At 51.2% G+C, this 57671-nt stretch carries 51 protein-coding genes, 1 rRNA gene, 1 pseudogene and 1 riboswitch (1 of these 54 running past the window's edge); of the genes and pseudogenes, 45 read left to right on the forward strand and 8 right to left on the reverse strand.

Translation table 11 applies throughout. From position 1 onward, the window contains the following. The first annotated feature begins 179 nt into the window (after nucleotides 1-179). The 24 genes from rrf (at nucleotide 180) to ilvA (ending at nucleotide 29008) form a co-directional block, all read left to right on the forward strand. Nucleotides 180-296: ribosomal RNA gene (gene rrf, locus BLQ82_RS24955) — 5S ribosomal RNA — on the forward strand. A gap of 241 nt (nucleotides 297-537) precedes the next feature. Beyond that, nucleotides 538-1284, forward strand: coding sequence for an acyl-[acyl-carrier-protein] thioesterase (locus tag BLQ82_RS24960; protein ID WP_062524153.1), 747 nt, complete (start codon nucleotides 538-540; stop codon nucleotides 1282-1284). 149 nt (nucleotides 1285-1433) lie between these two features. Further along, nucleotides 1434-2018: an RNA polymerase sigma factor gene (locus BLQ82_RS24965; protein WP_062524154.1), complete on the forward strand. Its 585-nt coding sequence runs from the start codon at nucleotides 1434-1436 to the stop codon at nucleotides 2016-2018. Further along, complete coding sequence (locus tag BLQ82_RS24970) at nucleotides 1993-3183, forward strand: DUF4179 domain-containing protein (RefSeq protein WP_062524155.1); 1191 nt, start codon at nucleotides 1993-1995, stop codon at nucleotides 3181-3183. Before BLQ82_RS24965 ends, BLQ82_RS24970 begins: the two co-directional genes overlap by 26 nt. Before the next feature lie 109 nt (nucleotides 3184-3292). Beyond that, nucleotides 3293-5431: a DNA topoisomerase III gene (locus BLQ82_RS24975; RefSeq protein WP_074648621.1), complete on the forward strand. Its 2139-nt coding sequence runs from the start codon at nucleotides 3293-3295 to the stop codon at nucleotides 5429-5431. Nucleotides 5432-5671: 240 nt separating this feature from the next. Then, nucleotides 5672-6916: an MFS transporter gene (locus tag BLQ82_RS24980; RefSeq protein WP_062524156.1), complete on the forward strand. Its 1245-nt coding sequence runs from the start codon at nucleotides 5672-5674 to the stop codon at nucleotides 6914-6916. Nucleotides 6917-7138: 222 nt separating this feature from the next. Beyond that, entirely contained in the window at nucleotides 7139-7402 is a 264-nt protein-coding gene (locus BLQ82_RS24985; protein WP_020427264.1) for a DUF1294 domain-containing protein, read from the forward strand. Between the two features lie 26 nt (nucleotides 7403-7428). After that, nucleotides 7429-7863, forward strand: a complete 435-nt coding sequence (locus BLQ82_RS24990; RefSeq protein WP_020427263.1) for a universal stress protein — start codon at nucleotides 7429-7431, stop codon at nucleotides 7861-7863. A gap of 160 nt (nucleotides 7864-8023) precedes the next feature. Further along, nucleotides 8024-8125, forward strand: a riboswitch (purine riboswitch). 242 nt (nucleotides 8126-8367) lie between these two features. Beyond that, nucleotides 8368-8853 (forward strand): 5-(carboxyamino)imidazole ribonucleotide mutase, encoded by a 486-nt coding sequence (gene purE, locus BLQ82_RS24995; protein WP_039832235.1) that lies wholly within the window; start codon nucleotides 8368-8370, stop codon nucleotides 8851-8853. Continuing rightward, complete coding sequence (gene purK / locus BLQ82_RS25000) at nucleotides 8850-10172, forward strand: 5-(carboxyamino)imidazole ribonucleotide synthase (RefSeq protein WP_083351117.1); 1323 nt, start codon at nucleotides 8850-8852, stop codon at nucleotides 10170-10172. Before purE ends, purK begins: the two co-directional genes overlap by 4 nt. 6 nt (nucleotides 10173-10178) lie before the next feature. Continuing rightward, nucleotides 10179-11474 (forward strand): adenylosuccinate lyase, encoded by a 1296-nt coding sequence (purB, locus tag BLQ82_RS25005; RefSeq protein WP_062524157.1) that lies wholly within the window; start codon nucleotides 10179-10181, stop codon nucleotides 11472-11474. A gap of 375 nt (nucleotides 11475-11849) precedes the next feature. Next, complete coding sequence (locus tag BLQ82_RS25010) at nucleotides 11850-12740, forward strand: phosphoribosylaminoimidazolesuccinocarboxamide synthase (protein WP_062524158.1); 891 nt, start codon at nucleotides 11850-11852, stop codon at nucleotides 12738-12740. A gap of 190 nt (nucleotides 12741-12930) precedes the next feature. Further along, the gene (gene purS / locus BLQ82_RS25015; RefSeq protein ID WP_019913657.1) at nucleotides 12931-13176 is read left to right on the forward strand and encodes a phosphoribosylformylglycinamidine synthase subunit PurS; all 246 of its coding nucleotides are present in this window, start codon (nucleotides 12931-12933) and stop codon (nucleotides 13174-13176) included. Nucleotides 13177-13181: 5 nt separating this feature from the next. Further along, entirely contained in the window at nucleotides 13182-13871 is a 690-nt protein-coding gene (gene purQ / locus BLQ82_RS25020; RefSeq protein WP_062524159.1) for a phosphoribosylformylglycinamidine synthase subunit PurQ, read from the forward strand. After that, entirely contained in the window at nucleotides 13849-16095 is a 2247-nt protein-coding gene (gene purL, locus BLQ82_RS25025; protein ID WP_062524160.1) for a phosphoribosylformylglycinamidine synthase subunit PurL, read from the forward strand. Before purQ ends, purL begins: the two co-directional genes overlap by 23 nt. Beyond that, a complete protein-coding gene (purF, locus tag BLQ82_RS25030; protein ID WP_062524161.1) occupies nucleotides 16080-17576 on the forward strand; it encodes an amidophosphoribosyltransferase in 1497 nt (498 codons plus the stop codon). Before purL ends, purF begins: the two co-directional genes overlap by 16 nt. Before the next feature lie 661 nt (nucleotides 17577-18237). Continuing rightward, nucleotides 18238-19278 carry a phosphoribosylformylglycinamidine cyclo-ligase gene (gene purM, locus BLQ82_RS25040; protein WP_062524163.1) on the forward strand — a complete coding sequence of 347 codons (1041 nt, stop codon included), beginning with the start codon at nucleotides 18238-18240 and terminating at the stop codon, nucleotides 19276-19278. Next, nucleotides 19278-19892, forward strand: coding sequence for a phosphoribosylglycinamide formyltransferase (gene purN / locus BLQ82_RS25045; protein WP_208810759.1), 615 nt, complete (start codon nucleotides 19278-19280; stop codon nucleotides 19890-19892). Before purM ends, purN begins: the two co-directional genes overlap by 1 nt. Before the next feature lie 232 nt (nucleotides 19893-20124). Next, nucleotides 20125-21672: a bifunctional phosphoribosylaminoimidazolecarboxamide formyltransferase/IMP cyclohydrolase gene (gene purH, locus BLQ82_RS25050; protein WP_062524165.1), complete on the forward strand. Its 1548-nt coding sequence runs from the start codon at nucleotides 20125-20127 to the stop codon at nucleotides 21670-21672. 22 nt (nucleotides 21673-21694) lie between these two features. Beyond that, nucleotides 21695-22960 (forward strand): phosphoribosylamine--glycine ligase, encoded by a 1266-nt coding sequence (purD, locus tag BLQ82_RS25055; protein ID WP_062524166.1) that lies wholly within the window; start codon nucleotides 21695-21697, stop codon nucleotides 22958-22960. A 275-nt stretch (nucleotides 22961-23235) separates the two neighbouring features. Beyond that, a complete protein-coding gene (locus BLQ82_RS25060) occupies nucleotides 23236-24552 on the forward strand; it encodes an SEC-C metal-binding domain-containing protein (protein WP_062524167.1) in 1317 nt (438 codons plus the stop codon). A 755-nt stretch (nucleotides 24553-25307) separates the two neighbouring features. Then, the gene (locus BLQ82_RS25065; protein ID WP_062524168.1) at nucleotides 25308-26717 is read left to right on the forward strand and encodes a hypothetical protein; all 1410 of its coding nucleotides are present in this window, start codon (nucleotides 25308-25310) and stop codon (nucleotides 26715-26717) included. A 233-nt stretch (nucleotides 26718-26950) separates the two neighbouring features. Then, the gene (locus BLQ82_RS25070) at nucleotides 26951-27208 is read left to right on the forward strand and encodes an aspartyl-phosphate phosphatase Spo0E family protein (protein WP_062524169.1); all 258 of its coding nucleotides are present in this window, start codon (nucleotides 26951-26953) and stop codon (nucleotides 27206-27208) included. Nucleotides 27209-27745: 537 nt separating this feature from the next. Continuing rightward, nucleotides 27746-29008, forward strand: a complete 1263-nt coding sequence (ilvA, locus tag BLQ82_RS25075; protein ID WP_062524170.1) for a threonine ammonia-lyase IlvA — start codon at nucleotides 27746-27748, stop codon at nucleotides 29006-29008. A 75-nt stretch (nucleotides 29009-29083) separates the two neighbouring features. On the opposite strand, the gene BLQ82_RS31155 is transcribed toward ilvA, so the two are convergent. Beyond that, a complete protein-coding gene (locus tag BLQ82_RS31155; protein WP_062524171.1) occupies nucleotides 29084-30034 on the reverse strand; it encodes a hypothetical protein in 951 nt (316 codons plus the stop codon). 43 nt (nucleotides 30035-30077) lie between these two features. Continuing rightward, complete coding sequence (locus BLQ82_RS25085; protein WP_062524172.1) at nucleotides 30078-30740, reverse strand: DUF1129 family protein; 663 nt, start codon at nucleotides 30738-30740, stop codon at nucleotides 30078-30080. A gap of 182 nt (nucleotides 30741-30922) precedes the next feature. On the opposite strand from BLQ82_RS25085, the gene BLQ82_RS25090 reads away from it, so the two are divergent. The 13 genes from BLQ82_RS25090 (at nucleotide 30923) to corA (ending at nucleotide 43762) form a co-directional block, all read left to right on the forward strand. Continuing rightward, nucleotides 30923-31123, forward strand: a complete 201-nt coding sequence (locus tag BLQ82_RS25090; RefSeq protein ID WP_062524173.1) for a hypothetical protein — start codon at nucleotides 30923-30925, stop codon at nucleotides 31121-31123. 200 nt (nucleotides 31124-31323) lie between these two features. Then, entirely contained in the window at nucleotides 31324-32154 is an 831-nt protein-coding gene (locus BLQ82_RS25095; RefSeq protein WP_062524174.1) for an alpha/beta hydrolase family protein, read from the forward strand. 178 nt (nucleotides 32155-32332) lie between these two features. Then, on the forward strand, nucleotides 32333-33109 hold the full coding sequence (locus BLQ82_RS25100; RefSeq protein WP_062524175.1) for a DODA-type extradiol aromatic ring-opening family dioxygenase: 777 nt from the start codon (nucleotides 32333-32335) through the stop codon (nucleotides 33107-33109). Nucleotides 33110-33284: 175 nt separating this feature from the next. Continuing rightward, a complete protein-coding gene (locus BLQ82_RS25105; protein ID WP_062524176.1) occupies nucleotides 33285-34394 on the forward strand; it encodes a DUF3048 domain-containing protein in 1110 nt (369 codons plus the stop codon). 204 nt (nucleotides 34395-34598) lie between these two features. Continuing rightward, complete coding sequence (locus BLQ82_RS25110) at nucleotides 34599-35216, forward strand: DUF47 domain-containing protein (protein ID WP_062524177.1); 618 nt, start codon at nucleotides 34599-34601, stop codon at nucleotides 35214-35216. A gap of 12 nt (nucleotides 35217-35228) precedes the next feature. After that, on the forward strand, nucleotides 35229-36218 hold the full coding sequence (locus BLQ82_RS25115; RefSeq protein ID WP_062524178.1) for an inorganic phosphate transporter: 990 nt from the start codon (nucleotides 35229-35231) through the stop codon (nucleotides 36216-36218). A 344-nt stretch (nucleotides 36219-36562) separates the two neighbouring features. Further along, on the forward strand, nucleotides 36563-37291 hold the full coding sequence (locus BLQ82_RS25120) for an amino acid ABC transporter ATP-binding protein (protein WP_062524179.1): 729 nt from the start codon (nucleotides 36563-36565) through the stop codon (nucleotides 37289-37291). 38 nt (nucleotides 37292-37329) lie between these two features. Next, nucleotides 37330-38178: a glutamate ABC transporter substrate-binding protein gene (locus tag BLQ82_RS25125; RefSeq protein ID WP_082722713.1), complete on the forward strand. Its 849-nt coding sequence runs from the start codon at nucleotides 37330-37332 to the stop codon at nucleotides 38176-38178. A gap of 126 nt (nucleotides 38179-38304) precedes the next feature. Continuing rightward, nucleotides 38305-38955 (forward strand): amino acid ABC transporter permease, encoded by a 651-nt coding sequence (locus tag BLQ82_RS25130; protein ID WP_062524181.1) that lies wholly within the window; start codon nucleotides 38305-38307, stop codon nucleotides 38953-38955. A gap of 728 nt (nucleotides 38956-39683) precedes the next feature. Further along, nucleotides 39684-40334 (forward strand): amino acid ABC transporter permease, encoded by a 651-nt coding sequence (locus BLQ82_RS25135; RefSeq protein ID WP_062524182.1) that lies wholly within the window; start codon nucleotides 39684-39686, stop codon nucleotides 40332-40334. Between the two features lie 89 nt (nucleotides 40335-40423). Next, nucleotides 40424-41713: an ATP-binding protein gene (locus BLQ82_RS25140; protein ID WP_062524183.1), complete on the forward strand. Its 1290-nt coding sequence runs from the start codon at nucleotides 40424-40426 to the stop codon at nucleotides 41711-41713. A 3-nt stretch (nucleotides 41714-41716) separates the two neighbouring features. Next, entirely contained in the window at nucleotides 41717-42619 is a 903-nt protein-coding gene (locus BLQ82_RS25145; protein ID WP_062524184.1) for a response regulator, read from the forward strand. A 183-nt stretch (nucleotides 42620-42802) separates the two neighbouring features. Continuing rightward, entirely contained in the window at nucleotides 42803-43762 is a 960-nt protein-coding gene (gene corA / locus BLQ82_RS25150; RefSeq protein WP_062524185.1) for a magnesium/cobalt transporter CorA, read from the forward strand. 45 nt (nucleotides 43763-43807) lie between these two features. On the opposite strand, the gene BLQ82_RS25155 is transcribed toward corA, so the two are convergent. Next, entirely contained in the window at nucleotides 43808-44353 is a 546-nt protein-coding gene (locus BLQ82_RS25155; RefSeq protein WP_062524186.1) for a hypothetical protein, read from the reverse strand. 479 nt (nucleotides 44354-44832) lie between these two features. Between BLQ82_RS25155 and BLQ82_RS25160 the strand changes: the two genes are divergently transcribed. From BLQ82_RS25160 to BLQ82_RS25195, 7 genes and pseudogenes are all read left to right on the forward strand, one after another. Next, a complete protein-coding gene (locus tag BLQ82_RS25160; RefSeq protein WP_020428424.1) occupies nucleotides 44833-45123 on the forward strand; it encodes a YerC/YecD family TrpR-related protein in 291 nt (96 codons plus the stop codon). A 3-nt stretch (nucleotides 45124-45126) separates the two neighbouring features. Further along, the gene (locus tag BLQ82_RS25165) at nucleotides 45127-45894 is read left to right on the forward strand and encodes a sirohydrochlorin chelatase (RefSeq protein ID WP_062524187.1); all 768 of its coding nucleotides are present in this window, start codon (nucleotides 45127-45129) and stop codon (nucleotides 45892-45894) included. A gap of 427 nt (nucleotides 45895-46321) precedes the next feature. Beyond that, nucleotides 46322-47215: a diacylglycerol kinase gene (locus BLQ82_RS25170; protein ID WP_074648623.1), complete on the forward strand. Its 894-nt coding sequence runs from the start codon at nucleotides 46322-46324 to the stop codon at nucleotides 47213-47215. 363 nt (nucleotides 47216-47578) lie between these two features. Continuing rightward, nucleotides 47579-49243, forward strand: a complete 1665-nt coding sequence (rlmD, locus tag BLQ82_RS25175; protein ID WP_062524190.1) for a 23S rRNA (uracil(1939)-C(5))-methyltransferase RlmD — start codon at nucleotides 47579-47581, stop codon at nucleotides 49241-49243. A gap of 67 nt (nucleotides 49244-49310) precedes the next feature. Further along, nucleotides 49311-50261: a DUF1796 family putative cysteine peptidase gene (locus BLQ82_RS25180; RefSeq protein ID WP_062524191.1), complete on the forward strand. Its 951-nt coding sequence runs from the start codon at nucleotides 49311-49313 to the stop codon at nucleotides 50259-50261. Nucleotides 50262-50465: 204 nt separating this feature from the next. Beyond that, nucleotides 50466-50642 (forward strand): annotated as a pseudogene (locus BLQ82_RS25185) (23S rRNA (uracil(1939)-C(5))-methyltransferase RlmD); the annotation flags it as partial. A 744-nt stretch (nucleotides 50643-51386) separates the two neighbouring features. After that, a complete protein-coding gene (locus tag BLQ82_RS25195) occupies nucleotides 51387-53345 on the forward strand; it encodes a carbohydrate-binding protein (RefSeq protein WP_074648625.1) in 1959 nt (652 codons plus the stop codon). Between the two features lie 269 nt (nucleotides 53346-53614). On the opposite strand, the gene BLQ82_RS31610 is transcribed toward BLQ82_RS25195, so the two are convergent. Next, nucleotides 53615-53821: a serine hydrolase gene (locus BLQ82_RS31610; RefSeq protein ID WP_074648627.1), complete on the reverse strand. Its 207-nt coding sequence runs from the start codon at nucleotides 53819-53821 to the stop codon at nucleotides 53615-53617. Nucleotides 53822-54061: 240 nt separating this feature from the next. After that, the gene (locus BLQ82_RS25205; protein WP_062524193.1) at nucleotides 54062-54817 is read right to left on the reverse strand and encodes an SDR family NAD(P)-dependent oxidoreductase; all 756 of its coding nucleotides are present in this window, start codon (nucleotides 54815-54817) and stop codon (nucleotides 54062-54064) included. A gap of 216 nt (nucleotides 54818-55033) precedes the next feature. Between BLQ82_RS25205 and BLQ82_RS25210 the strand changes: the two genes are divergently transcribed. Then, entirely contained in the window at nucleotides 55034-55933 is a 900-nt protein-coding gene (locus BLQ82_RS25210; RefSeq protein ID WP_062524194.1) for an AraC family transcriptional regulator, read from the forward strand. Here the strand turns inward: BLQ82_RS25210 and BLQ82_RS25215 are convergent. The 3 genes in view from BLQ82_RS25215 to BLQ82_RS25225 are tightly spaced (at most 59 nt apart) and all read right to left on the reverse strand, a layout consistent with a single transcriptional unit that may run on beyond the window. Further along, on the reverse strand, nucleotides 55926-56300 hold the full coding sequence (locus tag BLQ82_RS25215) for a hypothetical protein (RefSeq protein ID WP_062524195.1): 375 nt from the start codon (nucleotides 56298-56300) through the stop codon (nucleotides 55926-55928). The genes BLQ82_RS25210 and BLQ82_RS25215 overlap by 8 nt on opposite strands. A 59-nt stretch (nucleotides 56301-56359) precedes the next feature. Continuing rightward, entirely contained in the window at nucleotides 56360-57418 is a 1059-nt protein-coding gene (locus BLQ82_RS25220) for a hypothetical protein (RefSeq protein ID WP_062524196.1), read from the reverse strand. Beyond that, a protein-coding gene (locus tag BLQ82_RS25225; RefSeq protein ID WP_062524197.1) for an HSP90 family protein crosses the window boundary here: on the reverse strand, nucleotides 57419-57671 show its end. The gene runs 1586 nt beyond the window's last position; only the last 253 of its 1839 coding nucleotides appear in the window; its start codon lies off the right edge, out of view — the gene reads right to left on this strand; it ends in the stop codon at nucleotides 57419-57421.

Below are 57671 nucleotides of genomic sequence, written 5' to 3' on the forward strand. Positions count from 1 at the left end.
GACCAATACTAATCGGTCGAGGGCTTATCCAAAAAGTAAAACGCAGTTTTCGTTTCGGATTCAGTTTTCAGGAATCAAATTGTAAGTCATGAGGTCCAAGCGACCACATGATGGAACATTTGTTTTCAGCATTTGGCGATGCTGAGACCTGAATTATGCATTTGTACCGCAAGTGCCCGTTTGGTGGCGATAGCGGAGGGGTTCCACGCGTACCCATCCCGAACACGACCGTTAAGCCCTCCAGCGCCGATGGTACTTGGACCGAAGGGTCCTGGGAGAGTAGGACGCCGCCAAGCACATGAAGCCATTGTCGAGCAATCGACAGTGGCTTTTTTGTATTCTAGTTGCTGCTGGTTAGCTATAGGATTGCTTGTGGGTAATTCGAAAAATTGCAAATATTAATAGTTAGCCACATGTGGATAAAGTTTTGCAGGGGAACTTTGTCGAGTATTCCCCGGTTTATGTGGATAGAGTAGACTTAAATGTGGATACCTTGATAAAGGTAAGCTTATTTAATGAACAGAGGGGGATGAACCTATGGATAACCTTACTCATCTTATATGGACCGAGCAGTATTCCGTGCACGCTAGCGATACAGATTACCGCTCCCAGGGAAAGCTGGCTTTTGTGTTGGATATGATGCAGCGCGCGGCGGATTCAGCAGTTAGCGGGTCGGGTGTGAGCCTGGAGCAGATGCTGAAGGCCGGAATAGGCTGGATGCTGATTACTTTGGAACTTGAATTCAAGCGTATGCCGCGTCCAGAAGACCTTTTGACTATACATACGTGGAGTAAAGGAACCATAGGGGCGCTCTGGCAGCGCGATTACCGGATTTTTGACAGCAGCCAAATGGAAATCGCCACGGCCCGTTCGGTCTGGGCGCTTGTCGATATTGCCAAACGAAAGATACTTCGTCCCTCAGCTCTACCGGCAAAGGTGGAGCACTATAATGGCGATTCCGTGGGCATCATGCCGCAAAAGGTCACAATTCCTCCAGAGCTTTCATTGATGGAAGCCTATCGCTACCAGGTACGTTACAGTGGCCTCGATAATAATAGCCATCTGAATAACGCGCGTTATGGCGAGCTATGCACTGATACGCTGTCACTGAAAGAGTGGGAGCAGTTGGAATTGGCCAGCTTCCGGATTAGTTATTTGCAGGAGGCTACATTTGGTGATGAGATGGTGATTTTGCGGACACCTATAACAGATCAGGGAATGTTCGTACGTGGGCAGAGTGGGGAAACCGTGTTTTTTGAAGCTTGTCTTAAGTTTGTATTGTAGTGAAAATGAAAGAGCGACAGCCCTCCGAAAGGATAAGAGGGACTGTCTTTTTTTGTTTGCAGGGTATTTTCCCTTTTCCCACTGCGTGTCACAATTGGGAAGCTGAAAAACGTTATATAGGTGTAGGCAGTCAACGAGGAGGTGATTCTTTGGAACGACGAGACCCCGGGGCCCAAGTGAGTCCAACGCTGGTTGATGAAGCCATAAATCAGGTGCGTGCAGGAGACCGTGAGGCTTTTGCAACGATAATCCGGGCCTTTGAAAGGCAGATATATACGTATTGTTATTACATTTTGAAGAGTCGTGAAGAAGCTGAGGATGCGGTTCAGGATATTTTTGTGAAAGTGTATCGGGAGCTTGAGCGTTATAGGAAACTTGAATCTTTTTCCGCCTGGCTGTATAAAGTGGCCTACCATCATTGTCTGGACCAGATTCGTAAACGTAAGCGGCGCAGCCGTCTGTTATCCCTGTATAAAGAGCAGCACCCGAAGGCTTATTATGATCCCAGCGGTGAAGGGCCGGTACAGTTATTGATGGACAGTTTATCGGCCGAGGAAAGTAATCTGCTGATCCTCAAGGTTGTTGAACAGTACAGCTTCGAGGAGATGGGGAAAATTATGGATTGTAATCCTGCTACCCTGCGGAAGAAATTTGAACGTCTGCGTAAAAAGCTGGTCCAGCAGAAGATGAATGAAGGAGGAGGCTCTCATGGAGAAGTGGCAAGGTCGAACTGAAAGCCGGAAAATGGAGGACATTCGTCAAATGGTCCAAAATCATGAGATGCCGGTAGAAAGTTTCAGCGATTTAATTATGAAGCGAATAGGAGAGGAGAACATGGAAAAAAGAGCATCGGCCAAACGTGGCGGCAGATTCCTGAAAAAAACGCTGGTGGCTACATCCACAGCAGCAGTGCTGGGCGCAGGGATTATCGGGAGCGGATTTGTATCACCGGTTATGGCGGATACGTTGAAGCAGATTCCGATTGTAGGAAATATTTTTAAAGATATAGAGGATAAAGGTCTCCAAGTTGCAGGTGAAAAAGGTCTATCTACAGCCCCTAACCAAAGCGTTTCCCATGATGGGGTGACGTTGAAGCTTACCGATATCTATTATGACGGCACGCGGCTGGCGTTGGCAATCGAACGGGAAGGTATTGATAACGACGAGACGATGGCAAAGCAAATTATTGAACCCATTGAGTTTGATCCGGCTGTAAAGGAAAAGAAGGCAAAAGTAACATTGGACCAGTCCGTTAAGGGCTTGCTGGGTTCAGCTGTCATAAAAATGCCGGATGGAAAAGAAGTAGCGTATGGAATGTCGATGTCTGGCGATGTTGAAGGAAAGAAGAACACCCTTTTGTATGATTTCAGAAAGCTGAGTAATACTGAAGGCTATGGTAATGAATTCGAATTAAGCGTCAGTATACCGGTAACACAAATCGCAGAGCCTTTTGAATTCAAGGTACCAGTGAAAAAGGTAACGGAAGGCATTGTTAAACTTGATCTGAACCAAACGAAAAAGACACAGGAGTTCAGTTATACAATTAAAAAACTGGAATTGACTCCGGCTACAAGCAGATTGGTTGTTAATGAAGCAGGTAAAGTTCCAAGCTTGCCGAAGCCGGTATCCGGCTACAACGCTTCCGAAATGCTCTATGATATCGTGGGCGATCAAAGCAATAATGTGCTTTCCCAACAAGGATATTTTTACAGTCCGCTAGTCACAACTCACCCTATCGTCGATCTTGACTTCGAGCCGTTCCCGAAAGCACCAAAAACGATCACGGTTAAGCCATTTACGCATGCCGTTGACAAAGATCTCAAGCCTTTGAAGGATGCTGACGGAAAACCGGTGAAGCATTATTACCCAGAGCTTGAACAAACGATTCAGATCCCTTAAGTATAATTCTGCAAAAAGAAGCTCGTGTCTGCCTGATGGCAGATGCGGGCTTTTTTTTCAAGCGGGATTCAGGCGTGCTATAATTAGGCGGTATGGAAGGGAGAGAGCTATGAAGGTATTAGTACTTGCCGAGAAGCCCTCGGTTGCGCGCGAGATTGCGCGGGTGATGGGCTGTGGAAACAAACAGAAGAGTTATATTGAAGGACCGAAATATGTGGTTACCTGGGCTTTGGGGCATTTGGTGGGGCTGGCGGAGCCGGAGGACTATAACAATAAATTTGCCAGCTGGGCACTGGAGGATTTGCCGATTCTGCCGGAGAAGGCCAAGCTGAAGGTGCTGCGGGAGACGAGCCAGCAGTACAAAGCCGTGCAGCAGCTGATGAAGCGGCAGGACATAGAGGAACTGATTGTGGCTACGGATGCGGCGCGTGAAGGTGAGCTGCTGGCGCGCTGGATTATGAATATGGCTGGCTGGAAAAAGCCGTTCCGGCGGCTCTGGATCTCTTCGCAGACGGATAAGGCGATTAAGGAAGGGTTCGCCTCGCTCCGGCCGGGCCGGGAGTTCGACCGGCTGTATGAATCGGCGCGCTGCCGTGCTGAGGCGGACTGGATGATCGGGCTTAACGTAACGCGGGCATTGACCTGCAAGTTTGGTGCGCCGCTGTCTGCGGGACGGGTGCAGACCCCGACACTGGGCATGATTATGGACCGGGAAAATGAAATTACCGGCTTCCGTTCCCAGGAGTATGACTTGCTGACCGCTGATTTTGGCAGCTTCCAGGCCGGCTGGCGGGCCCAGGGCGGAGATGGGCGTATCTTTGACCGGGACCAAACGGCGAAGCTGAAAGAGAGGCTCACGGGACGAAGCGGACGCATCGCCAAGGTGCAAAAAAGTGAGAAAAGTGAACCCCATCCGCTGGCTTATGACCTCACAGAGCTGCAGCGCGATGCGAACCGCAAGTTCGGTTTCTCGGCTAAGCAAACCTCGAGTGTGCTTCAGCGGCTGTATGAGCAGCATAAGCTGGTGACTTATCCGCGTACGGACAGCCGGTATCTGACGTCGGATATGACAGGCACGCTCAAAGAAAGGCTGGACAGTGTGGCTGTTGGGCCTTATGCGGCCTTGGCAAGACCGCTGCTGCGCAAGCCGCTGCCGATCACCAAGCGGGTTGTGGATGACAGCAAGGTAAGCGATCACCATGCGATTATTCCTACGGAGCAGACGGTACTTCTGAATCAGCTAAGTGCTGAGGAACGCAAGCTCTATGATCTGATTGTGCGCCGGTTCATCAGCCTGTTCTATCCTGCAGCGCGTTACGATGCAGTGGCGGTGACGGTCAATGTCGATGGAGAAGTTTTTCATGTCAAAGGCACAACGGTAAAAGATGCGGGCTGGCGCGAGGTCTATGGCGGAGATATGAGCAGCGATGACGAAGACGAGAACACCGCAGATGAACCGGCGGCAAGCAGTGTGAAGCTCCCCGAGCTGCGCGAAGGGGAATCGGTTACTGTGCAGCGGTGCATCATCCGGCCAGGCCGGACGCAGCCGCCGAAGCGCTACAATGAAGCTTCCCTGCTGACCCAGATGGAGAAGCATGGGTTAGGAACACCGGCTACACGTGCAGACATTATCGAGAAACTGGTCAGCTCTGATACGATTGAGCGCCAGGGCAATCTGCTGCATCCAACCGGAAAGGGCAAGCAGCTGATCGGACTGGTGGCAGGACAGCTGCGCACACCGGAGCTGACAGCTCGCTGGGAGGCTGAGCTGGAGAAAATCGCCCGCGGACAGGGGCGGCCTGAGCCTTTTCTGCAAGGTATCCGGAGCATGGCACAGGAGCTGGTGTCCGGTGTGAAGAATAGCGGGGCGGAATATAAGCCGCATAATGTCTCGAACAGTCATTGTCCCAACTGTGGAACGAGATTGCTGGAGAAGAAGACCAAACGCGGCAAGCTGCTGGTCTGCCCGGCAGATGATTGCGGCTATACCCGTGCAGGGGAGAAACAGCTGTCTAACCGCCGCTGCCCGCAGTGCCATAAGAAGATGGAGCTGAAGGAGGGCAAAGCCGGGCGCTATGTCCAATGCCTCGGTTGTGGGATAACCGAGACAATGGATAAGGACCATAAGCATATTAACAAACGTGAGCAGCAGAAGCTCGTGCAGCAGTACAGCAAACCGGAAAGTGTAGGCTCTAACCTGGGTGAGCTGCTCAAAGCAGCGATGGAAGCCAAGGAGAAGGGCAAATAAGAAGTTTGGTGATCGAACCTGCTTCAGCCGGGAATGAGCTGTTTAGGAGTGAAATAAAGAATGTTAAAGACTGCCGGGCGTGTTCGGCAGTCTTTATTATAACAAGCATCGGTTATTCATTTGTTTGTATGCCGGAGTGCCAATATGGACTGTCCAATAAACCGCAGATATGCTTTACTTGAGGATATGAAGCGGGAAAGATAGCGTCCTGCGGAAAAATAGAACTAAGCGGGTGATGATGTGGCGGCAGTTCAGCAGCATAGTGTTGAAGCACAAACGGTGGCAGCCCAGGGAAGGAAGGGCGGAAGCCGGTTTTTCTTTTTGATAATTGTCTTTATGTTCTGGTTCTCTTCTTACATTTATGTACCGGTGCTCTCGCCATATGTAGAGCATTTGGGAGCCTCTTATGTAATGGTTGGGGCAGTGCTTGGTGTATATGGGCTGATGCAGATTCTGTTCCGGTTGCCAATCGGCATCGGTTCGGATGTTATGAACCGGCGCAGGCCTTTTATCTACCTGGGACTGATCGCCAGCGGCGCAAGCTGCCTGCTGTTCCTGGCGGGTGCTGACCCTGGCTGGGCGCTAGCCGCACGGGCGGTTTCCGGAATTGCAGCGTCGGCTTGGGTTGTTTATTCGGTGATGTTTGCCGGATATTTTCCGAAGGAGGAAGCTGGAAGGGCGATGGGGATGCTGCAGTTCACCACGGTGATTGCACAGCTGGCGAGCATGATGATCAGCGGATATATAGCAGAGCACTGGGGCTGGAACGCCCCGTTTATTATCGGTAGTGTGGTAGCTGCGGCTGCGCTGCTGCTTGCGTTCCGGTTGCCGGAACAACGGCAGGACAAGCGGGAAAATGCAATTCAGATCAAAGACCTGGCTGAAGTGATCAAGGAGCCGCTGCTGGTCAAAGTGTCGCTTTTATCGGTGCTGGCGCATTGTGTACTGTTTATTACGATGTTCGGGTATACCCCGAATCAGGCGCTTGCAATCGGTGCGGGCAAGGAAAGCCTCGGCTGGCTCACCTTGGCATTCATGCTGCCCCATGCGGCAGCGACATTATATGGTTCCCGCTGGTTCGGAAGGCTGCTTGGCGACCGGGGAACACTGCTGCTTGGGTTTGCCGGAAGCGCACTGTTCACACTGCTGATCCCTTCGATGCCGACACTTGCGGCTCTGTGCGCGACCCAGGTGGGGAATGGCTTTATGCAGGGGCTGATTTTTCCTCTACTGCTGGGCAAATCTGTCTCCGGTGTAGCTCCGTTCAAACGGGCAACGGCAATGGGGTTCTACCAGGCAGTGTATGCCATTGGTATGTCGGGCGGCCCTTTTGTGGCGGGATGGATGAGCGCGGCCTATGGATTGAAAGGCGGGTTTTGGCTGGGGGGAATCGCCGCTGCACTGGCTGCATTGCTCTCCTGGGTGTGGATTAGGGAAGCGGGCAGAACCGGCGGCCGAACCCCGAAGAGCGGGGCGGAGACTTGAAACATAAGAAGTGAAAGATTCACACTATAAACTATCTTTCTATTTCTCGCTGAACGGGATACATGGAAGCGATAAAGAGCATCGCTGCCTCGGAAGATGCGCCTTTTAAGGACGGGAAAGCTGTTTTTAGTTGGCAGCTGATGTAAGAGTTATTGGTTTTTTGTCAAAAAGGGGATTATAATATAGAGTAGATAGGTTGAGTGGGAGGAGGGGCAGGCAAGGATGGTCCAGGTTGTATTGCTGTGGTTCGCACTGATTAATATTATTGGTTATGTGGTCATGTCCGAGGACAAGAACAAGGCCAGAAAAAGACGGGACCGCGTACCCGAAAAAACACTGTTTCTGCTGGCATTCATGGGCGGCGCGCTGGGCGTGCTGATTGCCATGTACCACAAACGCCACAAGACCAGGCATACTTCCTTCGTGATCGGAATTCCGCTCTTGCTGCTGCTGAACATCTTGCTGTATGGTTATTTTTTGGGATAAACAAAACAGAAAAAGAGGTGGCGTACATGTTATTCTCGAAAATATTGCTGGCCTATGACGGTTCCAAGGCTTCCAATCAGGCGCTGGAGCGCGCGATCGAACTGGCCAAGGTAACTCCGGGCTCATCCCTTTACGTCGTACACGCTTTTGAATTTCCGCGGTTTTTTATCGGGGAAGCTCTCGCGCCTCTGCCGGCTTCAGTGAATAAGGACTATTATGATTTGGCGGTACAAACCACCGATGAAGTGAAAAGCCGCCTGGAAGCGGAAGGACTGAATGCAACAGTTGAACTGCTGCAGGGCTCTCCTGCTGAGGTGATTTTGACTTACGCGAAGGAGCAGGGTGCGGATGTGATTGTGATCGGCAGCCGCGGACTGGGTGGAATTCGTGAATTTGTACTGGGCAGTGTAAGCCATAATGTGGTTCAGAGCGCGCGTATTCCGGTACTGGTTGTAAAATAATATATTATCCTGGTGGAGCGCCCGTGCGTTCCCCTTTTTTCTTTTTGGCAATGGAATAGCATGTGTGATGAAGAATCCAAATCTGCCCAAAAGCGAACGATTTAACTCCTTTATATGACAATGTTCGTGTTTAAGTTGACATGATGTGTAGGCCATTGTTAAGATGAACCTATGAAGAGCTCGTATAAAACCGGGGATAAGGCCCGGAAGTTTCTACCCGGTAACCGTAAATTGCCGGACTACGAGGGAATAGGATGACTAGAACGGCCGTCAGCGCCGCTCCGGACACGGGGCGGCGAGCTGTGCGCTTATCCCTGTTGCATGCCGCTGAAGCTGTAAATAGGGGCTGCACTCCTAATTCCCGAAGTAGTCTGGGTCCATCCGCAGCAAAATGCGTCTGGAATCCGGGCTTTTTTTTTCGGATTTATGGAAAACTAGCATGAAACAGGACAAACTTATTACCACATGAGTCTCTAAATTGGGAAGCGGAAGGTAGGTTGAATCATGTCTGTGCAGGTTGGTGTCATCATGGGCAGCAAATCAGATTGGGAAACAATGGAGCATGCTTGCAACGTCCTTGAGGAGCTGGGGGTAGCGTATGAGAAAAAGGTGATATCAGCGCACCGCACACCGGATTTGATGTTCCGCTACGCGGAGGAAGCGGCAGGCCGTGGCCTGCGTGTCATTATTGCCGGAGCAGGCGGAGCAGCACATCTGCCGGGCATGGTGGCAGCAAAGACCATGCTGCCCGTTATCGGTGTCCCGGTACAGTCGAAGGCGCTGAACGGCCTGGATTCGCTGCTCTCCATTGTGCAGATGCCGGGCGGCATTCCGGTAGCCACCGTAGCGATTGGGCGTGCAGGAGCGACCAACGCGGGGCTGCTGGCCGCGCAGATCATCGGCGCGTTCGACCCTGAGGTGCAGAGCCGGGCGCAGCAGCGGCGCGACGCCATTCAGCGCGAAGTGCTGGAAAGCAGCGAGAGCCTATGAGGCCGGAGGAGCTGAAGGCCGGTGGGAAGGCGACTCCGGCGGAAGAGCGGAGAGCACAGAGCCTGGGGGCTGCGGGGCCAGGCAGCCCGAGGGGGATTGCGAAGCCGGCAGCTGCCGCTTCGGAGGACACTGCCGCGCCGGGTACAGGCGCGCCCCGGACCCTGCTGCCCGGCGCGACCATCGGCGTGCTCGGCGGCGGGCAGCTCGGCCGCATGATGGCGCTGGCGGGCAGCGCCATGGGCTACCGCTTCGTAGCGCTGGACCCCGCGCCGGATGCGCCCTGCGGGCAGGTGACGCCGCAGATTACGGCGGCGTACGACGACCGGGACGCGGCGCGTGAGCTGGCCCGGCGCGCGGACGTCATCACGTACGAGTTCGAGAACGTCGACGCGGATGTGGCCGCGCTGCTGACGGCAGAGTCGTACGTGCCGCAGGGGAGCGCGCTGCTCTATACGACGCAGCACCGGCTGCGCGAGAAGGCTGCTATCGAGGCGGCAGGCGTCCCTGTCGCCCCGTACCGCAAGGTCAGCAGTCTGGCCGAGCTTACGGCCGCGGCAGCCGAGCTGGGCCTCCCCTGTGTGCTGAAGACAGCCACAGGGGGGTATGACGGCAAGGGACAAGCCGTCATCCGCCAGCCGGAAGAGCTGGAAGCCGCCTTCAGGCAGGTAGCGCCTGGCGGCTCAGCCGGAGGCTCCCCACCAGAGCTGGTGCTGGAGAAATTTGTCGCCTTCAAATGTGAAATTTCTGTGGTTGCCGCCCGCAGCGCCTCCGGCGAAGTGAAGAGCTTTCCGGCCGCGGAGAACATCCACGTGAATAACATTCTGCATTTGTCCATCGTGCCTGCAAGGGTGCCGGAGGAGATCCAGCGGCGGGCCTGCGGGCTGGCCGAGCAGATTGTCTCCGGGATGAATGCGGTTGGACTGCTGGCTGTGGAAATGTTCGTCACAGAGAGCGGCGAGCTGTTCGTAAATGAGCTGGCGCCGCGCCCGCATAATTCCGGGCATTACACGATGGATGCCTGTATCACCTCGCAGTTTGAGCAGCATGTGCGGGCGATCTGCAATCTGCCGCTTGGAGATACCTCGCTGCTGACTCCTGTGGTCATGGTGAATGTGCTTGGACAGCATCTGGATGGAGCCATTCAGGCGGTATGTACCAAAGAGGAAGCTGGAAACCGGCTTGGTGTAGCACCTAAGCTTCATATATATGGCAAGACTGAGAGCAAGACCGGCCGCAAAATGGGTCACATCAACCTGCTCTGCAAGGATACCGGCGACGGGCTGTCCTGGGTGGAGCAAACTAACCTTTGGAGGAACTGAACAGATATGATCGAACGTTACAGCAGACCTGAGATGCGGGCCATTTGGACCGAAGAGAATAAATTCAACGCGTGGCTGGAAGTGGAGATTTGCGCCTGCGAGGCTTGGGCCGAGCTGGGAGTCATCCCGCATGAGGATGCTGCGAAGCTGCGGAAGGATGCCAAATTTGACATCGGCCGCATTAATGAAATTGAGCTTGAAACGCGTCATGATGTTATTGCTTTTACCCGTGCGGTATCCGAGAGCCTGGGCGCGGAGCGCAAATGGGTGCACTACGGATTAACCTCGACGGACGTTGTGGATACGGCGCTCGGCTATCTGCTGCGCCAGGCCAACGAGATTCTGGAGAAGGACATTATCAACTTCATCGAAATTCTCAAAGACAAGGCGCTGGCCTACAAGGACACTCCGATGATGGGACGCACCCATGGCGTGCACGCCGAGCCAACGACATTTGGACTCAAAATGGCGCTCTGGTACGAGGAAATGAAGCGTAACCTGGAGCGTTTCCGCCATGCTGCAAACGGCGTGCAGTTCGGCAAAATCTCCGGGGCGGTCGGCACCTACGCCAATATCGACCCGTTCGTTGAAGAATTCGTCTGCCGCAAGCTGGGCACCAGCCCGGCGCCGATCTCCACACAGACGCTGCAGCGTGACCGCCACGCGGAATATATGGCTGCGCTGGCCCTTGTCGCTACTTCCCTGGACAAGTTCGCTACCGAAATCCGTGCCCTGCAAAAGAGCGAAATCCGCGAGGTGGAAGAAGCTTTTGCCAAAGGCCAGAAGGGCTCGTCGGCGATGCCGCACAAACGCAATCCGATCGGCTGCGAGAACATCTCCGGCTTGTCGCGCGTGATTCGCGGCCACATGATGACGGCCTACGAGAACGTGCCGCTGTGGCATGAGCGCGACATCTCGCATTCCTCCGTGGAGCGGATTATCCTGCCGGATGCGACCATGCTGCTGAACTATATGCTGAACCGCTTCGGCAACATCGTGAAGAACCTGACTGTGTTCCCGGAGAATATGAAACGCAACATGAACCGTACCTTCGGAGTGCCGTTCTCCGGCCGCATCCTGACCAAGCTGATTGACAAAGGCTTCAGCCGTGAGCAGGCCTACGATACCGTGCAGCCGCGTGCGATGCAGGCCTGGGAGGAACAAACCCAGTTCCGCGATATCGTAGAGGCTACCCCGGAGATCACCGCTGTGCTTAGCCCGGAAGAGATTGAGGATGCTTTTAATCCTACGTGGCACCTTAAGCATGTGGACACCATCTTCCGCAAGCTGGAGCTAATTTAATAAAAGGTAACTTAGTGGTGAACTAAGGAGCTGGAGAATAATACGAGCAGGAGCGAGGGGGAGTTTTTTATTCTGAGAAGCGGAGCAACAAGGGGATTGGAATAGGTATTTAGGTTAAAGACGAGCGGAGAGAAATTTTGGAACTGGAGAAGCGTCAGCGTTCGCCTTTATGTTTGGATTTCTACCGCTGCCAGCGGTTCAAATCAGGAAATTCAAACATAACAGCGATCGGAAGTCCAAACATTTCTTGCAGTGACCCTATTAACCCCAAGGAGTATTTCAATTTTTTGTCGATTCGAATCGAAGAAAAGAAGACGTTCAGCGCTTTTAGCCCAAGTATATACGCAAGATCATTTGTTCAAGGGAGGAAAGGTCATGACATACCCTGCCGTATCCACGGCTGTGGATCTCGTAAATGCACCGCTGCTCTACAAAGGAAAGGTTCGCGAGTTGTACGATCTGGGGGAAGAAGTGCTGATCGTTGTCACGGACCGGATATCCGCATTCGATTACGTGCTCGACCCGGCAGTGCCGGAGAAAGGCAATGTGCTTAACCGGCTCAGCGCTTTCTGGTTTGGCAAAACCAGCGAACTGATGGAGAACCACGTCGTGCATATTGATGTGGACCAGCTGGGGGGGATCGTGAAGGACCGCGAGGCGCTCAGAAACCGCATCATGGTCGTCCGCAAAGCGGAGCGTATTGACATTGAATGCGTCGTGCGCGGCTGCATTACCGGCGGCGGCTGGCGGCAGTATCAGGAGACGGGCAAGGTCAACGGCATCGGGCTTCCTGCAGGCCTGCGCAAAAACGCGCAGCTGTCCCAGCCGATTTTTACCCCTGCGGCCAAAAATGATGTCGGCCACGACGAGGATATCCCTTTTGAGAAGATGCAGGAGCTGATTGGGGCGGAGCTGGCGCTGGAGCTTAAGGAGAAGAGCCTGAAGCTGTTCTCTTTTGCCAGAGAGTACTGTGAAGAGCGTGGCATTATCCTCGCGGATTGCAAATTCGAGTTCGGGCTGCTGGACGGCAAGGTGATCCTGATCGACGAGATTTTTACCCCGGATGCTTCACGCTTCTGGGCCAAGGACAAATATGCGCTGGATATTGAGATCGACAGCATGGACAAGGAGCCGGTCCGGACCTACCTTTCCGCATCCTCCTGGGACAAGAACAGCACCCCGGACCCGCTCCCGGCAGAAGTCGTGGAAGAAACCACCCGCCGTTATTTGGATATATATCATCGCCTTACTGGCAAGTCGTTATAGATATTAGTATTTTCCCGGCCAGTGTTAATTGCACTCTATGCAGTTATTTTGCCGGAGATATTGAGATTATAGCTGTATGTTATGCAATTAAAGCTGTATGTCAAGCAGTTGAGTTAGTTATAACGTTCAGGTACCGATCATTAATCACGCCAAGCCAAGCTCATTAAATTTTAGGAGGAACTACAAGCGTATGTTAAAAGCGACAGTGTATGTCACCATCAAGAAAAGTGTGCTCGATCCCCAGGGTGTAGCCGTGCAAGGGGCGCTGCATTCCGTTGGCTTTCAGGAAGTGGAGAGCTTGCGCATTGGCAAGTATATGGAATTGACCCTGGATACCGATAACCGCGCTGAAGCGGAAGGACGCCTGAAGGAAATGTGTGAAAAGCTGCTGGCCAATACGGTGATCGAGGATTACCGATACGAATTGGAGGACTAAAAGTCATGAAATTTGCTGTACTTGTCTTTCCGGGTTCCAATTGCGATATTGACTGCTACAAGGCGGTAGAAGACAGCCTCAGCGAACCAGTAGAATATGTATGGCATACAGCGACTGATCTGTCGGCTTATGACTGTATTCTCGTGCCGGGAGGCTTCTCTTATGGTGATTATCTGCGCTGCGGCGCGATTTCCCGGTTTGCTCCGGTGATGGGTGAAGTGGCCAAAGCTGCAGAGCAGGGCAAATTCGTGCTCGGCATCTGCAACGGCTTCCAGATTCTGACCGAAGCCGGCCTGCTGCCAGGTGCACTGCGCCGCAATATGTCGATGAAGTTCCGCTGTCATGATACGGTGCTTAAGGTGGTTAATAACACTACGCCGTTTACAGTTGATTATGCGAAGGATGAGGAGATTGTCATTCCAATCGCCCATGGTGAAGGCAACTATTACTGTGATGAAGAAACTATGGCCGGGCTAAAAGCTAATAATCAGATCGTGTTCACATATAGTGATAATCCTAATGGATCCGTGGAGCATATCGCCGGGATTTGCAATGTGCAGGGCAACGTGGTTGGCATGATGCCTCACCCGGAACGCGCGGCGAACAGCCTGCTTGGTTCGGAAGACGGCAAACGGATGTTCACATCCATTCTCAAGACATGGAGGGATCGTTATGACGCAGCAAGTATCCGCTAAGGAGCCGACCGCTGAGCAAATCGCGGAGCAGAAAATCTACAATCAGTTCGGAGTGTCGGACAGCGAATATGAGCTCATCACTTCTTTCATGGGCCGCAAGCCAAACTACACGGAAATCGGCGTGTTCAGTGTAATGTGGTCGGAGCACTGTGCCTATAAGAACTCGAAGCCGCTGCTGGGCCGTTTTCCTACAAGCGGGCCGCGCGTGCTGATGGGACCGGGCGAAGGCGCCGGGATCGTTGATATTGGAGATAACCAGGCAGTTGTATTCAAAATCGAAAGCCATAACCATCCTTCGGCAGTTGAGCCTTACCAGGGCGCGGCGACCGGGGTGGGCGGGATTATCCGCGATATTTTCTCCATGGGCGCAAGACCGGTGGCGCTGATGAACTCCCTGCGATTCGGAAAGCTCGAAAGCGACCGGGTTAAGTATTTGTTCGAGCATGTCGTATCCGGTATTGCCGGCTATGGCAACTGTATCGGGATTCCGACTGTGGGCGGCGAAATTATGTTCGACAACAGCTATGACGGCAATCCGCTGGTCAATGCCATGTGTGTCGGACTCATTGATCATGACAAAATCCAGCGCGGTGTCGCCAAAGGTGTAGGCAACCCGGTGTTCTACGTAGGTCCTCCTACCGGACGCGACGGGATTCACGGCGCAACCTTTGCCTCCGTTGAGCTGAGTGAGGAATCGGAAGCCAAGAAGACAGCGGTGCAGGTCGGCGATCCGTTTATGGAAAAGCTGGTGATGGAATCCTGCCTGGAGCTGATCGACAGCGGCATCGTGCTGGGCATTCAGGATATGGGCGCAGCCGGATTGACCTGCTCCAGTGCCGAAATGGCAAGCAAAGCGGGCAACGGCCTGGAGCTGTATCTGGATCAGGTGCCGCAGCGTGAAGACGGCATGACGCCTTACGAGATGATGTTGTCCGAGTCGCAGGAGCGGATGCTGTTTGTGGTTGAACCCAAGGATGAAGCACAGGCACAGGAGATTTTTGACCGCTGGGGGGTTATCTGCCGTAAAGTGGGCAAGGTAACCGATGACGGCCGCCTGAAGCTGTTCCATCATGGCGAGGTTGTCGGTGATATGCCGGTAACGGCGCTGGTGGATGAGTGCCCGATTTATAAAAAACCTTCAGCAGTGCCTGCCTACTATGAAGAGAACGCATCGGTTGATACGCTTCGTTACGAAGAAGTAAAGGATCTGGGCGGTGCCTTGCATACCGTATTGGCATCACCGACAGTAGCAAGCAAAGCATGGGTCTACAACCAGTACGATTACATGGTGCGGACAAGCACTGCGGTCCGTCCGGGTTCCGATGCGGCGGTCGTGACGATTCATGGCACACGCAAGGGCCTCGCAATGACCACCGACTGTAATGGGCGTTACGTTTATTTGGACCCGGAAGTTGGCGGGCGGATTGCAGTCAGTGAAGCGGCGCGCAACATCGTATGCTCAGGGGCCAAGCCGCTGGCGATTACGGATAACCTGAATTTCGGCAGTCCGGAGAAGCCGGAAATTTTCTGGCAGATGGAACGTGCTGTAGACGGTATGGCTGAAGCCTGCCGCGTGCTGGACACACCGGTTATTGGCGGCAATGTCAGCTTGTACAACGAAAATGCCTCCGGAGCGATCTATCCGACACCGGTTGTCGGCATGGTGGGTCTAGTGGAAGATACCGATCATATTACCACTCAGGCCTTCAAGCAGGAGGGTGATGCTATTCTGCTGCTGGGCGTTACCAAAGCCGAGCTTGGCGGCAGCGAATTCCAATATGCCGTACACGGCTTGACGGAAGGACGTCCGCCGGAGCTGGATCTGGCAACCGAACAGAAGCTGCTGGATGCCGTTCTTGCGGCGATCCGCAGCGGACTTGTCCGCTCGGCGCATGACCTCTCCGAAGGAGGCTTGGCCGCAGCGCTGGCTGAGAGCTGTATCAGCGGCTCTATCGGTGCGAATGTGGAGTGGTCTGCTGGCGGACTGCGCAGAGATGTGGCGTTATTCAGCGAGAGCCAATCCCGCATTGTACTGACAGCTGCACCTGGCCGTGCGGAAGAGCTGAGAGCAGCAGTAGCTGCCTATGGCGTGCCGGCTGAAATTATCGGAACTGTTGGCGGCGGCAGACTGCGTGTTTCCTTGGACGGCGAAGCCGTGCTGGACGAGACTGTAGCCGCACTAAAAACCACTTGGGAGGATGCTATTCCATGTCTTATGAAATAAAGACCGGGAACAGGCAGGAGAACCCCATCCTGTGGACCGGCGACTTTTACAACGAAGGAACGGGCTCGGGAGATATTTTTGATACGCTAAAAGAAGAATGCGGCGTCTTCGGGGTCTTCGGACACCCGGAGGCTGCCTCCATGTCATATTACGGCCTGCATGCCCTGCAGCACCGGGGGGAAGAGAGTGCGGGCATCTGCGTCGCAGACGGACGAGACTTCCACTATCACCGCGGCATGGGACTGGTCAAGGAAGTGTTCGATAAGGACAAAATCGCCTCGCTGATCGGCAACATGTCCATTGGCCATGTGCGCTATTCCACCAGCGGCGACAGCCGTCTGACCAACGCGCAGCCGCTGGTCTTCAAATACCGTGACGGGGATTTGGCGATTGCCACCAACGGGAATATTGTAAATGAGCCGCTGATCCGCAAGCAGTTGGAGCAGAGCGGGTCCATCTTCCAGACCACAAGCGATACAGAGGTGCTGGCGCATCTGATTGCGCGTTCGCAGAAGGAGTTTGTCGAAGCGACTAAAGATGCCCTCCGGCAGCTGGTCGGCGGTTTCGCTTTCCTGCTGATGACCAATGATAAGCTGATCGTAGCTTCCGACACGCATGGCCTCCGTCCGCTTGTGATGGGGCGTGTAGGTGAAGCCTATATTTTTGCTTCGGAATCCTGCGCGCTGGAAGTCATCGGTGCTCAGTTCGTCCGCGACATTGAGCCGGGCGAGTTGTTGGTGCTTGACCGGAACGGCTTCCTGGAAGACCGTTTTGCCGAGCCGCAGCGCAAGGCGCTGTGTGCGATGGAATACATTTATTTTGCCCGGCCGGACAGCGATCTGAACGGCTCCAACCTTCACTCCGCCCGCAAGCGGATGGGCAGCCGGATGGCGCTGGAAGCCTTCGTTGACGCTGACATCGTAACCGGCGTGCCGGATTCCAGCATCTCGGCGGCCATCGGCTATGCAGAGCAGACCGGCATTCCCTATGAGCTTGGCCTCATCAAGAACAAATACACCGGCCGCACCTTCATCCAGCCGAGCCAGGAACTGCGCGAGCAGGGCGTGAAGATGAAGCTGAGCGCGGTGCGCCGCGTCGTTGAAGGCCAGCGCGTGGTCATGATCGACGACTCCATCGTGCGCGGCACCACTTCACGCCGGATCGTCAACCTGTTGCGCGAAGCCGGAGCGACCGAGGTCCATGTGCGGATTACCTCGCCGCCTTTCAAGAATCCTTGCTTCTACGGCATCGATACTCCGGACCGCCGCGAGCTGATCGCCTCTTACAAGACGATTGAAGAAATGTGCAAGGAGATCAATGCCGATTCGCTGGCGTTCCTTACGCCGGAAGGCCTGATCCAGTCCATCGGCGGTTACAACAGCGGAGATTATAAGGGCGGCCTGTGTCTGTCCTGCTTCGATAATGATTACCCGACGCAGGTGGACTTTGGCGGGGAAGAGAAGGACGGGTGCAGTTGCTAGTTGGGACATCCCCCTAAGTCGCGGGCCCATCCCCCTAAGTCCCCCTTGCAAAGGGGGATTCCAGAGGGCGCTGCCCTCCGGCCACCCGAAAGCTCGGCGGTAGGAGTTTGCTCTAAACTTTCTAAGAGGGCGTGGGTGCGGGGACCGCTTTGTCCTGCGGACACGCTTTACGGCGCACCACGCCCTGGCGGCCTGATGCCCCGCCGGGCCTGAACGCTCAAGAATCAGCCTGTTTGCTCCGCAAAATCGGAGGTTCTCTCGCTACATGGCGCGCGCGGCTTCGCCCCGTGCGCGAAGAGCAAGGCTCAAGCCCCCGTCCTGTTTGCTGCGCAAAAGCGGGGGTGCTCTCGCTAAAGGAGGCGCTTGGCTTCGCCAAAAGCGCCGACTAATTGCCCTGTGCAAGGCGCGTTACTTCGGCTTGCGGCGGGGTTTGAACCCGGTGGTTGGAGTTATGGAGGGGAAGTTTGGAACTGGAGGAGCGATAGCGTTCGCCTTTATGTTTGGATTTCTACCGCGTACAGCGGTTCAAATCAAGGAAATCCAAACATAACAGCGACCGGAAGTCCAAACATTCCTCGTAATAACGACTACAACCACCAAGCTTCAAATCCCTGCCGCCCCGAACACGCGCTCTAAACTAATTCAAATGAGGTGTCCAATAGTGTCGGAAGCTTATAAAAACGCCGGAGTGGATATTGCGGCTGGCAATGAAGCGGTTGAACGCATGAAGAAGCATGTGAAGCGTACATTCCGTCCGGAAGTGATGACAGAGCTCGGCGGGTTCGGTGCACTCTTCGGACTCAACAAAGACAAGTATGAAGAGCCGGTGCTCGTCTCGGGAACCGATGGTGTGGGCACTAAGCTCAAAATCGCTTTCGCGGCAGACCGCCACGACACGATTGGCATCGATGCGGTAGCCATGTGTGTGAACGATATTGTAGTGCAGGGTGCAGAGCCTCTGTTCTTTCTCGATTATCTGGCTTGCGACAAGGTTGTGCCCGAAAAGATTGAAGCAATTGTTGCCGGGATTGCCGAAGGCTGTCATCAGGCGGGCTGCGCACTAATCGGCGGCGAGACGGCTGAGATGCCGGGCATGTATTCGGCGGGTGAATATGATATCGCCGGATTCACGGTGGGTGTAGCCGACAAGGCCAAGCTGGTGACAGGTGCGGATATCGCGCCTGGAGATACGGTCATTGGCCTGGCATCCAGCGGTGTGCACAGCAACGGGTTTTCGCTGGTGCGCAAGCTTTTGCTGGAGGAAGACGGCTATGGGCTGAACGATGTGGTGCCAGAGCTGGGCGCTCCGCTGGCAGATGTACTGCTGGCGCCTACTAAGATCTATGTGAAGCCGCTGCTGGGGCTGCTGGAGCAGCTGCCGGTCAAGGGCATGGCCCATATTACCGGAGGCGGATTCATCGAGAACATTCCGCGTGTGCTGCCGGAAGGTGTGAATGTGGACATCAACTACGGCTCCTGGCCGGTTTTGCCGATCTTTGATTTGCTGCAGAAGAAAGGCGGCGTCAGCAACCGTGATATGTTCACCACCTTTAATATGGGCGTGGGACTGGTGCTGGTTGTGGCTGAGGCAGATGGGGAACGTGCGCTGGAACTGCTGAAAGCGGCCGGGGAAGAAGCCTATCGGATTGGCAGAGTAACGGAAGGGGAACGCATCGTTACCTTTACGGGAGCTGAAGTGTGATGCAGTGGAGCCGGATCGCTGTTTTTGCCTCCGGGCAGGGCAGCAATTTTGCCGCACTGGCAGAGGCGGAGCGGGCAGGACGGCTTGGCGGAGGGCGTATAGAGCTGCTGGTATCTGACAGGCCGGAAGCACCGGTGGCGAAGCGGGCGGAGGAGGCGGGCATTCCCGCCCTGCTGCTGCGGCCGAAGGACTTCGCAAGCCGCGAGCTCTATGAGGCCGAGATTGTAGCCGAGCTGCAGCGGCGGAATATCGGCCTGATCGTTCTGGCCGGATATATGCGGCTGATTACCCCGGTGCTGCTGGCGCCTTACGCCGGCCGGATCGTGAACATCCATCCCTCGCTTTTACCCGCCTTCGCCGGAAAGGACGCCATTGGCCAAGCGCTGGATTACGGTGTGAAGCTGACGGGAGTAACGGTGCATTTTGTCGATGGCGGCATGGACACCGGCCCTGTCATTGCCCAGCGCAGTGTGGCCGTGGAGCCTGGCGACTCTGCGGAATCGCTGGCAGAGCGCATTCATCAAGTTGAATATGAGCTGTACCCTGAGATTGTGCGTGCTTTGGCTGAAGGAAGAGTAATGTTGGATGAAAGAAAGACAGTTATTCGGGAATAGCCGCCCGGTTCTGATATTTCTCGGGAAATATTGCACAAACGGTGAGCGGCTGCCCGGAAGAAGGCGGATTTTGTTCTTTATTGCACAGTTGATGTTGAAATAAGCAGAGATTGGTGCACCGTCTCTCACAGCTGCATTGAGGTTGATAACGTTAATTTTACACATAGCAGAGTTCCCTAGTACGATTTACCCCCAACTAAATTAAGGATCATCCGGAGGAGGACTATTCAAAGTGAGTATCAAAAGAGCGCTGGTCAGCGTATCGGACAAACAAGGCATCGTGGATTTTTGCCGCGGGTTGTCTGCTTTGGGCGTAGAAATCATTTCCACAGGCGGCACTAGCACCCTTTTGGCTAAAGAAGGCGTACCGGTTATCGGCATTTCGGATGTGACTGGGTTCCCGGAAATTATGGACGGGCGCGTGAAGACGCTGCATCCGGCCGTACACAGCGGCCTTCTGGCGGTCCGTGACAACGAGGAACATACACGGCAGATGCAGGAGCTGGGTCTGGACTACATTGATCTGGTTGTGGTGAATCTCTATCCGTTCGCGGAAACGATTGCCAAACCGGATGTATCGTATGAGGAAGCGATCGAGAACATCGATATCGGCGGACCTACGATGCTGCGTTCGGCGGCGAAGAACCATGCTTTTGTCAGTGTGGTTGTGGATGCAGCCGATTATGCCACGGTGCTTGAGGAAGTGCGTGCAGGCGGAGATACCACTCTGGAAACCCGCAAACGTCTTGCGGCAAAAGTGTTCCGCCACACGGCGGCTTACGATGCCCTGATTTCCGATTATCTGGCGAATGTGACCGGTGAACCGCTGCCGGAGCGCTATACGGTAACTTACGAGAAAATTCAGGATCTGCGATATGGGGAGAATCCGCACCAGAAGGCAGCGTTCTACCGCAAACCTCTGGCCGCTCAAGACTCGCTGACCTCTGCCGAGCAGCTGCACGGCAAGGAGCTGTCCTACAACAACATCAATGACGCCAACGCGGCGCTGCAGATTGTGAAGGAGTTCGAAGAGCCGGCTGTGGTAGCCGTTAAGCACATGAATCCTTGCGGCGTAGGCGTAGGGGCGAGCGTATATGAAGCGTATCAAAAAGCCTATAATGCCGATCCAACCTCCATTTTTGGCGGAATCGTAGCAGCCAACCGGATTATTGATGCCGATACGGCCAATATGCTGAAGGATATTTTCCTGGAAATCGTGCTGGCGCCGGGCTTCACAGAGGAAGCGCTGGAAATTCTCACGAAGAAAAAGAATATCCGCCTGCTCAAACTGGGCAATCTAAGCACGGCTGCAGCGCGGAAATCCAGCTTTGTGGTGACTTCCATTGAAGGCGGCATGGTCGTTCAGGAGAGCGATGTGCATTCCGTCAATCCGGAAGAACTGCAGGTTGTGACGAACCGCAAGCCTACAGAAGAAGAATTGAAGCAGCTGCTGTTCGGCTGGAAGGTTGTTAAGCATGTGAAGTCTAACGCCATCGTGCTGGCGGCGGATGATATGACAGTCGGCGTAGGTGCGGGCCAGATGAACCGTGTCGGTGCGGCGAAGATCGCCATTGAGCAGGCCGGGGAGAAAGCCAAGGGTTCTGTGCTGGCCTCCGATGCTTTTTTCCCAATGGGCGATACATTGGAAATGGCAGCAAAAGCCGGCATCACCGCGGTTATTCAGCCGGGCGGCTCCATCAAGGACGAAGAGTCCATCAAAGTTGCTAATGAATATGGTATTGCCATGGTCTTCACCGGCGTTCGCCATTTCAAACACTAGAACGCTGGGAGGACTCATTTCAATGGATATCTTAGTAGTGGGCGGCGGCGGCCGCGAGCATGCCATCATCTGGAGCCTGTCCCGCAGTCCCAAAGCGGGTAAAATCTACTGCGCACCCGGCAACGCCGGGATTGCGCAGCTGGCCGAATGTGTGCCGATCGGCATGTTCGAGTTCGATAAGCTGACCGCTTTTGCCAAGGAAAAGAGCATTGACTATGTCGTCATCGGGCCGGATGATCCGCTGGCGGCTGGCATTGTCGATGCATTCGAAGCGCAGCATATTCCCGTATTCGGCCCCCGGAAGAATGCAGCGGAAATTGAAGGCAGCAAAACCTTTATGAAGGATCTGCTGCATAAATACAGCATCCCTACCGCTGCCTATGAGAAGTTCAGTGAATACGAAGCAGCGCTGTCTTATTTACGCAGCCAGGGACTGCCGATTGTCATCAAAGCGGATGGGCTGGCGGCGGGAAAAGGTGTGACTGTAGCCTACTCCCGGGAAGAGGCGGAACTCGCCCTGCGGGATATCATGGTGACCAAGGTGTTTGGGGAAGCCGGGGCACAGGTTGTCATTGAGGAGTTTCTGGCCGGTCAGGAAATGTCGATTCTTGCCTTTGTGGATGGAGAAACCGTGCGTCCGATGGCTGCTGCACAGGACCACAAGCCTGTATTTGACGGCGACAAAGGCCCCAATACCGGCGGTATGGGTACTTACTCACCTCTGCCGCATATTGACGAAGCGATTATCCAGGAAGCGGTGGAGACGATTATTAAGCCGACAGCCCGGGCAATGGTAGCGGAAGGCCGTCCATTCAGCGGTGTGCTGTTCGCCGGCCTGATGATTTCACCGGACGGCAAACCGAAGACCATTGAATTTAACGCACGCTTCGGCGATCCCGAGACACAGGTCGTTCTTCCAAGACTCAAGAGTGATCTGCTTGAGATCTTCCTTGCGGTTACGGAAGGAAGACTGGCAGAGGCCGACATTGAGTGGAGTGAGGAAGCGGCGGTATGCGTAGTCTTGGCTTCTGAGGGATACCCTGGGCCTTATCCGAAAGGAGTACCCATTACCGGTCTTGAGAACAGCTCGAATGACTTGGTTTTTCATGCCGGAACTGAGCGTGATGAAGACGGGACTTGGGTAACGAACGGCGGACGCGTGCTGGGAGTTGTTGGCATGGGAGCAAGCATTGCCGAAGCGCGTTCAGCAGCCTACGCCAGCGTGGCGAAGATTTCATTTCCCGGAATGCACAGCCGCAGCGACATTGCCATGAAGGCACTGATCTGAGGATAAAGAACTGTATTAGAGCAAGTTTTTACGCTATTAGTCCTAAAAAAGGACTGACAAGTGGTAGAAGAAGTGCTATAATACAACTCGTACGGGGGAAAAAATGTGCGGATATATACAGATAAAGGGTCTTTCCTTTCAGGAAAGGCCTTTTTTAAATCGCCGAAAGTTGTAAGTGATATAGAATGCCTCGTGCCGGGAAATGATGCCTGTAGTGCTTAACCAGCAATGAGCTCATGCGAATGGTTAGTGACAGATTTAAGGGGGAATTAGTTTTGAGTAAGGTTGGAAGAAATGACTTATGCCCATGCGGAAGCGGGAAAAAATATAAGAAATGCTGCCTGGACAAGGAGTCCTCTGCGGTAGAATCCATACTGCGGCTGGTAACAACGGAGGAAGCGGCGGCCGCACAAGAGCTGGCAGCTGCCCGGCCGGAAATGGAACAGGCGGTCCAGGAAACCTCGATTCAGCCTGAGGGCAAGCTGACCCTGACCAAGCTGAAAAAGATGGTGGCGCGTGAACTGAAATGGGAGCATCCGGCTCACGAGCAGCTGGCCTTGCAGCTTATTGAGAGCATGAGGAACCAATACGAGCGGGAGCTGATTTTTGAAGCTCTGGTGTTATGGAACGGCTATTCCCGCCAGACCAGACCTGCCGTGAAGAAGACAGGCTCGTTCTGTGCTGCAATTGAGTATCTGCTGTCCGAGGAATACGGTTTCAATGTTTCACAGGCTGAGCTAGCCGACAAATATGAGGTAACGGCAGCGACAATCTCCCGCAAGGTGAAGGAGATGCTCAATTACATTGAGGAATACGGCATGGGCGGCGAAGCGGACGAGCTGATGATGCTGAACGGCCCAGGCACACCGAAGGACAAAGCGCAGGCTCTGCTGTACAAAGCGATGGAAGCCAGCTCTTCGAAACGGAGAATACAGCTGGCGGAAACGGCGCTGGAGATGTATCCTGACAGCTCTGATGCGTATCTTATTCTGGCTGAGGAGTCGGACAATGAGCATGATGCACGGGCTTACCTCAAGGCCGGAATCGCAGCAGGCGAACGCGAGCTGGGCGAACTGTTTTTTGAGAAGAACAAAGGGTATTTCTGGGGGCTTCATGAGACCCGTCCATACATCCGGGTATGTAAAAGCTACGCCGAATCCTGCTGGTTTGGCGGAAATGCCAAAGAAGCAGCACAAATCCTGGAGCATATTCTGGAGCTGAATACGGAAGACAATACCGGAGCACGCTACCTGCTCACTGCTGTGTATCTGTACAGCAACCAATTGAAGCAGGCAGAGCAGGTGCTGGAGAAGTATGGCAAAGATGACGCTGCAGCCGCCTTTGCCTATGACCGGATCATTCTGGAGTATAAGAAGAACGGGATCACCTCCCAGCTCAAAATGCTGTACCGTGTGGCCCGGGGTGTGAACAAGCATGTGCCCGATTACCTGCTGGGTGTGAAGCGGCTGCCGCATAACCTCCCTGATTTTGTCGGAATGGGCGATTCTAACGAAGCGATTGAATATGTCATTATGCACTCCCGCCTATGGGCGAGCGTACCGGATCTGCTGAAGTGGATGCTTAAACAATAAAGGTATCTTCCCAATAACCGATCACAGTCGCATGCGGCTGTGATTGTTTGTTATTTAGTAAATTATCATTTCGCTCACCTTTGGAGATAAACTGTATAAAGTTGGGGGAAGGATAGACGTGAATTGAGCGAATTCATCCAAAGTTGAGGGAATCAGCCGGATTCGATAGTCTTTTTTCACTAACACCGCCGAAGAAATAGTTGAACACCAGCTAGTTGGAAAAAGGGAACTTATCTCCCCTTCAAATCAACAATAGAGAGACCCAAGTGGAAAAATGGAACTTAATTGAGAAGTCTCACCCCTTCAGAGGCGAATTAAGCTGAATTAGTTATCCTTTTTCCACTTAGGCTGCGGAGATCGGTGTGCTGGTGCAAATTAGTTATCCTTTTTCCACTTGGAATTGCCGCAGAATTTATGAAGGCTTGTTAGGCAATGCTAAATTGAAATATAGATGGCCCGCTTACAGATTTCCATTAAATAACTTGATTTGTTTTCCCGCTGGCTTCGGCTGGTGGGCTTTTTTCGCTTTCAACAAGAAGAGAATAGGATGGTTTCTGGCAATCTCGAACAAATTACACGCAAAAAATAGCGTATTATATAACATAATGCAGAAAAAAAGAGAATGCGAAAAAATGAATTGACATCGCCGCAGGTAATGGTTATATTTGCAATATATTAGGAAATATTATCAAATGCTAGCGAAGCTGAAGCGGGGAAATTCGCCATTGTGAAGCGTTTCTAAGGGGTGGTTTTTTTTGAACCATGCAACTACGATTCGCACCGAGCTGGAGAGTTTTATTGAACGGGAAGCTTTGAGCTTCAGCCAGTTAGGAAGGCTGGCGGGTCTTAATGCAGGTACGGTGAGCTCTATTCTGAAGGGTAACCGGATTATGGGCGTGGATCAGCTGGACCGGATGACTGCTGTGCTGGGCATGCCCAAAGGGCATTTTTACGAGCAGTATATTCAGGAATGTATGGTTGAAGCCGTACCGAACTGGCGCAGGGTCAGACCCTTTCTGTACCGTTGTGCGGAGCTGGACAAGCTGGATTGCATCAGGCGAATCCTGCCGCTGCTCCTGGACAACCTGACGTATTCTCCTTTGCTGTTTGAGACAGCTGAAGAATTTTTCGCGGAAGGCAGACGCGCCGCGGCAGCGTTGCTCTATGAAAGCGTTGCCCTCAGTGAGAGGCGACAGCATTCCGAACGGCTGGCTTTTTGCCAGTACCGCCTGTTTACGCTTCGGCTAAGCGATAATCAGGAGGACAACCTCCAGTGTGCGCTCCAGTTTGAGCCTTTTGTAGACCGGCTTGATGAGATCGACCAGCTTGATGCGCTTAGAGACCTGGCGAATACCTACCGTTCGCTGAGGCGTTGGGACAAAGTGGAACGGATAGCCGAGGAAATGGGGCGGCTGGCAAAAATTCAGCTTTTTACGACACCAAAGCCAGCGAGAGCAAAACGGGAGCAGCCTAAGAAACCTAAGAAACCGATGTTTGTATACTTGGCCTTCTCTTATCTGCTTCGTGGGAGCGTCTGCGATTCCAGGAACGATTATGAGCAGGGAATTCAATATACATACGCCTATGAAGACTTGAGCTGGGTTAAGGAAACCGATGAAGAAACCCTGCATTGGCTGAAGCTGTATAAAGGATGGGCACAGGCTAACATCTACGTATCCAAGCTGATGCGCGGGGATGAAAGTGTGCTTGCCGATTATGTATCCTATATCGAAAAGAATAAGGATGAGCTGTTAGTGGGCTTACTTAACATAACAACCGCTGCCAACCTGTTCGATCTTAATGTGGATGTCATTCTGCAGTATTTTGATTCAGAAATCAAAGGCTACATGCAGATCAAACATCAAGAGGCTGTGGGTGTATATACGAAGCAGGTAGCCTCTGAGCAGCATGCCCGCTTTCTGTATGGGGTTGCCCAGTACTATCTGAAGCAAGGGCTGTATCAGGTTGGGTTTGAATACTTATTGGCTAGTCTGTCCAAGTCATCTCTCATCAACAATGAAACCCGTATTCTCGCCTGTGTGAGATTATTTGAGAAATATAGAGTACTGGCATCCCCAGAAACGCAAAATAGATATCAGAACCTATTAAAAGAGGAGGAAGAAGAACATGAAAAGAATATTGGCATCCCTATTGGTCGTAGCTAGTTTTGCCCTGGTGCTAGTTGTTCCAGTTCATTCGGGTACCTCGCATGGCATTGTTATTTTCTCCGATTCACATGGGGGTTAATCAATCATTATTATTCTGGAGTTAGATAGATAGTTGAAAAAAGACCAGTCCCCGGCTGGTCTTTTTTTGAATACTCTCTAAAATTATCTGAAAAAATTTTCACCCCGAAAAAGACATAGCCCTCTAAAATACTAAAAGAGGAGGGATAAGAGTGAGAGAAGAAGAATGTTTGAAACAAGTTTTGGAACAAGCCCGGCAAGATTTGAATAATCTGCAATACCAGTACGATCTGGATCATCCAGCTGTGCTTCATCAATCGATGGTACTCGACGAACTGATTAATCAATACACCCGGAGCAACATCACCCAAGTGAAAAAAAGATCAGGCGCAGCCGGCAGCCGGCTGGCATCCGAAGAGCTATGGCCAACCCGTTCACAGCTGTACCGCACCGCAAACTCCGCGTCATAAAACGGAGGGATACCCCATCTGCGCACTACACAACCTTCTATTATTCACTAGATGCGCCAGCATACTTAAATGTAATTGGAATAGCAGGGTGCTTACGCTGCGGGCTTCACATGAGTAACTGCAATTAGAATGCCTGTGACTAATAACGCTCCTGCTAATCCTCATCTTTTATCCACCTTTTTGGACTCCCCCCACATCACTGCTAATCCTCTCTTTTGAACCATAAACATGACATGGAATCGCGTGATTTTCTGATAAAATTTGGATTAATACTCTGAAACAGGTGTTTACATAAGTAAATGCTTATTTAACTATGTTAGTTTTCGTAAAACACCTGACATGGACACAGTTAATTCACAGTTCCGGGTGAAAGGTTGATATTATCCAGATTGCTGCTGCCCGATACCGTATCCGGATTCAAAACTTGAGTTCCGGGGAATTGTATTGCCGGGAGCGGACAATACTTGATAAAATGTCCTCGGGATAGTATGTTACAAGAAGCGAAATGATTAGATAGAGACAGTGAGGCGAGAGAAAATGAGAGAAGGCGAAGACCGGATCGTCGGAATGGAAGATATAGTGCGTGCTCATCATGTGCTGCGGGAAGTTATTGTACGCACCCCTCTGCAACTGGATGCAGTACTGTCGGCCAGATACGGCTGTAGTGTGTATTTGAAACGTGAGGATTTGCAGATTGTCCGCTCCTTCAAGATCCGGGGTGCCTACAATATGATCCGCAGCCTGTCTGCAGAGGACAGAGCCAAGGGCATTGTCTGTGCGAGCGCGGGAAACCATGCGCAGGGGGTAGCATATTCCTGCAAGGCGCTGGGGATTAAAGGCAAGATTTATATGCCAAGCACGACCCCTAATCAGAAGATCAAGCAGGTCCGTAAGTTCGGCGGTGAATTCGTAGAGGTTATTCTGAAGGGGGATACCTTCGATGATGCGTACGATGAGGCGCTGCAGGCGTGCATTGATCATAGCATGACACTGATCCATCCTTTTGATGAGCCCCGCATTATCGCCGGCAACGGTACGATTGCTATGGAGGTCATGGAGAGTCTGGACAAGCCTGCAGACTTTGTGTTTGTCACCATTGGCGGCGGTGGACTAGCGGCAGGTGTGGCTACCTATGTGAAGACGGTTAGCCCGTCTACCAAGGTTATTGGCGTCGAGCCTTCCGGGGCGGCATCCATGAGCGAAGCGCTTCAGCGCGGGGAAGTAGTTACGCTGGAAGAGATTAATAAATTTGTCGATGGGGCTGCCGTGAAGCGGGTCGGCGGATTGACCTATGATATCTGCTCCCGCCGCCTGGACGATGTGGTAAAAGTGCCGGAGGGCAAGGCTTGTACAACCATTCTGGAGCTGTACAATGAGAATGCGATTGTTGTAGAGCCTGCGGGTTCACTGCCCATCGCGGCACTTGATCTGTACCGTGACCAAATCCGCGGCAAGACGGTAGTCTGCATCGTCAGCGGCGGCAATAATGACATTGACCGGATGCAGGAGATCAAAGAACGGTCGCTGATTTACGAAGGTCTTAAGCATTATTTCATGGTTAATTTTCCGCAGCGTGCCGGAGCATTGCGTGAATTCCTGGCCGAGGTGCTGGGACCGGGGGATGATATTACCCGCTTCGAATACACGAAGAAAAATGACAAGGAGAATGGTCCGGCGCTGGTCGGCATTGAGCTTCAGCATAAGGAGGATTACACCCCGCTTATCGAACGCATGAAGCAGAAGGGTGTAGATTATCTGGAAATCAACAAGGACCCCAACTTGTTTAATATGCTGATCTAATTCCCGATCCGATACGGAGCACTATAAAAGGCCCGCCCCAGAGATAATGGGGCGGGCCTTCTGCATAATAAAGGATCAGGACTGCGGTACTTCAGACTTGAGATACTCCGTTACGCCATCATCCAGCTTGTATCCATTGTCCTTCAGAAGCTTCATAAGGCCATCCAGCTTCTGCAGAAACGGGCTGCTGCCGTTATTCTTGGTCAGCAGGCCGCTGTAGGCCTTCTGCGCTTCCAGATCCATTTCCAGGTTGTCGTAATGGAAAAGGGGAGTATTGTTCTGTCCATAAAAGGTATTAATCACATAGGTGGAATACAAGGCTTTTACCGCCGAAATGCGGTTGGACTTAGGGTAGCTCTGGATGAACTCCTCCTGGGAAAGTGCGCGTGCGGCAACATCTCCCCAGGAAATGACCAGACCGTTATCCTTAGAGGAAGGAAGGTCCGTCTCCGTGCCCATGATCGAAATATAATAACGGATATCAGCCGTGACGTACACTCTATATTTGCGGTAAGCCGCATAGTCAATCACCGGAAAAAATGAGCCTTCAGCCGTCTCCAGCTTATAGCCGCTTTCCCCCGCACTCTTCAGCAGGCTTCGCAAAGAAGTGTCATCTGTGCTTTCGGCCAGCTTGGCCATACTGATCCCCGCCTTATAGACGGAGGTAAGTTTCCTCTGGACAATGCTGTTCATGAATTTGCTCTCCCATGCCTTCAGTGCAGCCTTGTGGAGATTCTCCAGCTTCAGGGTCAACACGGTTGCCTGGTAGGGGGTGAGCGCATAGATATTGCTGTTCAGATATTTAATAGCCTCCGGCAGCCTGGCGGAAGAGGACAGCAGCGGCAGAGCTGCCTTATATACCGCCTCCGCATGGCTGTTGGCCGATGCTGCCGGCTTGCTTCCTGCTGCGGCTGATCCGCTGGTACTGCTTCCCGAACCTTCGGCAAGCACATGTCCGGGAAGGCCTGCCTGCAATCCCAGAGCTGCAGCTACCGCTGCGGTTAGAATCGTTGTTTTTATCTTCATGGCAATGTTCCTCCTGTTATGAGTTGGAATTGAAATGTGGCATCTATGATTTGAAGAATATAAATTTCAATCCAAGCCCTCCAGCCACCGCCACAACAAGGCTCACCCATGGGGAGAGAGAAATGACCGGAAACAGGTTGTCTAGAAAAATGCCCAGGAATACCACAATGATGGCTATACCCACATAAATTCCGAGGCCCTTAATATCGAAGGGTTTGGGCTTCGGGGCATCATCTTCGGATAAGGAGGACAGCCACTTCATGATGATCTCGATAAGGACGATAGAGCCTGCCCCTACGGCAAGTATGGTAAAGATGCTGATTTGTCCGAACATGCCCGCTTCCCCTGTGCTCCATAACAGGAGCAGTCCGGAGATGGCATACACGCTGAACAGTCCGGTCAGGGCCGCCCAGGGAATCATCAGGTAGTAGTTCAGCTTGCTGCGCACCTTGCGTGCGGGAGCACTGCCCGCAATCTCCTTGAAGTAATCCTCGGGATGTTCGCCAAAAATCTGCTTGGCGTTTTTGCCTTTGCCCTGTCCCTCCAGCAGCAATGCCGCAGCCTCCAGCAGCAGCTCCTCGGTGCGGACGGGGTCCACCTTGCTGGCCCGGAGCCCCAGCAGCATATCTTCATAATAAGAGCGGTTAAACGGTGTCATCTGCTCACGGAGCGCGTTATTTTGCTTAATCATGGCTTTGACTTTCATAGCAGAAATATAAACCTCCAATAGTTGATCAGAGTAGCCTTTAACCTAGAGTATACGTTTGGGCGGCGGTTGAGCGCAAGGACAAGCCGTTCTGCCCCTGCCATGAATAATCCGTATGGATGAGTGAACACTGATAATGATACTGCTTCACCACTATGGCTTCAAGGAAGGCAGGGAGCATTATGGATACTGAGAAAAGAGAGGAACCCGGCAAATTTGTGGGTGACGGCTTCGCGCCTGCGCTGGCGGGTGAAGTTGGAGATTGGGGCAATTCAGACGGCTTCAGCCTATGGGATTCTGCGCAGGGAGAGCCTGACAATGGGCTGGGAGACTGGGAAGGCAGACAGGAAACACATGATATGTTTCACCAGAGCTATGAATGAGGCTTAGCCTGTCCTGTGCCGGGGCTCCTTTTGCTCCTTATTGGAAGCGAAGGGGGCCTTTTTCTTCCCCGCATGGACTCTTATCCCGGCAGCTTATTGACAACGATAGCACAAAACGTATAATTAAGATATTAATCTGACTAATTTAATCGGGATAATTATAATTTGAAATAGTGTACTTTTGGAGGAGGGGTCCGGCAATGGAACGGAATATTATCATCCGGCATAACGGGGAAGAAATAACAGCAAGTATCCATTATCCAGCCAGAGAGAAGGGGACTTCAGGACGCTGCAAGGACCGTGTGCCGCTTGCGGTAATCTGCCACGGGTTCGTCGGCAGCCGGATCGGAGTTGACCGGATTTTTGTCAAGGCTGCACGGGAACTGGCTGCAGACGGGTATATGGTTATCCGCTTTGACTATGTGGGCTGCGGTGAGAGCAGCGGAAATTACGGCAGTGAAGACATGGAATCGATGATTGCCCAGACCCGGGCCGTACTGGATTATGGAATCAGCTCTGCCGATGTAGACCCGCAGCGGATCACGCTGATCGGACACAGTCTTGGCGGTGCAGTGGCCTTGCTTACCGGAGTGCGGGACCGCCGGATCAAGAATCTCGTGCTGTGGGCAGCGGTGGGCTACCCGTTCAATGATATCGTAAAGATTGTGGGAAGAGAAGCATATGACCGTGCAGTGACAAGCGGCTCCGCGGACTTTGCCGGCTACTCGTTCACTCCGGTTTATTTCAACTCGCTTGCCGCTTTTCAGCCGTTTCAGGAAGCGGGCAAGTTCAGCGGCGACGTGCTGGTGATTCACGGAACCTCTGATGATGTGATTCCTGTGGATTATGCCTTCCTCTACCAGAAGCTGTTCTGGACCCGCCCGGAGGGGCGCTGCGACAAAGAGGTGATTTTTCAGGCCGATCATACCTTCTCATCGGGTCCCGCCCAAGCCCAGGTGCTGAAGCGGACGAAGGATTGGATGAATCAGCAGGAGCATATTCAGGAAGAATGGCAGAACTGGATGATATAGTACGCGTTCAATTCTGGAAGCAGCTTTATATATCCTTATTGCCGGTAGAACCGCCGCTGTCTGTCCGCTACATTAAGATTTCCGGTGCACCAGGGGTTGTCCTCCACTCGCATTAACTCAGAATAAGCGGTAAAATAAAGTGGCAGACCATATACTGGGTTATGGAGGTTGGCACCCTATGAAATTACCGGCATTTTTTATTGCACATGGTTCTCCGCTGCTTGCCCTTGAGGATAACGAATATACCCGGTTCCTGGAACGGCTGGGGGCTGATCTGGGGACTCCACGCGGTATTGTAGTCTTCTCTGCGCATTGGGACAGCCCTGAGCAGCTGATTACAGTCGACGGACAGCACGAAACCTTGCATGATTTCTATGGATTTCCGGACGAGATGTACTCGCTGACCTATCCGGCCCCGGGTGATCCCGCACTAAGCCGCCGAATCTCCGAACTTTTTACCGCGAATAATCTCCCTCACCAGCCTGTACTGGGAAGGGGCCTGGATCATGGAATCTGGGTGATTCTGAAGAAGATGTTCCCGGCTGCCGATATTCCTGTAGTGGCTTTATCTGTCGATTCCCTGCGTTCCCCGGAGGAGCAGTACAATATCGGCAAGATGCTGGCTCCGCTGCGGGATGAGGGGGTTCTGCTGATCGGGAGCGGAGGGCTTGTTCATAATCTGCGGCTGCTGAAGCAGGACGATCAGCCCGAGCAATGGGCGCTTGACTTCGATGCCTGGATCGCCAATGGCCTGACAACATGGGATTTGCCTTCCCTGTTCGCTTACGAGAAAAAAGCGCCGCATGTACGCGATGCGGTTCCCACCTATGGACGGGAGCATTTTGTTCCGCTCTTCTATGTAATGGGGACAGCCGATGAGGGCAGGCGCGCCCAGCTGATGATTCAGGCCTACCAGTACGGTACGCTCAGCTTGAACTGCTGGATGGTTGACTAACTCACTTACACATACGAGACATGAAGGATACAGCGTGATACGCTGTATCTTTTTTATACGCCGGAATCAAGACAAACGCACCCGGCTGTGATTAAATGGAAGAAAGGCTGACAAAACGCAGTCAACCCTTCTGAAGTCACTGAACGCAGTAAAAATATAGGAGGAAAAAATACATATGACCCTAAGCCGTTACTCTTCCCGTCTAATTTCCGGTTGTGTGCTTGCAGCCCTGCTCCTTACCGCCTGCGGGGCACAGCAAGCGGAGACGGTGCCTGCTCCTACGGCAGCACCTGTTCCTGCACCATCGCCATCGCCTGCCCCCTCTGCCGGGCCGTCGCCGACAGCCGAGCCTGCGGCAGGGTTAATCACGTCCGGGCTGACCGGGCTTCCGCTGGAGGAAATGAGTCTGCCCCGCCCTCTGGCGGTCATGATCAACAACGCGCCGGCGGCCCGGCCGCAGTCCGGGATCAGTGAGGCGGATATCCTGTATGAGGTGCTGGCCGAAGGCGGAATTACGCGCTTGGTCGGAATTTTCCAGAGCCATACCGGCGTGGTCAAAATCGGGCCGATCCGCAGCATCCGGCCCTATCTGATCGACATCGGTGAAAGCTACGGAGGAGTGACGGTGCATGCCGGAGGAAGCCCGGCGGCGTATGCCATTCTCCAGAAGGAGAAAAAGGATGACATGGATGAGATTGGCCGGGCCGGGGCGTATTTCTGGCGGGATAAGGAACGCAAAGCGCCGCATAATCTCTACAGCAATGCCGCCAAGCTGCGCGAGGGGGCGGACAAGCTCGGATACGCCGGAACCGCTGAGGTTCCCGGGTATCTTTTCACGGATAAGAATGATGTGCTGACCGAAGGGGAGCCTGCGGCAGAGTTCAAAATCAATTTCCTGCTCAAAAGCTATACCGTAGGCTATAAATACAGCAGTGAGCGGGGGACATATCTGCGCTGGGTCAACGGCAAGCCGCATCTGGACCTGAACAACGGCAATCCGGTGGAGGCAGCCAATGTGATTGTGATGGGGGCGGACCATAAAGTGCTCGACGATGTGGGGAGACTGCAGATTGACATCGAGCTTGGCGGCGAAGCTGTGCTGTTCCAGCGTGGGCAAGCAGTGAAGGGCCGATGGTCGCGCAAGCCTGAGGATGTAATCCGCTTCGTGAAGAGTGACGGCACAGAGGCAGCGATGTATCCAGGCGTCACCCATATTCTGATTGTACCCAATAGTCCCACCTTCAGCAGCCATATGGAAGTATCCCGGGTTCCAGTTTCTACCTGATTGCTGAGCAAATGCCTGCTGTACGGATGATTATTTTCCCGATTTGAGGGAATTGTTAATATAGTGTAAAAAAGTTCGTTTCTTTTACTTCTATCCCTTCTATTGATATGATAAGATAACAAGGGTTGTCATTCATTTTCATGCAGTTTACATTTGAATGGCTTCACGTTTTCACGGCAATTTTATGTAAAGGGGTTTAAACTAATGAAGTTGAGAAAAAAGGACATATTTTTCGAGACACTTGAAAATATGGCCGATACCATTGTCCAGGCAGCAGACTATTTCGCTCAGAATATTACGACTCTCCGGGAAAATGTAGAGAACTTCGCAGGGGTAATGAAGAAATATGAATCCCAATGCGATACGTACACGCACACCGTTATCAAGGAACTGAACAAAACCTTTATCACACCGCTGGAACGCGACGATATTATGGACCTGATCACAAGCATGGATGATGTTATTGACGGTCTGGAAGCTTCAGCCTCACGTTTCTATATGTACAACCTGCTCGAACCGGACGAATATATTGTGCAGTTCGCAGAGATTCTCCGCCAATCCGCCTATGAAATTCAAAAAGCGGTTCATCTGCTCTCCCAGAAGAAGCTGCTGGCGATCCGCGAGTACACCATCCGTCTGAACGACCTGGAGAACCAAGGCGATGAAGTCCTTCGCATTTGCACCAAAGCTCTGTTTGAGACGGTAAAAGACCCTATTGAGCTGATCAAGCGTAAAGAGCTGTACGAGCGGCTCGAAACTACAACCGATAAATGCGAAGATGTAGCCAACATGCTGGAATCGATCATCATGCGCAACTCATAAGGGGCCTGAAATATGGAAACATCATTATTTGTGCTGGGTTTTGTTATCTTTCTCGCGCTGGCTTTCGATTTCATCAACGGGTTCCACGATACGGCTAATGCCATCGCCACTTCGGTCTCCACGCGGGCGCTCCGGCCCCGGACGGCCATTATTATGGCGGCTTCGATGAACTTCATCGGGGCGCTGATGTTCACAGGCGTTGCCAAAAAAATCGGCGGCAGCATCACGGACCCAACCCTGCTGGACAACGGGATAGATATCGTCATAGCCACGCTAATCGCCGCGATTATCTGGAATCTGGTGACCTGGTGGCTGGGAATTCCGTCCTCCTCTTCCCATGCGCTTATTGGGGCATTGGCAGGAGCGGTTTATGTAGGTGCCGGTACGGAGCATATTAAATGGCATGGTTTTATCGAGATTGTCGAGGGGCTCGTATTCTCCCCGCTGATTGCCTTTGTAATTGGTTATATTGTCATGACGATCCTGAAATGGATCTTCGCCAATCGCAGTCCGCATACCGTGAACAAGGGCTTCCGCTCCATGCAAGTGATTACAGCGGCGCTTCAATCCTTTACACACGGTACCAATGATGCCCAGAAGGCGATGGGGATTATCACCTTTGCGCTTGTTACCTCGGGCCGCCTGGATACGATGGAGGTTCCTTTATGGGTCAAAATCGCCGCGGCTACATCGATGGCGCTCGGAACATCGATCGGCGGCTGGAAAATTATCAAGACCATGGGGACCAAGATTTTCAAGATTGAGCCGATTAACGGCTTCGCTGCTGATATTTCTGCCGCTTCCGTTATTTTCTCGGCTACGCTGCTGCACCTGCCGGTCAGTACGACACATGCCATTACATCGTCCATTCTCGGTGTTGGCTCAGCCAAGCGCTTCTCCGCTGTGAAATGGGGAGTGGCCGGACGGATTGTAATCACTTGGTTTATTACCATTCCGATCAGCGCAGTGCTGGCAGGACTCGTATTCAAGCTCATATTCTAAACTGCATAGCTGCATGCATAAGATGTCACGGAAGCCAGAGCTGGCTGCGGACATCTTTTTTTGTTGCCTTTTTTAGGTGGTGTAACCGTTTATGCTTCTTTTTTCAAGAGAGGAATGTCATAAAAACTTACAATTAAATGATAAAAATCATTAATCAGGGATAAAAATAAATGAAATACCTCACAATTTTAAAGGAAAATGACATGAATATTTCGCAACTTGCGTAGGATTATGTAGGATTTAGTAGTCTCTGCGATAAGGTGTGTTTTAAGTGTTACCATAGCTGACAGAGGGAAACCCGAAGATTCAATAACTATACAATGTCTGGCAAAGGAGGCCTGTCGTTGATTGACTTTCATCAAGTAGAGAAACATTACGGACAATTCCATGTGCTGAAGAATATTGATCTGCATGTTCAGGAAGGGGAAGTAGTCGTTGTAGTCGGTCCTTCCGGCTCCGGTAAGAGCACTATGCTGCGCTGTATCAACCGGCTGGAAACGATCACGAGCGGAGGCCTAACCGTTGATGGGATCACAGTAAATGAACGCAAGACGGACATCAACAAGCTGCGCAAGGAAATCGGGATGGTGTTCCAGCATTTCAATCTGTATCCGCATAAAAAGGTGATCGACAACATTACATTGGCACCCATTAAAGTGCTGGGCCTGTCCAAGGCAGAAGCCGAGAAAACGGCCATGTATTATCTGGAGAAGGTCGGCATCGCCGACAAAGCCCAGTCCTACCCGTCGCAATTGTCCGGCGGCCAGCAGCAGCGCGTAGCGATTGCCAGAGGATTGGCCATGAAGCCCAAAATTATGCTGTTCGACGAACCCACCTCAGCGCTTGACCCGGAAATGGTCGGCGAGGTACTTGACGTAATGCGCAACCTGGCCCGCGAGGGCATGACGATGGTTGTGGTCACTCATGAAATGGGCTTTGCCCGTGAGGTTGCGGACCGCGTCATCTTCATGGATCAAGGCCAAATCGTGGAAGAGGCGGAACCGGAGCAATTCTTCGCGAATCCGCAGGAAGAACGGACACGCACTTTTCTCAGCCGTGTGTTAAGCCATTAATTAAATAGACAGGAATAAGGGGAGGAATAGAAATGAAAATGTCCAAGAGCTTCAAATGCTTAAGTGTACTGATGATTGCGGCCATGCTGGTGATTGCCGGATGCAGCAACAACAATGCCAAGAGTAATAATGCAGGCAACGGTAATGCGGCTTCGGGAAACAGCACGGATTCCAAAGCCATCGCAAAAATTAAGGAACGCGGCAAGCTGCTGGTTGGCGTGAAGTACGATACCCGGCTGTTCGGGCTGAAGGATCCAGCTTCGGGCAAAGTGGAGGGCTTCGACATTGACATCTCCAAAGCGATCGCCAAGCACATTCTCGGCGATGAAAACGCGATTGAGCTGAAAGAAGTGACCTCCAAAACACGCATTCCCATGCTGAACAACGGCGAAATTGATATGGTTGTCGCTACGATGACCATCACAGAGGAACGCAAAAAAGAAGTGGATTTCTCCGATGTCTACTTCCAGGCCGGACAATCGCTGCTGGTGAAGAAGGGCAGCCCGATCACAGGTATTGAGGACGTGACCAAGGATACCAAGATTCTCGGTTCCAAGGGTGCAACTTCGATCAAAAATATTAAAGAGAAGGTTCCGGGTGTGACCGTGCTGGAATTCGACAACTATCAGGATGCCTTCAGCGCGCTGAAGGCCGGCCAAGGGGATGCGCTCACTACCGATGATGCGATTCTGTACGGTATGGCTGCCCAGGACCCGGGCTATGAGGTGGTCGGCAAGCCGTTCACTGACGAGCCTTACGGAATTGCTGTACAAAAAGGCAACACCGCTGTAGTTAAAGCCGTGAATGATACATTGGCTGAACTAAAAGCAAACGGCGAATATGATGCCATCTACACCAAGTGGATCGGTAAAGCTCCGGCAAAATAAAGGTTACTGTGCAACATAATGGTGCTTATAGGCCAAAACGAAGGGATGGAACGGGAAAGCCAGCCGGCCATCCTTTCGTGTTTGTGCTAGATAGCGATTATTTTTAGGCAAAGGCAGGTGACAACTATGGAATTCTCAATATTAACCGATTATTTCGGCCAGTATCTGGAGGGCTTTCGGGGGACTGTTCTCTCCAGTGTGCTCGCGCTTATCGGCAGCTTCGTCATTGGAACGGTAATCGCCGTCTTCCGAATTACTTCGGTTAAAGCGCTGCGGTGGTTTGGCACAGGCTACGTGGAGTTTATCCGCAACATTCCGCTGCTGCTGGTGGTGTATGTTTTCTTTTACGGCCCTTCTGCGCTGGGGTTTACGCTGGATGGATTCAAGGCGGGTACGATTGGACTAACCGTCTATACCTCGGCCTTCATCGCCGAAGCCATCCGCGCGGGAATTGTAGCGGTTCCCAAGGGACAGATGGAGGCCGCACGCTCGTCCGGCCTTAGCTATATGCAGACGATGACGCATGTCATCCTGCCTCAGGCGATCAAACTGGTGATCCCGCCGCTTGGCAACCAGTTCATCAACCTGATCAAGAACTCTTCGGTGCTGACCCTCGTTGCCGGTCTGGACTTAATGTATTTTGCGGACGGGATTTCAACGGAAACCTACCGCACATTTGATACTTACATTTTCGTAGCTCTGTTCTACCTGGTGCTTACCCTCCCGCTCAGCTATGGCGTGCGCGTGTGGGAGCGCAGATTGCAGCGCAAATATTAGTTAATCTTTCCGCACTTTGCTCTTATACAGTCCGTGAAGCGGCTGCCGGGGCAAGTATTAGTTCATGTTTTTGTACTTTGCTCTTATGCAGTCCGCGAAGCGGCTGCCGGGTTTTGTTCTTGCAGGTTTGAAGTTTGTGTTTTTTACAGTCCGTGAAACGGCTGTCAGGTGTTGATCTTGAAGGTTCATTCTTGCAGGTTTACCAGCCTGCGAAGCGCTGCTGATCGACTTACCTAAGAGAGAAGGCCGGGTCACCCGAAGCCTTCGATCCAGCTGCTTCTGATCTTAGCTTTGCTTGGCAAAGCTTTGAAGCCAGTGAGACAAGGGGCGGAGTGAGGTTTGGGCTGAAGGGCGGAGCGGTATGCGTTCGCCCGAAGCTTAAGGCTCTGCCCGAAATGAAGATAAGCGCAGCTTGAAGGTGAAAGTAACGGAGGGGAAGTTTGGAACTGGAGGAGCGATAGCGTCCGCCTTTATGTTTGGATTTCTACCGCGGCCAGCGGTTTAAATCGAGGAAATCCAAACATAACAGCGGCCGGAAGTCCAAACATTCCCCGGAGTTACCCGTCACCGGCAAGACCTCCGCCCGAATCTTCAACTAAGGCGTTAAGAGCCCCCGCTGAATGCCAACGCTAAAGCGAGCGCCCCGTGAAGTCCACAGACTTCACGCAGCCCCCGCCCTGTCTCACTTTTCAACACCTTAACAATCAAAGCATTAAGGAGGGATTCGTTTGGATTTTGCCGGTGCCTACTCCACCGATAATTTGAAATTTCTGCTCGACGGGCTGTACATTACCCTGATCGTGGCGTTTGTGTCGATCATCCTGAGCTTTGTGATCGGCTGCGTCATTGGCGTAATCCGCTACGCTGAGATTCCGGTATTGTCGCCGGTGATGTTCTACCTGGTAGAGCTGATCCGCAATCTGCCGCTGCTGCTGATTATTTTCTTCGTCCGCTTCGCGCTGCCCGAGGTGGGTATCAAAATGAGCCTGATTACAGCGGCCATTGTCGCGCTAACCATATTCGAGGCCGCGATGATTGCCGAGATCGTCCGCGGCGGACTCACTTCTATTGATAAGGGGCAGATTGAAGCCGCACGCTCATCCGGGCTGAGCAGCTTTCAGGCCTTGTGGCATATCGTGCTGCCGCAGGGACTCCGGCGGATGGTTCCGCCGCTGGTCAGCCAGTTCATCTCCCTGCTGAAGGATACCTCGCTGGCGGTAGTCATTTCACTGCCGGAGCTGATGCATAACGCAAACATTGTCATCGGGCACAGCTATAGCTACGCGATACCAACACTGATGCTGGTGGCACTAATTTATTTCACCGTCAACTACATGCTGTCGGTCGTCTCGCGGAAATTGGAGAATAAAGCCGTCTAAACCAGGAGAATTCATGTAGGAATGCGTATGAAATGAGAGGCGGTTATGATACTATAGTTGTCAACATCCCCGGGCAGGAGCAGTGAGTGATGGGACAATCTTTGATGAAATCAAGACTTGTACAAATCTCAGTGGTTGCAGCCGGTACGGCAGTGGCCGGAGAATTCAAAATAAATCCGTTTGATGGCGACATCTTCCGGATTGCAATGGGCAGCAGTGCTTTTCTGCTGTTTTTGCTTTTAATGAGGCGGCTGCCCTATGTGATCACCGGAGCGGCTACAGGCATTGTTGTTCTGCTGTTCCGTACGGCAATGGATGCAGTGTGGGATAGCGGGCTGACCCTCCTGCAGAGCCTGACCAGCCATTTCTCGGCTATGGTCTATTATATGGTGTTCGCGCTGCTGATGAATCTCATCAAAAGCCGGATCGATGCCTTCCATCCGCTGGTGCTCGGCGGGGTAGCTGCGCTGATCGATCTGCTGTCCAATGAAATGGAGCTGCTGACCCGGCTGATTGTGCTGGACTCGGCGACCTTCCGGCTGAATGAATGGACCTATTTGATGGCGATTGCTGTGCTGCGCACGTATTTTACCACCGGAGTGTACAGCAGCATTTCGGTCAGCCAGCTCAGGATCACCCAAAGAGAACAGACCCGGCGGATTGAGCAAATGCTCGGATTCGGCTCGGGGCTGTATGGTGAAGTGTTTTATCTGAAGAAATCGATCGGGACGCTGGAAAATGTAACGCTGAGCAGCTATGAGCTGTACCGGAACCTTAAGGCCGAGGAAGAGATGCCGCGGTACAGCAGGCAGGTCTTAGAGATTACCCAGCAGATTCATGAGGTGAAGAAGGATTCCCAGCGGATTCTGGCGGGTCTTGTCAAATTGGCAGAGCGCGAGGTAACCGGCGATATGCCGATATCCGACATTCTGCGCTTCACGGTGAAGAGCAATGCCAAATATGCGGAAATGCTCGGCAAACAGATCAGCTTCAGCATCCAACATACCTCTGATTACACCACGGACAGCTATATCCCCCTTTTGACGCTGCTGAACAATCTCACCGCCAATGCCGTTGAAGTGATCCAAGGGAAGGGCAGAATCTCTTTGGACATGTATGAAAAAGAAGACAACACCCTGTTCACCGTCACCGACAGCGGCAGCGGGATTCCGGAACGCGATCTGGAACTGGTGTTTGAGCCCGGCTTCACGACCAAATTTAATGAAGAGGGCGTAGCGGCGACGGGAATTGGACTGTCACATGTACGGGATATTGTTCATTTATTTGAAGGAGAAATAACCGTCCAGCCGGCTTCCCATAGCGGAGGGGCGATGTTTCAGATTAGTATACCGACGGCACAACTGCGGAAGGAGGAATAGAGCATGCCGCTTTCTTTCTGTATAGTGGATGATGACGGGGCTGCCAGAAGAATGCTGCAGCATATCATAGAGGACAGTGGACTGGGCGAAGTGGCCGGCACGGCGGAAGGCGGACAAGAGGGGGTGCGCCTGATCCTCAGCGAGAATCCGGATGTTGTGCTGATGGACCTGCTGATGCCTGATCAGGATGGAATTGAAACGATTATTTCGCTGCAGTCCCAGGGCTGCCGTTCCAAGTTCGTGATGATCTCGCAGATCGAGAACGGGGACATGGTCAGCCGCGCATACCGCAGCGGAATTGAGTTCTTCATCCGCAAGCCGATCAATAAAATTGAGGTAGAGTCGGTGCTGCATAAAATCAATGAGCGCTACGCGCTGGGCCGCTATCTGGACGAGATTAAGCTGAGTCTTGGCAAGCTGGAAGGGCTGCAGTTCGGATTGCCGCCGGCCCAGGCCAGCAAACGGACGGTCAAAGAGATTATTCAGCCCATTCTGATGAATATGGGGATGATCTCGGAGAGCGGAAGCCGGGATATTATCACGATCATGGAGCTGGCTGCGGCAAAAGAAAACACCGGCAGTCTTCCTCCGCTCAAGGAGCTGTATGAGATGGCAGCCGCCACCTACAAAACCGTTCCCGCCGAAGCCGCCAAGGAAGTCAAAGCGATTGAGCAGCGGCTGCGCCGGGCGCTGGCGGCAGGCCTGACGAACCTGGCTTCCATCGGCATTACCGATTACGGCAATCCCAAATTCGAGTATTACGCGCCGCTTTATTTTGATTTTGAAGAGGTGCGGCTGAAGATGAAGGAGATTGAACAGGGCCGGGATTCCGGCAAGGTCAAGGTCAACATCAAGAAATTCCTGCAGGTGCTGCACCTGGAGCTGATGGAAGGCATGAACCGCTGATGAAGCAAGGCGCTGAAGGGCAATAAACCTCCGGAAAGGACTGCTATACAGCGGTTTCGTTCCGGAGGTTATTTTTTTGCGGAAGTGGGTGGGACAGCGGGAATTTGGGGAGAAGCGGCTTCTTGCGGTACAATGGTTAAGTAGAAGAAAAGAGCTGCGGAAAGAAATAGACGGAGGACTCATATGATACGAACGCTTGCGGTAACCCATACAGGTGAGGTGCTGACGGATCTGCCGCTTCTGGACATCACCATTGCCGACTATGCCTGGGTGTGGGCGGATTTTTCCACACCTACAGCGGAAGAGACTTTGCTGCTGGATACATATTTTCATTTTCATCCCTTGGCGATTGAAGACTGCATGCATATTCTGCAGCGCCCGAAGCTGGATTATTATGAGGATGTGCAGTTTTTTGTGCTGCATGCGCTCAATGAGCGGACGCTGGAAGCAGAAGAGATAGACCTGTTTCTGAGCAAAAGGTTTCTCGTATCCTATCACCATCAGGAGAAGCAGGAGATGGAAGAGGCCTGGCAGATGGTGAAGGCGAAAATTCATAGCCGCAAAGGCTGGTCAGGCGGCCCGATGGCGGCTGCTTACACGGTGATGGATAAGCTGGTGGACCGGTATTTTCCATGCTTGTACAGTCTGGAGGATGAGCTTGCTGATCTGGAGAGCCAGGGAGGCAGCGAGTCGGTAGAAGAGCTGATGAGCCAGGTTTTTAATGTGCGCGGACGGCTGCTTAAGCTTCGCCGGACGATTGTGCCGATGCGGGATCTGATGTACCGGATTCTGAACTCACAGCATGTGCAGAGTAATGGGGAGGAACGGATCTATTTTGGCGATATTTATGATCATCTGCTGAAGCTGACGGATATGATCGAAGTGGACCGGGAAATGACCGCCGATCTGCGCGACAGCTACATCTCGCTCAACTCCAACCGGATGAACTCGATTATGAAGACCCTTACGGTCATAACGACCATCTTTATGCCGCTGACCCTGATTGCCGGGATCTATGGCATGAATTTTCAGGTAATGCCGGAGCTGGAGTGGAAATATGGCTACTTTGGGGTGCTCCTGCTGATGCTGGTGCTCGGCGCGGGCATGGTCAGCTGGTTCCGGCGCAGCGGCTGGTTCAAATAAGCATGGATCAACGGGTTCTGATTGGTTAAAAGCGTTAAACGCCGCCTACTTGCGGCGGCGTTTAACGGAGGAGGATCTGCGGCGGCTCTTTGGAGCCGTTTTTTTGCGCGGCTGCGGGCGCTGGCGTCTCTTCTTGCGCCGTTTGGGGCTGTAGAGCGCGGCATCCTCTTCAGCGGCAAGCTCACCGCCCGAGCCTTTTTTCTTGCCAAAGCTGCCCATGACCAGCTTCACCATCGGGGCCATCTGCTGGAAGCCCTGCATAACCTTCTGCACCTTGCCCATAGAACTGACAATGCCGTCTATGCCGCCCAGCCGGTCAACAATGCTTTTGATCTGTTCCATATTGGCGAGATTGCCAAGATTGCCAAGTCCTCCGAGCAGTCCGCCGGGTTTGGCGGTGGCGGCTTCGGCAACGGGAACGGCCAGTGCCGTTTCTGCAGCGGCTTCCGCTCCTGCGGCGGGCAGCATTGCGGCTTCCCCGTACAGGGGAGGCTGGGCATATGAACTGATCCCGGGATACGGCGATGAAGGATACGGCTCAGCCAGCGAACGCGTACCCCGGCGGGAATGGTTATAGTAATGATCAGGCATAACATCACATTCCTTCGTTAGTGGTTTGCTATACTGTATGTCATAGGCGAACATAAGGTATAGACAAACGCCCGGTTTACCGGGATAGCAGCGGAAAAGGGCGGATGCCCACCCGGCCGGGCCGGAAGTGAAGAAACCGTGACCATGCTTGATTTTCGGCGCTTATGTAGTACTATAGTTAAGGCGGTAAAAGCTAAGAAATGAGAAAAGCGGATCTTCAACAATGTGTTTTTTTTGTGCACGTGGGGTGGACAAATGTCCGTCGATTTCGTTCTTTACAGCGTGAAACCGTTAATGCTTGAAAAATGTGCTCCAGTACAATATAGTAGAGGCAAGATGGTGATTATTTAAGATGAACTTAAACCCCATATGAAAATCTAAAGTTCAACTATATGGTTTTAAGTTTCTGAACTCTTTTTTTTGAAGAATATCTTATCAGTGATGTCAGCACTGACCAAACTTTTAGGGGATGATAATCGATGCAGCTTAAGAAGCTAAACGATAAAAGTATAGACCAATTATTTGAAGCCATTTTAACATTAAAGGATATGGAAGAATGCTATGTTTTCTTTGATGATCTATGCACAGTGAATGAGATTCAATCCCTCTCGCAGCGTCTCGAAGTAGCGCGTATGCTGGGCAAAGGGTCTACATACAATCAGATCGAAGCGGAGACCGGAGCCAGCACAGCGACGATTTCGCGTGTGAAGCGCTGCCTGAATTACGGCAATGACGGGTACAAATTAACGCTGGAACGTTTGGGACGCTAATTCATGAAGCCGGGCATACTGATTATCAGTCACGGCTCACGCGACAAGACCTGGGTGTCCATGGTCGATGAGGCTGTAAGCCATTTAACGCTTGGGGAAGGGCTGAAGGTTGAGGCTTCTTTTCTGGAGCTGGTAGAAGGCCGGCTGATTCAGGATGGCATAGACAGATTGGAAGATGCAGGGGTCACAGATATTATTGTGATCCCCTTGTTTGTGTCTTCCGGCAGTACGCATGTCGACGAAATAGAGTATGCGCTGGGCGCCAAAGCTGCGCCTGAGAAGGAGACCGATCTGGAGCGTTTTGCCGTCAAAGCCAAGGTGCATTATGGGTACCCGGTCGACGATGACCCGGATATTGCCGTTATGATCTGGGACAAGCTGCGCGGGCTGTCTAAGCACCCGGAGCGGGAAACGATTCTGCTCGTGGGCCACGGCAGCAGGCATGAAGGCTTCCGCCAGCGCTGGCAGCAGGGCATCTCTTCGCTGGCCGAACGTGTGCGCCGGATCAGTGGAGCGGCAGCGGCGGATTACGGGCTGCTGAACCCGGACAGTGTACGGAGCAAGGTGGAGTATTGGCGGGAGCAGGGCCATGAGGTGTTGGTGGCTCCGCTCTTTTTAAGTGAAGGCTATTTCACCAAGGTTGTAATTCCCGAGCGGCTCCAGGGGCTGGAATACGCCTATTCGGGTCAGACGCTGCTGCCGCATCCCTTGCTTCCGCATTGGATAGAACGTCAGGTGAAGATTATGCTGGAGCAGCTTGGGGAACGCTGATAAAGGATATTTTACAAGTATACACGTATCCAGTATTTATTCCCCCTGCTGCTGCATACATATATTTATCCTGAAATAACGATGCCTGAACAGAGGACATTGTTATGGAAGCTGCGAATTGCGGCGAAGCCAAATGGAGGGGATTCCCCGAAATTCTTCGTCTGAAGTGCCGCGAAGAAGCATGGATGTCTGGCGGCGCAACAAGCTTGTCCCTCCTGCAGAAATGCAGAAATATTCCTCTCATCTGTAAGGATATGAATGTATATCTTCACACTGTAAATATTCCTCCGTTACCCGCTGAAACGGTACTGGCGCCCTGATTACAAGGATGGTGAAGCCGTTTTTGCATGCCGACATTGCTTGTGTACCCCCGAATTGGGTATAATCAGTAAAGTTATCTATTATAAAAACAGGTGGCGTTCCGGTAATGAAAACTGCGAGATTGATTTATAACCCCACTTCTGGTCGGGAAGAAATGAAGAAGCGGCTCGCCGATATTTTGGACCGGCTGGATATTGGCGGTATTGAAGCCACATGCCATGCAACAACCGGAGAGGGCGATGCAACGGCAGCAGCAGCGGAAGCTGTTGAGCGCGGATGTTATGATCTGATCATTGCGGCGGGCGGCGACGGTACGCTGAATGAGGTCATTAATGGCATGGCTGAGAAGCCGAATCTTCCTCCGCTGGGTGTACTGCCGCTGGGGACCACCAATGATTTTGCCCGGGCGATGGGCATTCCGAAGAATTGGGAGGATTCCTGTGACCTGATTCTCCGTCAGGAGTCGCGCCTGATTGACCTCGGCAAAGCCAATGACCGTTACTTCATTAATATAGCCGGCGGCGGAAGACTGACTGAGCTGACATACGAGGTTCCCAGCAGGCTGAAGACCATGATGGGCCAGCTTGCTTACTATCTGAAGGGTATTGAAAAAATGGCCAGCCTGTCTCCGCAGGAGCTGTACATCCGCGCGAACGGCCAAGAGCTGATCCATGACGAGTTCATGCTTTTCCTCATTGCCAATACTAATTCCGTAGGCGGCTTCGAGAAGCTTGCTCCAGATGCCCGTATCGACGATGGACTGTTCGACGTAATCGCAGTCAAAAAATGCAATCTGGCCGAATTCATCCGTCTGGTCAGCCTGGCGATCCGCGGCGAGCATCTGCAGGATAAGAAGGTCGTATACTTCCGCACCGATGCGATGGAGGTCACCTCCCCCGGTTATGTCCAGCTGAACCTGGACGGCGAGCTTGGCGGGACACTGCCGGGCCAATTCAGCATTTTACCGCAGCATCTGCGGATTTTTGCACAGAATACCTGATCGGGCGTAACCGGTAGGATCGGCATGTGCTTATCGATTTACTGGGGAAGCTTTAATCGGCTAGCTTATGGAATCGTGCACCAGAAATTATAACAACGGCAATAGTGGGAAAAACTCCAACTAAAATGGGCAGAAAAGCCCCTATGCACTGAAATAGTTGGAATTACTCCATTTAATTCGTGGAATAAGCTCCTAGTTGTATGTTGAGCGGCGAATTAGCTGGAGTTTTTCCATTTAGATGCTTCTGTGATGACAATGAGATATAATTAGCTGGAGAAATTCCAACTAAATGATGATATTGGTGCTTCCGGGGACAATAGTTAAGATGTTTAACAGTGAAGATAATGAAAGAAGTGAACATAGATGAGTAAGCAACGCAGTGGACGCAGCGCAAGCCGCCGGGACAGCTCGGCACCTGCCGCCGGACTGCCAGTGAACAAGAACGATGAGGTCATGCTCGATATTATCGGCATGACCCATGAAGGCGAAGGGGTAGGCCGCGTAGAGGGCTTTACCCTTTTTGTGCAGGGTGCGCTTCCCGGTGAGAAGGTCCGCGCCAAGGTCCTTAAGACCAAAAAGCAGTACGGCTACGCCAAACTGCTTGAGCTTGTCCAGGCCAGCGGCGACCGGATCGCGCCGCCCTGCCCGATCTATGACCAATGCGGCGGCTGCCAGCTGCAGCATATGGACTACCCCGCCCAGCTGGCTTGGAAACGCCAGCTGGTGGTGGACAACCTGCAGCGGATTGGGAAGCTGCAGGTGGCGGGGACAGCAGGAAGCGGCGCGGAAGCTGGGAATGGAAGTGCTCATGGAGCTGCTCGTGACAGCAAAGAGGGAGGCACTAATTCGGCAAGCGCAGAAATTCCGGCGGTTGAGGGCGATAGTGTGGCAAGTGTCGCGAGTGCGGAAACGGCAGATGGTGCAGAAAAGGCTGGTTTGCTTGCCAACATAAGCCAAGCTGCGGACTCAGGTGCAAATGCTTCAGCTTCCCTAAGCGAAGGCATTATCGTCCGTCCAACTTTGGGCATGGACGAGCCTTGGCGCTACCGCAACAAGGCCCAGGTGCCGATGGGCGTCACCAAAGGCGGGCTTGTGGGCGGCTTCTATGCCCGTGGCAGCCACCGGATTGTCGATATGGAGACTTGTCTGATTCAGCATGAGGATAACGATGCGGTCGTTGCTGCCGTAAAAGGCATCGGCAGAGACCTGGGGATCACAGCTTACGATGAAGAAACGGGACGCGGCCTCCTTCGCCACGTCGTGGTGAAGAAGGCCTTCCGCACCGGCGAAATGATGCTGGTGCTGGTCACAAACGGCCGCGATATCCCGCATCTGGATGCCTGGATCGGCAGCATCCGCGAGGCGCTGCCGCAGGTGGAGAGCATCTGCCAGAACGTCAACACACAGCGGACGAACGTGATTTTCGGCAGCGAAACCCGTGTGCTGTGGGGTAGAGACGTCATTTATGACTATATTGGCGATGTGCAGTTCGCCATTTCGCCCCGTTCCTTTTACCAGGTCAATCCGGCCCAAACCGAGGTGCTGTACGGCAAAACCGTAGAGTACGCCGGGCTCACAGGAAAGGAAACAGTGATCGACGCCTACTGCGGCATCGGGACCATTTCGCTGTTCCTGGCCCAGCACGCGGCTAAGGTGTATGGTGTAGAGATTGTGCCTGAAGCTATAGAAGATGCGCGGGCGAATGCGAAGCTTAACAATATGAACAACGTAGTGTTTGAAGTCGGCGCGTCCGAAGACGTGATTCCGAACTGGAAAGAGCAGGGCGTTACGCCGGATGTCATCGTCGTCGATCCGCCGCGGAAGGGCTGCGATCCTCGCCTGCTGGATACCATTCTGGCGATGAAGCCGGAGCGGGTGGTGTATGTGTCGTGTAATCCATCCACGCTGGCGCGGGATTTAAGGGTGTTGGAGAATGGCGGGTACAGGACAGTGGAGGTCACTCCGGTGGATATGTTTCCGTGGACGGTGCATGTGGAGTCGGTGACGGTGTTGGTCTGCGAAAATTAACGCTAATATTGTTGTATAGCATGCAATATATAGAGAAACAACATTAAAGAAATGGAGCGAATGAATTATGTATGATTGCGAATTATTTGATAATTATTATGATGCAATTGTTAGTTTAGGTAACTCATGCGCTACAGCGGAAAATTTTAAAATAAATGGTTTAGCCAATATTAGCAGCCCTTTTGATTGGATAGTAAGCAATGACACATCACAAATTAGTAAACAATTTGACACTATGTTTGACTCTTTTTTTAACTTAGAAAATCAACAGTTGGCCGAAAATCAAGATGAGGAGGGGCACTTTGTTATTTTGGATAAGGGGACAAATTTTATTTCGAGACATGATATTCCGAAAGGGGATTTTGTTTATCCGGATACATTCAAAATTTTAAATTCAAAATTCACTCATAAAGTTGAGAGCTTTTACAGACGAATAAGTTTTTGCAATAAAATCCTTTTTGTTAGGCGTTCTAAAGAAGTGACGAACAAAGAAATTATTGATTTAAAACAATCCCTGGATCAAAGCTTCACTGATAAAGAGGTGCATTTATTAATACTAAAAGATAGTCCTAATGAGAATATTCAAAGAATAAAAAAAGACACATGGATTGTATATTCTAAATTTAATTATACCGGTATCAATCCCTATGTTGCGTGGAAAGGAGACTATTTAGCATGGGGAAAAATATTTTTTAAAATAAAGACAGTTTCATATTTAGAAAGACTAGAAAAGATATTAACGGAAAAGTTAAATAATAGAAGTGTTGTGATTTGGGGAATGCAGGGGGATTTTCATGAGATTGAAAGCGTATTACAAAAGAATGAATTGGAATACTATGCCTATGACAAGAAATTATCTATAACATGCGAAAATGATCACATTTTTACAGAGCCAATTTTTTTGCTCGATAGAAAAAAGTTTTTTGTTATTGTTAACACAGGAAATTATTATAGTGAGATTTTTGAGGATTTATTAGAATATAAATTTGAAATGGGCACTGATTGCTTTTTTTATTGATAAAGGAATTGTCACTATAGAGGTTGTTCTCACTGATCACGTGCGAGCCGGTTAATCTAACCTGGCGGAGTTCTTCCGTCTGGTCAGCCTGGAAATCCACGGCGAGCATCTGCAGTGGATAAGGAAGCTACATGTGGTGGAGGCGCCGGGAGGAATGTTGAAGGTGCCAAAGCAGATAGGTTTACAGACGCAAGCGAAGCCGCGAAGCCGGAGCGGGTGGTGTACGTATCGTGTAATCCATCCACGTTGGCGAGAGATTTGAGGGTGCTGGAGGATGGCGGGTACAGGACAGTGGAGGTAACTCCGGTGGATATGTTCCCGCATACGGTGCATGTAGAAACGATAATATTGATGACGAACAGTGGCTCAAAGGGCAAATAAGACGGTTTGACCACTATATGTAGTGGTTTTGGAGCAAAAAATGGGCTAAATTTGAGGCGAAAAAGTGCAAAATTTAGCCCTTTTTTTAGCCATTTTCATAGATGACAAAGGGTCTTTGGAGGGATATGACCTCCAAAACGGGAGTTTCATACAGAAAAATTCAAAAGCATCAGATAGTGATCTGATGCTTTTTTCATATACAGCCCAAGGAAGAAATCCCAAATGGAGACTTCATATGGGGAAAAACAAAGGCATCAGAAAGCAAATCTTGATGTCAAGTTTTATGTTTAAGTTTTACTGGTACTATTAATCCAATGACAGCTTTGCACAGACTAATGAAGATAATACCAATTATAACAATAAGATGATCTATAATGATGTGTCACTTGATTATGTTGACCCAGAATTAATATGGACAACTAATCCAAACTCTGTACAAAAATCTATTACAGCGGATGGATTAATTACACCACAAGCAACATATGTTAGTAGTGCATATGAATTTTTATATGCTTCGTTAACAGAAACACATACAACAAAACCTTTATTAAATCTTCACCTGCGATGTTTTCCAAGTACAAATAGCGCAAAAACAATCTAACCGTACTTTAAAAGGAAACTTTGCTGATGCAGAAAAGGTTAGTATTACTCTGCTACTTCCGAAGCTGAGCAGGAATATATCGACTTTATGAAAAGAGTGATGACAGAGTGTTTTCTAAAAAAATATGAAAGAGGTGTTTATTTATGTTGAAAAAGTTAAAATTATTAAGTGCATTATTAATTATTTGTATGGCCAGTCTGTTACCTGTCGTTCCTTTGTCAGCAAACGCGGCTACAGTTGTAAGCTATCCATTACCGTCGAGCTATACCACGACCAGTCAATACACGGTAACAGCAGACTCTACAAATATACCTGTAATCGACACTTCGGCGGTATTTGTAAACTATAATTATTGTAATTTCTCTTTTTCAGGTACTACTACAATCACAATAACTGCAAGCGAGACAATCAATACATATAATATTTCTCCCAAAGCTTTGGGAATCACTGCAACAAAGAGCGGAAATACACTTACATTTACACTTTCATCACCAACATATCTTATAGTTAAAATCAATAACCTGAAAGATCTGGTTATTGCGGCAGATGCTCTTGAAACCAATGTTCCGGCTTCATCCGGCACAGGTATATACAATGTTAAAACTCAATACGGTGCCGACAGTACCGGTGCCGCTATGGCTACAACTGCAATACAAAACGCCATAAATGCGGCTAACGCAGCAGGTGGCGGTATAGTATACGTTCCAGCCGGAGTTTATAAGTGCGGAAACCTTGTTTTAAAAAGCAATGTTTCGGTTTATCTGGAGGGTGGTTCTGTTATAAGGGGTTCAGGAAATCCAAGCGATTACACTACCCATTTTCATAAGAATTCTCTGGGTAAGGATGGAACATGGTTTATTTATACCGAAACAAATGCAAATAATATTAAGATATACGGCAGGGGGACTATTGACGGCAATGGCCATTATATGAGACAGACAAACAATTATTTGAACAATATTCTTGTACCCTTGCAGTGCAGCAACTTCACGGTTGACGGCATAACCATAAGAGACAGCGGTGGCTGGGCTACAATAGTTACAAGATCTAATAACGTAACATTCCAGAATACAAAGCACTTCAACAATAATGAACTTGATTATGAAAATGATGCAATAGACATTCAAGAGAGCCAGAATGTACTAATAAAGCACACTGTAGCAGTATCGGAGGATGACACATACTCATTTAAGACATGGGATGTAGCAACTACGGATATAGCTGCAAACTGGCCTGGAAGTCCTGAAAACCAGTCAAATGTAGTTGTGGATGATGCTTTGGCTTGGAGCAGATGTGGAGCATTCAAGGTCGGAGATGGAGTTAAACAGCTTCAGGATGGCATAGTTGTTAAAAACTCTTATGTATACAGATGCTGGCGCGCTTTAGCGGTAGGTCATCTTTATGGGACTCCAGCAGCACAAAACATCATATTTGACAATATAGATGTAGAAGGCTTCTGGCCAAGATCCGGTGTTCACTCCAGATGGTTTGATCTTTCTGCAAAAAGCGGTCCGATAAAAAATGTGGTCTATAATAATATCAATTTACGCGCTTTAGGTGAAATTTCAGTAATGAAGGGTTGGAGTGACACATCTACTGTCTCTGGAGTTACATTAAACAATGTTCGCGTCGGTGGAGTTGCGGCAACTACATTGGCAGAATTGAAAATAACAGATACTAACAGCTATGCTGCAGCTCCAAAATTCAACACATTGAAATTTGAAGCGGAAGGCTATAACCTTAGTTCAGGTGTTATTTCCTATGAGGCAAGCACTGATGGCGGGCTGGATGTGGGTGGAGGGAGTAATGGCGACTATATAGCATTTAAAAATGTAGACTTTGGTAGTACAGCTAAAACAAGTATTGATTTGAAGGTTGCATCCGCTAATTCCGGCGGAAGGATAGAATTCCACTTGGACAGTCCTACAGGCACTATGCTGGGTTATTGGACGGCAGAAAGCACAGGCGGATGGCAGACATGGTCAGTCAAGAATATCCCGCTTAATGCCGGGACAGCTGTAGGAACCCATACTGTATATGTTATTTTTGTTAAGTCAGATTCAACCACAGTTGCAAATTTAACTTGGTTCCAGTTCAAATAGAATGGAAACTGTTTGATTTGATTGTAATAAGATGGATAAAGAGGTATATCAAATGATATGCCTCTTCATTCAGCTAACCTGATTTACTTTCCAAAGCCGATAATAAAGGATGGGCAGAGATTGATTTTGCTGAAATTAGGAAAATAGTTGAAAACTAATTCCGTTTTGGGTGCAATTCTAACTCAAAATGTTATTTTGTGGAACAACCTTATAACGGGTTTGTTAATAAAACATTGGTGTGTTAGTGGGAGTTCTTTTTTGAGGAAATTCTATCTTTCATTCAATGAGATACATTTCGATGGCCAGATATACTGGGGTGAGGAGACTTCAAAGATATGCCTTTCCACATAGGTATAGAAGGGCTCGCCGCTCTGAAGTTCTACAATATAGCCGGCCAGTGCCACTCCAAAATTGGAATAAGCTACAACCTTGCCTGGCGGGTGAACCTGCCGGGGTTCAAGGCGTTGCAGTGCCACTGGGTTTAGGCATCCCCGTTAATTGTTATTAAATGTGTTGACTCTGCTTACTCAACACATGTGGAGTCGGTCATTTTGATGGTTCGCAATGGATAGGCGATCCCGAGAATGCCGCAAAATGAGGGGGGGCCCATAAGTTATGATAATGACGATGGGACCCCCCTTTTTATCCGGGCTAAACAGCAGTCCACGCATTAATTGTTCTTCCGAATCGTACATTACATGGGAAACATAGCTTTCTTAAAGCAAATGTCCGCCAGACACTTCAATGTCCTGGGCTGTAACCCAGCCGAAATCATCGGACAATAAGCTCACAATGACCTTCGCCATATCTTCGGGTTGGCCGATTCTGCCAAATACAGATTGCTCAGCCAGCGGCTTAATGAATTCAGGATGTTTATCGAACACTCCGTCGCCAAAATTGCTGTGTGTAGGACCGGGTGAAACTGCGTTGACCCGAATTTGGCGAGGTGCAAGTTCTTTGGCAATGTAGCGAGTCCAAGTTGAGAATGCTGCTTTTAACGAGCCGTAGATGGAGTAGCCTGGAAATGATTGGTTTTTAGATGAGCTCGAGGTATTTACAATAGCTCCAGCATCCTCCATGAATCCGACAAGTTGTTGTGTTAAAAAAATCGGTCCTTTGAAGTTCGTATTAAGAATCTTGTCGAAGTATTCTTCGCTAATCTCAGTGAACATCATGGGCCCACCGACACCACCATTATTAACTAAGTAATCAAAAGTTGTTCTGTTCCAAATGTCTTGGAGGCTCTTTTTCACTTCTAGAATAGAGCCTTCGAATGTTGATTTTCGAGTCAGATCCAGCTTCAGTGCGAATGCCCGAACGCCTTTATTCTTCTCAATTTCCTTTACGACACCTTCTGCCCGGTCCTTATAGGAATTGTATGTGAGAATAACGCTAATTCCGCGCTTGCCAAGCTCAAGCGCCGTCGCTTTTCCAATGCCATTACTTCCACCTGTTACAATCGCAATTTTCATAAGATCCTCCTTGTTTTGTATTCGATCTGGCTTTAATTTTAGTCGCATCTGTGGCAATAAAATAGACCTGAAAATGCCTTTTGATTGCCTAAAAACACCACGTTACTTTTAGATTCACCCAAATTATCCTTTATATTTGACATATCAGTAGCCCAAAAATGCCTATGTATATAACGCTGTGTTGAGGGGTAAGAAGTCGTGTGATAAACTAAGTGCATGAATAACGTCCTTGATGAAATAATTGATCTGATGAAAGGCGCAGGCACTCGACAGATTGAAACCGGAGTACCGGGGCTAAGTATGATTAAGGGAGACATCCCCGCTCATCAACTCGCAGCGCTCTACGAGCCGATGATTGGTTTTACAGTTCAAGGAACAAAGATTCTTTCAATCGGGGAGCGTAGCACTGACCTGGAAGGGCCATCATATTACGTGTTACCGGTGCATGTTCCTGCAACGGCGAGTGTACATCCAGACCGTCATGGCCGTCCTTACATGTCACTTGGTCTCAAGTTGAATCAGAACGTTCTTCAGAGTTTATTTAGAGATCTTCCTGAAAATCTATTACCGACTGCTTCCGAGCATTTCGCAGCCTGTGAAATGGATATTGAATTTATGGAGGCATGGCTGCGCTTATTGCGATTATCGCAAACATCAAGAGATATTCCAGCTCTTGCACCAGCTTATGAGCGCGAAATCCTTTATCGCGTTCTGATGGGACCACAAGGATGGTATCTGAGGCAATTTGGTCTGCGGGAAAGCAATTTATCCAAAATTTCTGAAATTGTAAAATGGTTTCGCGGTAATTTTATGAAGCCAATAGACATTGGCGAGATGGCATCAAAATCTGGTATGGCTATAAATACCTTTCACCGTCAGTTTAAAAGGGCAACGGGTTTAAGTCCTATTCAATTTCAAAAGCAGTTAAGGCTTTTGGAGGCTAGGAACCTCATTGCATTTGAGGGCTATCCAGTAGCAAGTGCCGCATATCATGTAGGCTATCAAAGTCCCTCACAGTTCAATCGAGAGTACTCCCGCTTCTTCGGTTCATCTCCAGCCCGGGACACTGAGAACCTAAGACGAATCGAAAGCACGCGGATATCCCCGCTTAATTGAATAACGCCGGCTGTTTGCCGAAAAGCTTGTTCAGTGTCTCCAGTACATCCGGCGGATTGTCTTCGTTAAACTGAGTAATCGCAACGCGCAGAGCGGACAAAAGCATTGCCGTGCGGACTTGTATAAAGTACTGCCAGCTCCTGTCATCCAAACCGGTCCTTTCTTTAACGAAGCTCAGTTTTTGGCTGAGGATATTGGCGAGCAGGGTTTGAAACTCTCCGTACAGATTTGCTTGTATGAGCGATAGAAAGAACTCTTTTTGACCAAAGCAGATCTCAAATCCTGGGAACGAATCAGTGAATGCAGTTTGTCTGCAGCAGATTGGAACGCATAGTGTCCGCTTCTCAACACAAAAAGCAGCCCCCAAAACGGGAGCTGCTCTTTGCCGCGCCTGTCCTTAATCAAGGACGGCTGCCGGAACACAGCCTACAACTGTTGCAGGAGTGTGGTATAGTAGGCGTTACCGTTTCGCTTATCCAGCTTTTCCGCTGTGGCGAGAGCCAATTGCTGGAAATGCTTCGCGAGCGATTCAACCTCCCCGGACTGGTGCTCACACGGGTGCCCTGCCGGAAGCTTGACCTGGAACCGGATGGATTCTTCCGCCAGCCGGCGGAACATCTTGGCCGAATAGGCATTGAATATCATCTGATCGACCGGGTTCTCATGATCGAGAGAGGAGGCGATATACTCTTCAAAGACCTCCAGCGCCTTGATTGGATCGGTCAAGGTCAGGTAACCAATGTGCTCCCCCTGGTGATACAGAAAGTCGCGGTTTCCTTTGACCAGCTTGTAGCCTTTCTTCTGCAGCTTATCCGCTTCGCTCTGGCGGCCCAGCCGCAGGAGAGGGAACAGGACTTTCGTAATCGTCACATGAGGCACCTCACCGCAGGTCATTCGACCCTTGAGAATCGGCTCGGCTGCCTTCACGGTCTTCTCGTCTTCGTTCCGCTTCGCCAGAAATTCGACCAGACCGTGCTGCTCACAGGCCTCACAATCGCTCATCTCATCCCGTTCCATGGACTGTACAATATCCCACTCGGCTTCAGAAGCATCCAGTTCTCCGAAATCGGCGAGAAGCTTCGCCCGGTAATAGTGATAGGTCCGGCTGCTGTAGCCTTCAGCCGCAAAGCGGGTCTTCATATCCTCCAGCAGGTTCTCAATCTGGACACGGCTAATTTCTGCAAAAGCGGAGATGCGGTCCAGCACCCACTTGTACGACCACATCAGGCTGTAATCATCGAACCGGCCCGGGTTCTTGTCATACTGTCCCAGCTGCCAGGAAAAGGCGACCAGCGCCTTCATCGGATAGCCGTGGAAGCTGCCCAGCTCTACGATTTCGCTGCGGGCCTCATAGCCCTGATCGATATCTCCTGCGGCATCTGCCACCCGTACCGCCTGCTCCAGCAGTTCCAGCTTAGCCTTGCCTCCCGGCAGGCCATAGGCTTCTTCCATCAAGTCGTCGAAACTCATCTCGGTAAAGTTCATCTATTCATCTCCTCCTGTGACGTGACTGGCCGTCAATCCCCAATCAATAAATTGAATAATGCCTTTGTTCAGGAGAGCGATCTCCTGGCGGTTCATCGGATAATGTCCCATCATCAGCGCATTGCAGTACAGCATTTCGATAATGGAGGGCAGCATCTTCTGGTGCGCCGGATGAAATGCCCGCTCGATGACCGGGTTGTTCAGGTTGAAGTAGAGCGTGGCGTATGCCGCATCCTTGAGCGTAGTGCCCAGG

The organism is Paenibacillus jilunlii (genome assembly GCF_900102965.1).
In the GTDB taxonomy this organism is placed as follows: domain Bacteria; phylum Bacillota; class Bacilli; order Paenibacillales; family Paenibacillaceae; genus Paenibacillus_AQ; species Paenibacillus_AQ jilunlii.

Bases quoted from the DNA above. Each gene is read 5' to 3' on its own strand.
- BLQ82_RS24960 (WP_062524153.1), top strand. From the start codon at position 538: ATGGATAACCTTACTCATCTTATATGGACCGAGCAGTATTCCGTGCAC.
- BLQ82_RS24970 (WP_062524155.1), top strand. From the start codon at position 1,993: ATGGAGAAGTGGCAAGGTCGAACTGAAAGCCGGAAAATGGAGGACATT.
- BLQ82_RS24975 (WP_074648621.1), top strand. From the start codon at position 3,293: ATGAAGGTATTAGTACTTGCCGAGAAGCCCTCGGTTGCGCGCGAGATT.
- BLQ82_RS24985 (WP_020427264.1), top strand. From the start codon at position 7,139: ATGGTCCAGGTTGTATTGCTGTGGTTCGCACTGATTAATATTATTGGT.
- BLQ82_RS24990 (WP_020427263.1), top strand. From the start codon at position 7,429: ATGTTATTCTCGAAAATATTGCTGGCCTATGACGGTTCCAAGGCTTCC.
- purE (WP_039832235.1), top strand. From the start codon at position 8,368: ATGTCTGTGCAGGTTGGTGTCATCATGGGCAGCAAATCAGATTGGGAA.
- purK (WP_083351117.1), top strand. From the start codon at position 8,850: ATGAGGCCGGAGGAGCTGAAGGCCGGTGGGAAGGCGACTCCGGCGGAA.
- purB (WP_062524157.1), top strand. From the start codon at position 10,179: ATGATCGAACGTTACAGCAGACCTGAGATGCGGGCCATTTGGACCGAA.
- BLQ82_RS25010 (WP_062524158.1), top strand. From the start codon at position 11,850: ATGACATACCCTGCCGTATCCACGGCTGTGGATCTCGTAAATGCACCG.
- purS (WP_019913657.1), top strand. From the start codon at position 12,931: ATGTTAAAAGCGACAGTGTATGTCACCATCAAGAAAAGTGTGCTCGAT.
- purQ (WP_062524159.1), top strand. From the start codon at position 13,182: ATGAAATTTGCTGTACTTGTCTTTCCGGGTTCCAATTGCGATATTGAC.
- purL (WP_062524160.1), top strand. From the start codon at position 13,849: ATGACGCAGCAAGTATCCGCTAAGGAGCCGACCGCTGAGCAAATCGCG.
- purF (WP_062524161.1), top strand. From the start codon at position 16,080: ATGTCTTATGAAATAAAGACCGGGAACAGGCAGGAGAACCCCATCCTG.
- purN (WP_208810759.1), top strand. From the start codon at position 19,278: ATGCAGTGGAGCCGGATCGCTGTTTTTGCCTCCGGGCAGGGCAGCAAT.
- purD (WP_062524166.1), top strand. From the start codon at position 21,695: ATGGATATCTTAGTAGTGGGCGGCGGCGGCCGCGAGCATGCCATCATC.
- ilvA (WP_062524170.1), top strand. From the start codon at position 27,746: ATGAGAGAAGGCGAAGACCGGATCGTCGGAATGGAAGATATAGTGCGT.
- BLQ82_RS31155 (WP_062524171.1), bottom strand. From the start codon at position 30,034: ATGAAGATAAAAACAACGATTCTAACCGCAGCGGTAGCTGCAGCTCTG.
- BLQ82_RS25085 (WP_062524172.1), bottom strand. From the start codon at position 30,740: ATGAAAGTCAAAGCCATGATTAAGCAAAATAACGCGCTCCGTGAGCAG.
- BLQ82_RS25090 (WP_062524173.1), top strand. From the start codon at position 30,923: ATGGATACTGAGAAAAGAGAGGAACCCGGCAAATTTGTGGGTGACGGC.
- BLQ82_RS25095 (WP_062524174.1), top strand. From the start codon at position 31,324: ATGGAACGGAATATTATCATCCGGCATAACGGGGAAGAAATAACAGCA.
- BLQ82_RS25100 (WP_062524175.1), top strand. From the start codon at position 32,333: ATGAAATTACCGGCATTTTTTATTGCACATGGTTCTCCGCTGCTTGCC.
- BLQ82_RS25105 (WP_062524176.1), top strand. From the start codon at position 33,285: ATGACCCTAAGCCGTTACTCTTCCCGTCTAATTTCCGGTTGTGTGCTT.
- BLQ82_RS25110 (WP_062524177.1), top strand. From the start codon at position 34,599: ATGAAGTTGAGAAAAAAGGACATATTTTTCGAGACACTTGAAAATATG.
- BLQ82_RS25115 (WP_062524178.1), top strand. From the start codon at position 35,229: ATGGAAACATCATTATTTGTGCTGGGTTTTGTTATCTTTCTCGCGCTG.
- BLQ82_RS25125 (WP_082722713.1), top strand. From the start codon at position 37,330: ATGTCCAAGAGCTTCAAATGCTTAAGTGTACTGATGATTGCGGCCATG.
- BLQ82_RS25130 (WP_062524181.1), top strand. From the start codon at position 38,305: ATGGAATTCTCAATATTAACCGATTATTTCGGCCAGTATCTGGAGGGC.
- BLQ82_RS25140 (WP_062524183.1), top strand. From the start codon at position 40,424: ATGGGACAATCTTTGATGAAATCAAGACTTGTACAAATCTCAGTGGTT.
- BLQ82_RS25145 (WP_062524184.1), top strand. From the start codon at position 41,717: ATGCCGCTTTCTTTCTGTATAGTGGATGATGACGGGGCTGCCAGAAGA.
- corA (WP_062524185.1), top strand. From the start codon at position 42,803: ATGATACGAACGCTTGCGGTAACCCATACAGGTGAGGTGCTGACGGAT.
- BLQ82_RS25155 (WP_062524186.1), bottom strand. From the start codon at position 44,353: ATGCCTGATCATTACTATAACCATTCCCGCCGGGGTACGCGTTCGCTG.
- BLQ82_RS25160 (WP_020428424.1), top strand. From the start codon at position 44,833: ATGCAGCTTAAGAAGCTAAACGATAAAAGTATAGACCAATTATTTGAA.
- BLQ82_RS25165 (WP_062524187.1), top strand. From the start codon at position 45,127: ATGAAGCCGGGCATACTGATTATCAGTCACGGCTCACGCGACAAGACC.
- BLQ82_RS25170 (WP_074648623.1), top strand. From the start codon at position 46,322: ATGAAAACTGCGAGATTGATTTATAACCCCACTTCTGGTCGGGAAGAA.
- rlmD (WP_062524190.1), top strand. From the start codon at position 47,579: ATGAGTAAGCAACGCAGTGGACGCAGCGCAAGCCGCCGGGACAGCTCG.
- BLQ82_RS25180 (WP_062524191.1), top strand. From the start codon at position 49,311: ATGTATGATTGCGAATTATTTGATAATTATTATGATGCAATTGTTAGT.
- BLQ82_RS25195 (WP_074648625.1), top strand. From the start codon at position 51,387: ATGTTGAAAAAGTTAAAATTATTAAGTGCATTATTAATTATTTGTATG.
- BLQ82_RS25205 (WP_062524193.1), bottom strand. From the start codon at position 54,817: ATGAAAATTGCGATTGTAACAGGTGGAAGTAATGGCATTGGAAAAGCG.
- BLQ82_RS25210 (WP_062524194.1), top strand. From the start codon at position 55,034: ATGAATAACGTCCTTGATGAAATAATTGATCTGATGAAAGGCGCAGGC.
- BLQ82_RS25220 (WP_062524196.1), bottom strand. From the start codon at position 57,418: ATGAACTTTACCGAGATGAGTTTCGACGACTTGATGGAAGAAGCCTAT.